This window comes from Ruegeria sp. HKCCA5463 (genome assembly GCF_013034175.1).
Lineage (GTDB): Bacteria > Pseudomonadota > Alphaproteobacteria > Rhodobacterales > Rhodobacteraceae > Ruegeria.
This window is the reverse complement of the sequence record NZ_WQFL01000001.1, coordinates 56,452-112,432: the sequence shown is the minus strand read 5'-3', so window position 1 is coordinate 112,432 and position 55,981 is coordinate 56,452. Positions and strand designations below refer to the sequence as shown.

Sequence of the window (55,981 nt, the reverse complement as noted above, 5' to 3'; positions counted from 1 at the left end):
TATTGCTGTCCTCTTGCGGCCGTCCATTGACAAAGCAAGAGCGCGACTTTGCGGATGCCATTCAGGGCGAAACCCTGAATCTTGACAGCGTGCGATTGGTCCAAGGTGCACCGGTTGCCAATGTGACGTATTTCCGCGAAGAGCGGCCACGTCTGGCCTGTCGCGAGCGCATCCTTCCTCCGGTAGAACCCGGGCCGGTGACAGGCAGGCCAGCCGCCGTGGCCCTGTTCAACAAGGTCTATTTTGCGCGCGACTGGTATCTGGAAGACTACATGTCCGATTTTCCGGATCAGATGAACCTGGTGGCTGCGATGCTGCTGGCCCATGAACTGACGCATGTCTGGCAGTGGCAGAATCGCCGGACCACCGGTTACCACCCGTTGCGAGCAGCGGCGGAACATGGTGGGCGCAGCGACCCGTATCTTTTTGACCTCGAAACCTCGCCGGACTTCCTGTCCTACGGGTTTGAACAGCAGGGCGCCATCGTCGAGGAATACGTTTGCTGCCGTGCGCTGGACCCTCAGGCCACCCGAACCAAACGGCTGCACAGGATGCTGAGCGCGCATTTTGATCTGTCCCCGCTTCCGCAAAAAGGGCGAGAGCGCGCAATCTTGCTTCCTTGGAGCGAGGCCGAGATCGACGGGATTTGCAGCGGAACCTAATTCTGCTGCAAGGTCTCCAGATAGGCCACCAGATCCACGATGGGCTGGCTCGTCAGAATTGGCTGACCATGCGGCGTTTTCATGGATGTGTCCTGCCCGTCAAAATAAGGACCATAAACCGGCATTGGGCTACCATGGCTGACCAGCGGATCCCGACCATCAATGCGGGAGACAACGCGGGCAGTCGGGAACACGCCCTCTTCGTTGGACAAAGCGGTCAGATCGCTCGGTTGAACCACCAGCACGGCTGCCATCGGGCCTTGGCCCATTGCATCGATTCCGTGGCAGGTCGCGCAATGGTGCATATAGAGTTCCTCTCCGGTCTTCGCGTCCTGAGCCAAGGCGGCCTGCGAGGCAGCAGCCGAAACCCCAAGAACCATTACACTGATTGTTGCCTTGAACATCGTATCCTCCTGCCTGGATTGGCATTTGCAGGGTTGCCCGATGACCGTCTTGGCGCAATGATCCAGATCAACGAAAAAGGTACAGAGGTTTCGGGCAATGACACAATACGCCGCCATCATGCTGGCCGCCGGATTTGGAATTCCGATCCTGGCCGCGCTCAACGCGGCGCTGGGAAAAGTCATCGGGTCGCCAACTGCGGCAGCCGTTGTGCTGTTTGCCATCGCCTTCGCCGCCTCCGCCTTGGTCATGGCGCTGTTTCCCGGATTTGCGGCCTTATCCAAGATTGCCAATGCGCCGAAACACCTGTTGCTTGCAGGTGTCCTGATTGCGTTCTATGTCCTGTCGATCACCCATGTCGCACCACATTTCGGGGTGGGCAATGCCGTGTTCTTTGTGCTGCTCGGGCAATTGATCAGCGCTGCGGCCATCGACCATTTCGGCCTGTTCGGCGCACAGGTCGAACCGCTTACGCTCATGCGGATGGGCGGGATCGCCGTCATGGCCATTGGCGTTGCGATCACTCAACTGGCCTGAGCGCCCCGCCCTCAAGCCGGACCATCCGGTCCATGCGCGCCGCCAGGTCAAGATTGTGCGTTGCTATCAACGCCGACAACCCTTCGTCCCGCACCAGTTTCATCAGTGTATCAAAGACCTGATCCGAGGTTTCGGGGTCCAGATTGCCCGTCGGTTCATCCGCCAACAAAACACGGGGCGCATTCGCCAAGGCCCGGCAAAACGCCACCCGCTGTTGTTCCCCACCTGAGAGTGCAGCGGGGCGATGGCTGGCGCGTGCGGCCACACCGACACGGTCCAGCAGATCCAACGCTCGGGCCTGTGCGGCCTTGTCCGGTACACCATTGGCCAGTTGCGGCAGGGTGATGTTTTCCAATGCCGTGAATTCCGGCAGCAAGTGGTGGAATTGATACACGAACCCGACATCCTGCCGACGCAGTGCGGTTCTGGTCCGGTCGCCCTTGCCCGATACGTTCTGCCCGCCAATTTCGACGGTTCCTTCGTCGGGCATGTCCAGCAGACCGGCGATATGCAGAAGCGTTGATTTACCTGCCCCAGAGGGCGCGACCATCGCTACGGCCTCACCCGCGCGCAGATCCAGATCAACTCCGCGCAAGACCTGCACCTCGCCCGGTTTGCCTTTCAGATAGGTCTTGGTCAGACCTTTCAGACGCAATGTGACATCATTCATAGCGCAACGCCTCGACCGGGTTCAGCCGCGCCGCTCGACGGGCAGGGAAATAGGTGACGACAAAGGACAGGCCAAGCGACAGGCCGATCGCCTTGAGCACATCGCTCAGGTGCAGCTCGGCGGGCAAGGCATAGATGCCCCGGATCGACGGATCCCAGACGCCACCGCCCATCACGTAATTCACGAAGGAAAAGATCGGATCGATATAGATCGCAAAAAGGCACCCCAGGATGACCCCCATTGCCGTTCCGATCAGTCCGGTAAAAGCGCCGCAGATGAAAAAGACACGCAGAACCGATCCTTCGCTCAGGCCAATGGTACGCAGGATGCCGATATCGCGGCCCTTGTTCTTGACCAGCATGATCAGGCCCGAAACGATATTCATCGCGGCGATCAGAACGAGGATCGAAAGGATGATGAACATCACGTTGTCTTCAACTTCCAATGCCCGCAGGAACCCACCAGATGCATCCTGCCAGGTCCAGATCTGGCTGCGCTCGCCCGATGCTTCGAGAATCGAAATCAGGATCGGGCCCAGGTCTTCGGGGTTGTCCACCATCACCTCGATTTCATCGGCCACACCTTCGCGATTGAAAAAGCCCTGCGCCTGCGAAAACGGCATGTAGACGCGCGTGCGGTCGATATCATAGCGCCCGGCCGAGAACACATAGACAACGCGATAGGCATTCACGCGGGGTGACGTACCAAAGGCGGTTTTGACACCGTTGGGCGACGTTAACTTGACGACATCCCCGACCGTTGCCCCGATGCTGCGCGCCACGCCTGAACCAATTGCGATGACATCCTCACCCGCCTGGAATTCAGACAAGTCCCCCACAGCCTGCTCTGCCCGGGCAATTCCGGGCAGATCACGCAGATCGTCGGGTCGGATTCCAAACACTTCAACCCCGCTGCTGCGGTCGCGGTTGGTGATCAGCACCTGCCCCTTCACCAAAGGAGCCGCGCGTTGAACTCCGGGCACTTGTGCTATCCGGGCCGCGCGCTCTTCGTAGTCGGCGATTGTGCGATCCACTCGCCCCTGCGCGTCAATCTCGCCTGACGAATAGACCGTTACATGCGCGTTGGCGCCCAGGATGGTGCCGACGAATTCGGAACGGAAGCCGGACCGGACCGCCAGTGTCGCGATCAGGGCAAACACTGCCAATGTGATCCCGATCAGAGAAATCCAGGTCATCACACTGACGCCGCCCTCGGCCCTGCGGGCCCGCAGATAACGCCATGCGATTTTCCATTCAAAAGGGGCAAAGGGCGGGGGTGTGTTGGCCATGCCTGCTCCGGGGTGTTCATGTTCGCGGGGACAGTTTCGGCATTTCACCCGATGGTCAAGCCGGTTGTCGCTTTGAACCCGTTCCTCAGCCTGAACGAGCCGAATCAATCCGGTTGCCCAGCACGGCGACTGGGCCAAACGGATGACTTGGAAATCTGCTGCTACACCATGAGTTGTGAAGCGCATCACAGACAAACCGGTATTGTTTCATGTATGAAGTTAATCATCGCGCTTTGTGAGCTCCTGAATCGAAAAAGCAACAATGGGCGCGAAATTTTATTACTCTTTTTGATTATTTTCAGAAACTTTGTCACCCTGTATGTGGGGGAACACATTTAAGGAGCGGGGGTCGCTCAATGAATTTTCAAATTTCAACCAACGGTGCGGGGGTTATTCCGTCTCGCCAAGCATCAAAAGATCTGGATTGTGAAACAGCGGCGCTGCTGCGTGCGGCCATTCGGCCGATCTTTGCCAGCGCGGCAAGCTGGGGCAACTTGACGGATATCCTGAAAGACAAAGGGTACCGTCTGGTTTTCCGGCAAGGGCGTCTGTGTATCACGGATCGCACTACGGACGCGCGGGTTTGCGGGTTGCGGTTTCTAGGTCTTGAGTTTCGCGACCTGGTCAACCGGCTGGGCCGTCCGATCGTGGTCGCACGCGGCGATGGCGCCAACGGAGATATCCTTGCAACGCGCCCGACGGCAGACCAAGACTGACGTCTCAACCGATCGAATTGGTCAGATCACATTTGGTGGCCAAGCCAATCGCATGGCCACCTTCGCAAAATGGATCTGTGTTGCGTGACAGCAAGACCAGTCACCGGTGACGGTGCTCAGGCAATCTGCTGGTAGATTTCAGCAACTTTGGTAACGGCCGCCTCGGGGCTCAGTTCCTCGCTTTCGCCGGTCCGGCGGCAAGTCAGTTCAACGACACCATTCTTCAGGCCACGCGGCCCGACCGTGATCCGCCAGGGCAGACCAATCAGATCCATGGTCGCAAACTTGCCCCCTGCCCGTTCATTACGGTCATCATAAAGCGGCTCCAGCCCCAAGGCTGTCAGAGCATTGTAGATTTTGTCACAGGCCGCATCCGCTTCTTCATCGCCCTGCTTCAGGTTCACGATGCCGCAATGGAACGGGGTCACGCCCTCGGGCCAGATAATGCCTTTGTCGTCATGGCTGGCCTCGATGATTGCGCCGACCAGACGGCTGACGCCGATCCCGTGGCTGCCCATATGCACCGGAACCGGTTTTCCATCCGGGCCCTGCACGGTGGCGCCCAGCGGCTCGGAATACTTCGTGCCGAAGTAGAAGATCTGTCCAACTTCGATACCACGCGCCACGCGGCGGCGTTCTTCGGGGATCTGATTGAACAGCGCCTCGTCATGCGTTTCATCCGTGCGCGCGTATTTCGAGGTGAACTCCTCCAAGATCGCCTGACACTGATCGCGGCTGTCATAGTCAATCTCACGATCACCAAAGGTCAGATCGGTGACGGCGCTGTCATAGAAGACTTCGGATTCACCAGTGTCAGCCAACACGAGGAACTCATGGGTGTCATCGCCGCCGATGGGCCCCGAATCCGCGCGCATCGGGATCGCCTGAAGGCCCATACGCTCGTAGGTACGCAGATAGCTGACAAGATGGCGGTTATAGGCGTGCAGCGCGTCTTCCTTGGTGAGGTCGAAATTATATCCGTCCTTCATATAGAACTCGCGGCCCCGCATCACGCCGAAACGCGGGCGGATTTCGTCGCGGAATTTCCACTGGATCTGATAGAGGGTCAGCGGAAGGTCTTTGTAGCTGTTCACGTGGCCGCGGAAAATATCGGTTACCAGTTCTTCGGCCGTGGGCGTGAACAGCATGTCCCGGTCATGCCGGTCCTTCATGCGCAGCATTTCCTGCCCGTAATCGTCATAGCGGCCGGATTCGCGCCACAAATCCGCCGATTGGATGATGGGCATCTGGATCGCGATGTGACCGGCCCGGGCCTGTTCTTCATGGACAATGTTTTCCAGCTTGCGCAGCACTTTGAAACCCAGCGGCAGCCAGGAATATATCCCGGCAGAAGCCTGCTTGATCATCCCGGCACGCAGCATCAGCCGGTGGCTAACGATCTGGGCCTCGGACGGGTTTTCCTTGAGAACGGGCAGAAAGTAACGGCTGAGGCGCATGAACGATCCTATTTGTCTAGCGAAAGCCCGAATGCTCTACGCGATCCACAAAGGCTAGGCAAGGCGGCGCATCATTCAGGCTTGCGCAGCAAATAGGTGTAATAGTTGCACGAACCAAAGAACGTGCCTTCCCGCGCGGCTGCTTTCTGACCTTCGGCCCATTTCAAGGCGGTCTCGACGTCGATTGCACCTGCCTGAATGCAGGGGCCGACATAGGCGTCGATCATATTTCCGAAAAACGAGGTCTGGCCAGCCTCGGCCAGCAATTCCGGGATGAAACCGGCAACTTCCAGCCCCGCCTGCCGGGCCAGGAACGGAAGATGCCGCAGAACGAACGGATTGCCGACAACCGTCTGCAAGATTGCGTCCACCGCCATCGCGTTGGCGTCAGGGTCGCCAGCACCGATCGTCAACGACGCATAGTCGCCATCGAAAATGGCGATCGTGCCGCCGGGCCGCGTCAGCCGCGCGGCTTCCTCCAGCATCGCCGCCGGGTCCCCCACATGGCTGATCACCGTATGCGCGATGACGATATCAAAGCTGCCTTGGCCGTCACCGGTGTTTCGGGAATCCGCAACCTCGTACCGAATGCGCCCCGCCAACCCCGCGGCATCCGTCTTTTCCATTGCTACCTTGATCAGTTCCACTGCCAGATCCGACCCGACAATCTCGCATTCCGGGCCGCCCCGGTCAGCCAGCGCCCGTGTCACGACGCCCGTGCCACAGCCCAGATCGACAATGCGGTGGCACGAGGCCCAGTCGAGCCGGTCGAAATAGCGTTCGCGCATTTTCACGAAATCCGGCATTTCGCCGCGAAACTCCAGACGGTCCGCGACGACGCGAACCGTGTCTTCCCCCTGTTGATCCAGGCTCTGATAGATGTCGGGCATTGCTCCGTCCCCCAAGGCAGGGCGTCAGTATAGCACGTTTCGGCCCGGCACGTCGGCTCTCTGCGCTGGCGGGCTGTGAAAGCGACGCCGGACAATGGCGCATTTGCGACCCAAGGTCAGTCGGGTTTTTGATTGACCCGCCAATTGGGAATTTCAATTGTGGCGGGAACACAAACACCAGGAGGCGCTGTTGCAGACAATTCAGGAACCCGCCCGGCAGATACCTGTCATCCACCAGACCGATATTCTGGTCGTGGGCTCTGGCCCGGCCGGGTTGGCAGCAGCGCTGGCAGCGGCCCGCGCAGGCGCAGACGTGTCGCTAGTTGACCGGTTCGGCTGTATGGGCGGCAACATCACTGCCGTCGGCGTCGAAGGATTCGCCTGGTACCGGCACGAGCAAACCGTCGAGGCCGGCGGCATCGGGATGGAGTTCGAAACCCGCGCCAAAGAGATGGGCGCGGCGGTGCCCGAAAGCCAGTCGCTCAGCTATGAACTGGACAGCGAAGGGTTCAAGCTGGTGGCGGACAAGCTGGTCGAAGAGGCGGGTGTTCATCCGTTGCTGCACCGGCAATTCGTCGCCCCGATAATGGACGGCGACCGGATCACTGGCATCATCACCGAATCCAAGGCCGGGCGCGAGGCGATACTGGCCAAGGTGGTAATCGATGCCACCGGCGACGCCGATGTGGCCCATCGCGCGGGGGCCCCGACGCATAAAACACCTAGGGAGGACATGATGGCGGCCTCTGTCATGTTCCATCTGGCCGGGGTGGACAAGCGCGCCTTTATGGAAGGCGTCAAAGCCGATCCGCAGACCTACAAGGACTGGGGCGGCGGCGGTGAGTGGAACATCGAAACCAGCGGCAAAGAGGACGACATGTTTTCGCCCTTCGTGCACAAGCCCTTCCAGCAGGCCATCGATCAGGGGCTGATCCCGCCGCATCTGAATACCATTGCCGGCACCTGGGGCGCAATGCATGACACGGGCGAGCTGACCTACATGAACCTCATCCATCTGGCCGAGATTGATGGGACCGACCCCGACAGCCTGACACGTGGCGAGATCGAAGGCCGCCGTCAGACCATGCTGGCCATCGAGGCGCTGCGCCGGTTCATGCCGGGATGCGAGAACGCGCGGCTTCGGAATTTCGGGATGACCATCGGTATCCGCGACACCCGCAAGATCGATGCGGTCTACAACATGACCGAAAACGACGCCCGCCATCAGGGCCGGTTCGAGGACACGATCGGCATCTACCCCGAATTCATCGACGGCTATGGCATTCTGATCCTGCCGACCACGGGGCGGTACATGCAGGTCCCCTACCGCTCGATGCTGCCCAGGGGCGTCAAGGGCCTGCTGGTCGCTGGGCGGTCGCATGGTGCGGACCGGGTGGCCCATGCCGCCACGCGCAACATGGCCTGCTGCGCCGTCATGGGCCAGGGTGCGGGCATTGCGGCGGCCATGGCACTGAAAAGCAATCAGAGCCTGGACCAATTGAACCTGGCACCTGTTCACACGGAACTAGAGCGTCAGGGGGTCAGGATTCACTGATGGACAGGATTCCGACAATAGACATCTCGCCGCTGTCCGATCCCGGCAGCGCAGCCTTTGCCGCAACGGTACAAGGCATAATTGAGGCCTGCACAGGAATCGGGTTTCTGTCCATCACCGGGACAGGTGTGTCCCAGCAGACGGTGGATCAGGTCCGTCAGACCACACGAGAGATCTTTGCCATCAATGAAGCCCGCAAATGGGATCAGGCCATCACGCGCGAGAATTATCGCGGTTATATCCCGATGGGTTTTTTCACACCGAATGACGGATCCGGCAAAGCCGACAAATACGAGGGTTACAAGCTGCACCACGAGGTTGCCGCCACCGACCCCGTGCGCAGTGAATGTGCCCTGTACGGCCCAAATCTGTGGCCCGCCGAAGTTCCCCGCGCCAAAGAGGTCATCCTGGATTATTGGCGTCAATTGGATCAGGTCACTGATGTGTTGTTGGGCGCATTGGAATCCGGCCTGAACTTGACCTCTGGCATTTTGCGCGACGCGTTCCGCAACCCGATGACCAATATGACATTGCTGCACTATCCCCCGCAGGCCGCGGAAGAAGCGGGCTATGGCATCCATCCGCACAAGGATACGGACGCACTGACCATCATCGCGCCCGATCCGGTGGGCGGGCTCGAGGTGCAGACCCGCAGCGGCAAGTGGATTTCACCGGACTGCCCACTCGGTGGTTTCATGGTGAATATCGGCGACATGCTGGAACTTTGGTCAGGCGGGCAATTGAAATCCACGCCACATCGGGTGGTCAACCGGTCGGGCAAGGAACGATATTCTTTCCCTTATTTCGCCGTACCCCGCCATGACGTCATTGTTGAACCGTTGTTGCCCGCCCTGCCCGGTTTCGACCGCCCGGCGGTTCATTGTGGGCACTGGTCGGCAGAAATCTGGCGCACCAACTGGCCCGATGAAGCCGCAGAAGAAGACACCCCTGAACTGGGGACGTTGCACGATTGAAACGGGCAAAGCCCGTGCCCATGAAGCGCTTGCATCATGGGCTTTGATGCGCCAAGAACGCCTGCAAAGGCCTGAACAAGGGGATCACGATGGCTTTGCCGGTAAAGGATCAGCTGAGATACTGGGGCGTCGCCGCTGCGGTTTTTGTTTTGATCCTCTGGGCTTTGGGGGATGTCCTGCTGCCCTTCGTCATAGGCGGAGCAATTGCGTATTTCCTTGATCCCGTTGCGGATCGGCTGGAGCGGTTGGGCCTGTCGCGCATCGCAGCTACAGCCATCATCACCGTCGTCGGGATTTTGGGGTTTATTTTGGCGATCCTGATGGTCGTGCCCGCCCTGATTACTCAATTGCTGGATCTGATCGACGTTCTGCCTGACCTTTTCAAGCAATTGCGCGGGTTCATTGAAAAACAATTCCCGTCGCTGCTGGACCGGGAATCAAACACTCATCAGATGCTGGTGTCCTTCGGCGACATGCTGAAGTCCAAGACCGGGGATGTTCTGCAAACGGTTCTTGCCTCACTCGGGTCCGCGATAAACATTGTTGTCCTTCTGGTGATCGTGCCCGTCGTGGCTGTTTACCTGCTGCTGGACTGGGATCGCATGGTCGCTCGCATCGGAGAGCTCCTGCCGCGTGACCACGCCCCCACCATCAGGCGGCTGGCCGGTGAGATTGACGCCGTGCTGGCCTCTTTCGTGCGCGGGATGGGAACGGTCTGCCTGATCCTAGGTACCTACTATGCCGTCGCGCTGATGCTTGCCGGTCTGCAATTCGGCCTGATCGTGGGGTTCATCGCGGGGCTGGTCACGTTCATCCCCTATCTGGGCGCCCTGATCGGAGGCTCATTGGCCATCGGGCTGGCGCTGTTTCAGTTTTGGGGAGATTGGGCACATGTCGGACTGATCGCGGGGATCTTTGCCATCGGGCAGGTCACCGAGGGGAATTTCCTGACACCCAAACTGGTAGGCAGCTCTGTCGGGCTGCACCCGGTCTGGCTGCTGCTGGCACTGTCGGTCTTTGGGGCCTTGTTCGGCTTTGTCGGCATGCTGATCGCCGTGCCCGTGGCCGCAGCATTGGGCGTGCTGGCCCGATTTGCCACATCGCTGTACCTGGACAGCCGACTTTATACCGGTCTTGAACGTCAGGATCAGGAAACCGAGTAAATGGCCCGACAACTCAGCTTTGATCTGCCCGCCAAAACTGCGCTCGGGCGAGAGGACTTTTTTGTGTCGCCTGCCAATGCCTTGGCCGTGGCGATGATCTCGGCCACATCCTGGCCGGGAAACAAGCTTGTTCTGACCGGCCCGGCCGGTGCGGGCAAAACCCATCTGGCGCATGTCTGGGCCGCGGAAACCGGCGGGCGCATCATTCAGGCCGCTGATTTGCGGTATGACGACGTGCCGGATCTGGCACGCAGGCCGATTGCCGTCGAAGACGTGCCCATGATCGCCGACGATGCCGACCAGCAGAAAACGCTGTTTCACCTGCATAATCTGGTTCTGGCCGAAGGAAACGCCCTGCTGATGACTGGTCGGCTGGCCCCGAAATTCTGGGAATTGCCACTGGCTGATCTGCAAAGCCGGGTCGAAGGCGCCCATCACGTGGCGCTGGATCCGCCCGACGATGCGTTGCTGGGGGCGGTTCTGGCCAAACTGTTCGTAGATCGGCAGCTGAACCCCGGCCCCGAGGTAATCGCCTATCTGGTCAAACACATGGATCGTCGATTTGAAACTGCGGCCGACGTAGTGGCGCAGCTGGATCAATTGGCCCTTATGGAAAAGCGCGACATCACCCGTTCCCTGGCCGTGCGGGTTCTGAACATGAGCCCGGACGAGATCGAGACGGGTGATTGACCCGCACCCGCCAATTTCGCATCCTCACACAGCATTATCTGGAAGACACATGGATCAGACCGCTGCAACCGACATCCCTGACTGGGGACCTTTCGGAAAGCCACTGTTCGACGAGCCTGGAACCCGGGCATTGTCGCGTGTCGGAGTTGTCGATGTCGGATCCAACTCGGTCCGGATGGTCATCTTTGACGGTGCGGCCCGATCGCCGGCCTATTTCTACAATGAAAAGGTCATGTGCGAATTGGGCGCGGGCCTGTCCGAGACCGGGCGACTGAACCCGCGTGGGCGCGAACGGGCACTGGCGGCGCTGCGGCGGTTTCAGAATCTGGCGGTTGATCTGGAATTGCCGGGTTTGCATGTCGTGGCCACGGCAGCTGTGCGCGAGGCCAAGGACGGGCCGGATTTCTGCGATCAGGTCAAGGCAGAGACCGGGCTGCACGTGGAAGTCATCGACGGGGAAGAAGAAGCCCGTTTATCAGCTCAGGGAGTGCTGCTGGGATGGCCTGGAGCCTATGGCCTGATCTGCGACATCGGCGGGTCGTCGATGGAACTGGCCGAGATCGGAGACGGTCAGGTCGGCCGCCGCCTGACTTCGGCCCTCGGGCCGTTGAAACTGCGCGATATCAAGGGCGGGCGGCGCGCACGCAAGGCCCATATCAAAAGCACGATGGAACAGCTGCGCGATCAAATGGGTCCGCAGCGGGATCGTCTGTTTCTGGTTGGCGGCAGCTGGCGGGCCTTTGCCCGGCTGGACATGCTGCGGCGGGGCTATCCGCTGAACGTGCTGCATGAATACCGGATGACGACAAAACAGGTTCGTGAAACGATCAAGTTCATTGAAAAGAACGATCATGAAAAGCTGCGCAGCCAGGCCGGTGTATCCAGCTCGCGGATGTCGCTCATCCCCTACGCGATGGATGTTCTGGCCCGGCTGATCCGAACGTTCAAACCGAAGGACATCGCCATATCCAGCTATGGGATCCGTGAGGGATTGCTGTATGAACAGATGTCGCAGGAGTTGCGCGACCGGGACCCGTTGATCGAAGCCAGCCTTTTTTCCGAATCCAAGGATGCCCGCCTGCCCGGATTTGGCCGAAACCTCTATGATTTCGTGATGCCGCTGTTCAAATCAGCCCCCCCCAGCAGCGTTCGACTGATCAAGGCTGCATGCCTACTGCACGATGTCAGCTGGCGTGCTCATCCCGATTACCGGGCCGAAGTCTGTTTCGACAACGTCACCCGCGCCAATCTGGGTGGCTTGAAGCATTCAGAACGTGTCTTTATCGGGCTTGCCTTGCAGCACCGGTATCGCAACAAACGCGAGGGAAACCGCTTTGCGCCCCTGTATGATCTGCTGGACGAAAAAGGCCAGAAAGACGCCGAGATTCTGGGCAAGGCCATGCGCTTTGGCGCGATGCTGTGGATGCACAATGACGCCAATATGGGGCGTCTGAAATTCTATCCCAAAAAGCGGGAGTTGGAGCTGTACCTGCCCGAAGCAGCAGCCCCCCTGTTCAGTGAAGTTGCCGAAGCGCGTCTGAATTCACTGGCGAACGCCCTGAAATCCGATACGCGCGTGATCATCAAGGGCTGACCCTCGATCCGATCAGATATCAGTTGCCCCTTCGGGCAATTCTTCACCTTCATTTTCAGGCTCTGGCGGATCCTCGGCCTGTTTCCTGCGGATGATGATATCGCCATTGGGCAAGATCTCGGGCGCTTCATAAGCGCTCCAATCCTTGATCTCGGCCCCCAGCTCGGCCAGTGCGGGGCCCATTTCCCGCAAGAACGACTGCATTGCCGGGCCAAACTCATCCGCAAGGCCCAGCAGATCATCCAGCGCCGGTTCCATTTCCTTGCGCAGACCTTCGAAAAACAGCTCGGCCCCCTGCTCCATCAGGGATTTGCTGTTGTCTTCCTGCGAAAGGGCCGGCGCGGCGATGCCGGCAGTGATCGTGCTGATCAGCAAAACGTGTTTCATACCTAGAATATAGCGCCCCAGCCGCAGGCGTGAAAGGTCACAGGTCGATGTCCAGTGTGACCGGGAAATGATCCGACGCCGTCAGCAGCGCCTGTCGCAGGTCCGGTGCGGACCAACAGGCCGCGTCGCGAAACGGATGCCAAATGCGCCAGGCCGGGCGGTATGCACGCAGATCCTGGGTTATCATTATGTAATCCAGAAGAGCCTCGAGAAACCTGCCTTCTTCCGGGCGGGCAAAACGCGCCGTGGAAGGTATCGATCCCGGCCGAAAACCATGAGCCGTCACCGCGTGCGGGTCGAACAAACCTGCCTCCAGCAAAATCTCAACCGAAGAGCGGCCGAACAGATGCTCGAACTCATCCAGCCCGGGGCCGTCGTTCAGGTCTCCCAGCAGAATGACGGGTTCCTGGCTGGCAACGTGCATCTCGACCCGCCTGGCCAGCCAGACCGCCTGCGCCAGTTGCTTGCGGCGGTTGGCAATCGAGATCCGGATCGCCTCATCCCGCGACCCGGCCCCATGCGGAGCCTTGGATTTCAAATGAGCTCCGATCAGCCGGACGTCGTGGCCCGACTGCGTCGTCACCGCCAATTCCATCGGTGGTTTGGAAAACCGCACGACATCCTCGGTCGCATCAATATCCAGATCGATTCTGAACGCACCATCGAACCGGGGGGCCAAGGGGTCGTCGATGTCACCCTTGGGATCATGGCGCACGGTGAGAATGGTCCTGTCGTAGAGCAGCGCCAGCTCTTGATGGGTGTCGTTGGCAAATCCCATCACCGCGTCAGAGATGCGCAGATCGAACGCCTCGGCAAAGGTTTGCAGGGCCCGCACCGTGTTCTGGCGTTTGCCGGTGTTCGGAGCCTCGACAATCAATACCGCATCCGCGTCAATCGCGATCAGCACTTTTGCAATCGCCTCGACCTGCTGCGCCTTGGTGACATCATGCCGACCGGACCAGGTGTCATCGACGATCAGATTGTCGTTTTGATCAAAAAGATTGGCAAACCATTCGATATTGTAGGTCGCCAGCCGCATCCTGTCAGGCCCGCGCGCCGTTGATCTCATCCCAGGCGCGGTTGATGTCGATCATCTTTTTCTCGGCCAGTCTGATCGCCTCTTCCGGGACACCGCGCGCCATCATGGCGTCCGGGTGCGTTTCGCGGACCAGCCTTCGCCAGACTTTGCGGATATCGGGCAAGGGCATGTCCTGCGGCACGCCCAGAACCGTGTAAGGATCTTTTGGCGCATCCGGCACAAATCGCGCCCGCAATGCTTTGAATTGAGCGTCGGACTGCCCGAAGATCTTGCTCACTTCCTCCAAGAACGCGTTCTCATTGGGATGGTAGAACCCATCGGCCATGGCGATGTGAAACAGCCCCTCCATAAGGTCGCAAAGCGTGGTGCTGTCTTCGGCGAACATCCGGGCGATCTTGCGGGCATAGTCCTGATACCCCGCCACATCCGTGCGCGCCATGTTGAAGACCCGCGCGGCATCTTCTTCGTCTTCGCGCGCGATCTGGAACACATCGCGGAAGGCAGTGACTTCATCTCGTGTCACCTGACCATCTGCCTTGGCCATTTTGGCGCCCAGGGCAATCACCGCAATCGTGAACGCCACCGATCGTTCCGGCGGTGTTCGCAGCTTTTCAAAAACTGCGGCCAGGCTTTCGCCTTGGGCCAGCGCGCTGAGCGCATCGGATATGCGGGTCCAGATCGACATGGGCGTACACTAGCGTCACAATTCGGGACTGTCAGGTGCGACAGATCATTCAGGTGAAAGAATTTTCTGCATCAGCACAAGATCCAGCCATTGACCCCATTTGAACCCTACTTCGGGCATGCGACCAACCTGTGAAAAGCCCAGCGCCGCGTGAAACGCCACGGCGCCCGGATTGGCCGAGGAAATGCCTGCAACCAAAACATGCACACCGTCGGTTCGTGCGGCCGCCTCAAGCGCTTGCATCAAAGCACGCCCAACGCCTTTTCCGCGCGCATCCGGTGACAGCTGGATCGAGTGTTCGCGCGTCTGCGCGTATCCGGGGCCCGCACGAAACGGGACATAGGTGGCAAAACCAACAACTTGCCCATCATGTTCGGCGACCAGGAAGCCGGTGCCCCGCGCCTTAATATCTTCGGTGATTTGCGTCGTGCTGCGCTCATCGGTCGTGAAGGTGATCAAGGACTCGCGGATGATCGCATTGGTGATCCTGGCGATTGCGGGCGCATCCGCCGCCATGGCCGGGCGAATGTTCATTCCAACACCCGGACCCCATGAGGCGTCTCGAACTCCGCCCTGAGCGCGGCCGGGCCGGTGTCGAACACCACTTGATCCAATGCACCTAGATGTCTGGCCAGCGTCAACGCATCCGGGTGGTACACAACCAAGCGCCGCAGCCGACAGCCGCTGTTTTGCAGCATGTCGGCCGGGTGAAGGTCGCCCTGCCATTCGATAAGTGCGGGAAACAAGTTGTCGAACGGCAAGCGCCCGGTTGGTGGAACCGCCATGCGCCACCGCAGCGCGCCCCGGGTCAGATCGATCGGTTGCCCGACACCATCGGGAAACAACGCAAGCGAAGCTTCGATATCCTCGACCCGGCAAATCCAGTTGGTCAGACGCGGGCTACCCTCGAAGCGGTCCAGATCGAACCACCGCGTTCTGCCCGGCGTTTGCGCCTGCGGGTCGATCGCAATCGCCTCCAGATAGAGCCCGTCCCTGAGGCCTAGCAACTTGTTGTATGTCCCGAACGTCTCGTGCTTGCCGCCGGGTTGCAGCGCAACGCCAAGCGCTTGTTCGATATGGGCAGATGCGTCTTCCAATGTTTCACCCGCGACGGCCAGATGATCCAGTAACATGTGCCACCTCCTGCAAGTTTACGGCCAGACCCTTGCGGATCTGGCCGTATGTTTCCGCCAAAGAGGCGCGATCACAAGATGTTTCGACGAATAACCCGACCTTCGTCAGCCGCGCGCTTCGCTGATCAGGCGCAGGATGTCCTGAGCGGCCTCGGGAATGTTGGTGCCCGGGCCAAAGATGGCCTTGACCCCATGATCATAAAGGAACTGGTAATCCTGCTGCGGGATCACCCCGCCGCAGATCACAATGATGTCCTCGGCCCCGGCTTTTTTCAGCTCTTCCACCAGTTGCGGGGCCAATGTCTTGTGCCCTGCCGCCTGCGAGGAAATACCGACCACATGCACGTCATTGTCCACCGCGTCCTGCGCGGCCTCGGCCGGGGTCTGGAACAAGGGGCCAACGTCTACGTCAAACCCGATATCGGCGAACGCGGTGGCAATCACCTTGGCCCCACGGTCATGACCGTCCTGCCCCATCTTGACCACCAGCAGACGGGGGCGACGGCCTTCGGCCTCGGCGAATTCCTCGATGGATTTCTGGATCGCGGCAAAGCCTTCGTCGCCCTCATAGGCCGCGCCATAAACGCCGGCCAGGGTTTTCACTTCGGCGCGGTGGCGGCCGAATTCCTTTTCCATTGCCATGCTGATCTCTCCTACGGATGCGCGGGCACGGGCGGCCTCGACGGCGGCGGCCAGCAGGTTTCCACCCTCGCGGGCAGCCTTGGTCAAAGCGTCCAGCGCCTGTTGGCAAGCAGCCTCGTCACGGGTCGCACGGATACGTTCCAATCGCGCGACCTGCGCTTCGCGTACGGCCACGTTGTCGACGTCCAGAATGTCGATCGGATCTTCCTGTTCTTTGCGGTACTTGTTGACCCCGACGATCACCTCTTCGCCGCGGTCGATCATGGCCTGCCGGCGCGCGGCGCTTTCCTCGATGCGCAGCTTGGGCATACCACTGGCCACGGCCTTGGTCATGCCGCCCATTTCCTCGACCTCTTCCATCAGGGCCCAGGCTTTTTCGATCAGCTCGTTGGTCAGGCTTTCGACGTAGTAGGACCCCGCCAGTGGGTCGACCACATCGGTCACGCCGGTCTCTTCCTGCAACACCAGCTGCGTGTTCCGGGCGATACGGGCCGAAAAGTCGGTGGGCAGCGCGATCGCCTCGTCCAGCGCATTTGTGTGCAACGATTGCGTTCCGCCCAGAACTGCGCTCATCGCCTCATAGGCGGTGCGGATCACGTTGTTGTAAGGATCCTGTTCCTGCAACGAAACACCTGACGTCTGGCAGTGGGTGCGCAGCATTTTTGACCGTTCGGATTTCGCGCCGAAATCGGTCATCACCCGGTGCCACAGCGTGCGCGCGGCGCGCAGTTTGGCGATCTCCATGAAAAAGTTCATGCCGATGGCAAAGAAGAACGACAGCCGGCCTGCGAACTTGTCCACGTCCATCCCGGCCTGTGTCGCTGCACGGACATATTCGCGCCCGTCGGCCAGTGTATAAGCCAGCTCCTGCACCAGGTTCGCGCCGGCCTCTTGCATGTGATAGCCCGAGATCGAGATCGAGTTGAACTTGGGCATCTCGTTCGAGGTATACTCGATGATGTCCGAGATGATCCGCATCGAGGGCTCGGGCGGGTAGATATAGGTGTTTCGCACCATGAATTCCTTCAGAATGTCGTTCTGAATGGTGCCGGACAGAACCGATTTGTCGTGCCCCTGTTCCTCTCCTGCCACGATGAAGTTCGCCAGAATCGGGATCACCGCGCCGTTCATGGTCATCGAGACCGAGACCTGATCCAACGGAATGCCGTCGAACAGGATTTTCATGTCCTCGACACTGTCGATGGCCACACCGGCCTTGCCCACGTCACCGACGACACGCGGGTGGTCGCTGTCATAGCCGCGGTGGGTGGCCAGATCGAAGGCGACCGAAACGCCCTGCTGGCCCGCCGCCAGGTTGCGGCGATAGAAGGCGTTGGATTCTTCGGCGGTCGAAAAGCCCGCATATTGACGGATCGTCCACGGACGGCCCGCATACATCGTGGCCTTCACACCGCGTGTAAACGGACCAAAGCCCGGCAGCGAACCCATATGCGGCAAACCGGCGGTGTCTTCCTGCGTATAGAGCGGTTTGACCGCAATGCCTTCCAGCGTCTCTTTGGTCAGGTCGTCCAGCGGACGTCCGCGCAGCTCTTTCTCGGCCAGCGCTTTCCAATCCTTGGTGTCGGTCATTTCGGTTTCCTCTTGTCAATTCGGATGGCGGCAGTCGAAAGCTTCCGCATTGAGGTCTTGCGCTTGGCCGTTTCATTCAGACGCAAGCGCGACATTTTGAGTGTTTGGTACAAATCGTCGGTCGCAATCGGTGTCACAGAGGCTATATTCGAAGGAACAGGAGGCCACATGACACGCACGCTTGCCTTTGTTTTCTTGGCACTAATCCCGATGTCTGTCTGGGCGGCGGATGGCACGGCGACGACGGATGACAGTTTTGTCCGCCCGGTGGGTGACAGCGAACTCAGCGAGTTTCTTTGGGTCAACCGACCCATCGTAGTCTTTGCCGACACGCCAGCGGACCCGCGGTTCCAGCAACAGATCGACATGCTGCTCGAAGGCGAAGCCGCAATGCGTGAGCGTGACGTGGTGGTTCTGACCGATACCGACCCATCGGCGCGGTCTCCGATCCGGTCACAGCTGCGCCCGCGCGGGTTCCAGATGGTATTCGTCGACAAGGACGGCGTGGTCAAACTGCGCAAACCTTCTCCGTGGAGCGTGCGCGAGATTGGCCGGTCCATCGACAAGACCCCCCTGCGCGAACGCGAAATCCGCGATCGGCGCGAAGGCGGCTGACCGCTTTCGCCACCCCGAAAGACCCCGGCACAGAATGCCAGAGGCTTTGACAGGTATGGCAAAAGCGCGGTCATGATCACTCGAACTCGATGATCACTTCGTCCACGGCGAGGCTGTCGCCGGGGCCAGCATTGATCTTGGCAACGGTGCCCTTCCTCTCGGCGCGCAGGATGTTTTCCATCTTCATCGCCTCGATGGTGCACAGCGCCTGGCCTTCCTGCACCTCTTGCCCCACTTCGACGTCGATCTTCACGACCAGGCCGGGCATCGGGCACAGCAGCATTTTCGAAGTGTCCGGCGGCAGTTTTTCAGGCATCAGACGCGCCAGTTCGGCCTGGCGCGGAGTGCGTATCTGCACCTTGCGATCCGCGCCGCGGTTACGGATGCGGAACCCGCCCGAGATCTTGCCCACCTTCATGACCAGCGGCGCGTCATCGACCGTCATGACGGCAAGCTGATCGCCCGGAGTCCAATCACCCGTCACCCGCATTTCCTGACCGTCGTCAAACCTGATCGTGGCCCCATCCTGATCCGCGTCAACCTTGACGGGCCACTGGATCTCGCGCCCGAAGGAGACGACCCAATCGGTGCCGACCTTGCGTTCGTGATTGTCCATCCGGCCCGACACCCGGGTCCGGCGAATTTCAGCGACGCGATGCATGGCCGCGCAGGACGCCGCAATCCGGCGCAGGTCTGCCTCGGCCAGTTCGACGCCCTCGAACCCGTCGGGGTATTCCTCGGCGATGAAGGCCGTGGTCATATCGCCGCTGATGAATTTCGGATGATCCATCACGGCGGACAGGAACGGCAGGTTGTGGCCAATGCCCTCAACCTCGAAACTGTCCAGCGCCACGCGCATCGCCTCGATCGCCTGATCACGGGTCGGAGCCCAGGTACACAGTTTGGCAATCATCGGGTCGTAATACATGCTGATCTCACCGCCTTCATAGACGCCGGTGTCATTTCGAACGGCAACATCGCCTTCGGGCGCATCCCCCTGCCATTTGCCGTTGGCCAGCATCGGCCCGGCTGCCGTCTCCTGAGGTGGGCGATACCGGGTCAGACGGCCAATCGAGGGCAGGAAGCCGCGATACGGATCCTCGGCGTACAAGCGGTTTTCGATCGCCCATCCGGTCAGTGTCACGTCGTCCTGCGTGATCGACAGCTTTTCACCCGCTGCCACGCGGATCATCTGTTCGACCAGATCAACGCCGGTGATCAGTTCGGTGACAGGGTGTTCCACCTGCAAACGCGTGTTCATTTCCAGGAAATAGAAGTTCTTTTCACCGTCGACGATGAACTCTACCGTTCCCGCGCTGGAATAGCCCACGGCCTTGGCCAGGGCCACGGCCTGTTCCCCCATGGCTTTGCGTGTTGCTTCGTCCAGAAACGGCGACGGCGCCTCTTCCACGACTTTCTGGTTCCGGCGCTGGATCGAGCATTCGCGCTCGCCCAGGTAGATGCCGTTTCCGTGACTGTCGCAAAGAACCTGAATTTCGATGTGACGCGGTTGGGTCACAAATTTCTCGATGAAGATCCGATCATCCCCGAACGAGCTTGCGGCTTCGTTCTTTGACGATTGGAAGCCTTCGCGCGCTTCGTCGTCATTCCACGCGATCCGCATGCCCTTGCCGCCGCCGCCGGCGCTGGCCTTGATCATGACAGGATAGCCGATCTCGTTCGAGATTTTGACCGCCTCTTCGGCGTCTTCGATCAGCCCCATATATCCGGGAACCGTCGACACATTCGCGTCCTGCGCGATTTTCTTCGAGGTGATCTTGTCGCCCATCGCTTCGATCGCGCCCTTCGGGGGACCGACGAAAACCACGCCTTCGGCTTCCAGCGCCTCGGCAAACTTGGCGTTTTCGGACAGGAAACCGTAACCGGGATGGACCGCCTGCGCGCCGCTCTGGCGGATGGCGTCCATCACCTTGTCGATCACGATATAAGACTGGTTTGCAGGTGGCGGGCCGATATGGATGGCTTCGTCCGCCATCGACACATGCAGCGCGTTCTTGTCCGCGTCCGAGAAAATGGCGACGGTGCCGATACCCATCTTGCGGGCGGTCTTGATAACCCGGCAGGCGATCTCGCCCCGGTTGGCGATCAGGATCTTATTGAACATGGAACGTCCTTTGGCTTGGTGTTCTGGAAACGCAAAACGCCGCCGCAGGGAACAATCCCCACGACGGCGTGATGCGCGATGACGGGCGGGACGACATGCGCCCCGCAAAATATGCGTTAGTTACAGGTGTTCTGTGTCTTGCAGTACAGCACGTTGCCCGCCGCACCGACGGCTGCGCCAAACAACGGGTCCGCGTTGAGGACCGCCGCCCCCACTGCCCCGGCACCTCCGCCGAGGATTGCCTGTTCGCCCGTGGTGTCTCCACAGGCGGCCAGGCCCGCGCAGGTCGCCGCAGCAAGGATGAAGCGTGAGAATCGCATTGTATCTGCCCTTTTTGGTTTCTTGGTCCTTTTCGGGTCAGATGCGCGAAACACGCCCTGTTATTCAATATCAACGGGTGCGCAGGCGATTTTTGTGCGGGATTTTGCCTTTTTTTGTCCGATACAGGCAAAAAGAAAAACGCGGACAGGACTATGTGGGGAACACAAGCCTGCCCGCGCAAGGAAGGGGTACGGAATAGTAGGTGCATGTGCGGCGCAGGCAAAGTAGAGCCGCACGGCCTATCCAGTTTGCACAGCACAATATTGCCGGCAAACACAGTATTGTTTCCAATCGGGATTTCGGCTGGAATCTGCCCACACCCGGAAATGCCGCGCAACTTCGCGCCGATACCGGTTCGATACTGCTCGGGCGTTTGAGGCCGCTTTGCCGTCACAGTTTCGTGACAGATCAAGCCGCTTTCCGCGCGTTTCGCGGTTGCAGCATCACGACTCTCGGTCAGCGTTGGACATACAGAACCGCCTTGCGCCAATGCGTTATCCAAGCGGCTCAAGACGTCGTGTTTCAGCGCAGTGAAAAACACACATTTGCTTGAAAAATCAACATCTTCACTTCCCATTCTCGTGATTTCCCAAGGTTTGAACCTCGTGAAACGGTCTGTGTGCACACTCGCACTCAAAGGAACACCCACATGACGAAGACTAGAAAAAAGGCACTCCTGCTTGCTGCCTCTGCGCTTTGTGTGACCAGCACGCTTGCCTTTGCCCAGGATGCCAAAACTCAAGCCGAACTTGACGCCTTGCGCGCCCGGGTCGAGGCGCTGGAGTCCGCCAGTGCCAGCCCTGCCAACGGTGACTTCCGCATCGGCAACACCGTTCTGGACGTTTACGGATATGTAAAGGCCGACTTCTTCTACGATTTCGAGTTCGATCAGGGCGACACGGCGTTCGTGAATGTCATCGGGGAACCGTCGGCCGCGACCGATGGCACATTTGGTGCCACCGTCCGCCAATCGCGGATCGGTCTGCGCACCACCACCCCAAGCGGTATCGGCGATATCGGCGGACAACTGGAACTGGATCTGTTCGGTTCCGGCGGAACAGCCGAATTGCGTGTACGCCACGCCAATATCACCATCGGTGACAACTGGCTGATCGGACAGACCTGGACCAACTTCATGCCGCTGGACACCTACCCGACCTCGGTGGAATTCAACGGCCCCGTTGGTATCCCTTTCGCGCGGGTTCCGCAGGTTCGCTATACCAACTCTTTCGGAACGAACACGTCCTTCGCCGTTTCGATCGAAGAGAATGTCGGCGGTTCGAATTCGGACGATCCGGTTTTGACCGCATCCGCCGAATACAATGACGGGACTTATGTCGCACGTTTGTCCGGCCTTTATGGCAAGGCGGAATCCGGCAATGTCGAAGTTGATCAGACCGGGTTCACGATATCCGGCTCGGTTCGCCCATGGCAGGGCGGCCTGTTCCAGGTCAACTACGTGAACGGCGAGGCACTCGGCCCGTACCTGATCGGCCTTGGTGATCCCATCGTGAACGGCCAGGCCAATGACGTGGATGGATACACCATCGAATTCCGGCAGGATCTGAGCCCGAAATGGAATGTTGGCATTGCATACGGCAAAGAAGACTATGACCTGCCGACCTCGACCGGAACCCTGTCGTTCACCGAACTGGAAACGATCCACGTCAACGCATTTTACAAGGCAACCGAGGATCTGACACTTAGCGCCGAGTACATCTATGGCGAACGGAACGACGCGCCGACCGGCAGAACCTTTGACGGAAACCGCGTTCAGCTGGCCGCTCAGTTGAACTTCTGATGCCGCACACGGATCCTGCCCGGTTTCGGGCAGGGTCATCCCGGAACCGGTCTTGATGGGCTGATATGCGGCGGCTTGGATCACGATTAGCCTGTCCCGTCGATTACGTCGGGAAAGGACGCACGGGCGGCGTCCACATCGATTACTAGCATTGCGTCATAGCTGGCCGGATCAAAAGGATCTTCCGCCGGGATGACTTCGCGCCCGAAAAGCCAGCTGAGACGTCCGGCATCCAGATTGCCCCGCTCGAACGGCTGATCGCCGAAATGCGCCCAAAGGGCCTCCATGAAGGCGGCATCGGCACGTTTGTCCGCCGGTTTGCGATCCCGGAACCGTTCCCGCCGCGTAAGCGGTGTGACGCCTTTGGGATTGGCGCGGCGAATAGTGAACTGAAAATCGGTGCCTGAAAGACGCCCCGGAAACCCGCGATGTTTCAGCATGGCGACACTCCACAGCTTTGTTTTGCAGACAAAAATAGTTCGAACCCGAACTTGGATGGGATCATGTTGCGCACCTCCAAAGCCGCACCGTTGGTCTGAGAAGCTTTGACGTCATGACAGCGTAAGTTCATGGTCAAAGCCCTTCCCAGATACACCGGGACTGCTCCAGCCGGTAGGCTTCAAAATACTGGGTCGCGTCCGGAGCGGTGTCGCCAAATTCCACCGGGCGATCAGACAGGGAAATGACAACTCTGGATGGCTGCAATTCGTGCAGAGCCACATAAGGAACGGCTAGAACCTGGCACAGATGCTCCATATCCTTGGACGCCACGTCATAGCCGATCCGTCCCACTGACGCTCCGATCTTCGGGGCGACAAATCGAAAGCGCACCCAAAGCTCACCGGGGTTGTTGTCCAGCAGGACATCGCTCAGATGCACCGGCTGACCGGACGGCACCGGCAATGAACTGTCTGTCTGGGCAAAAACAGGAACGCCGAGCGCACACAACACCAGACATATGGCACGATCCCGGACCCACCGAAGGCAGGCTCCTCCTTCCGGGATCGCGCGCGCAGTGCTTTTGGCCTGCGCGGTTCTATGTCTGACGGGTCGGATCATTCAACTATTTGTCGCTTTTTGTCAATTCCGCCGCAATTTTGAGCATTTTCGCTAAAAATCGGACTGCCAGTGCCAACAACCGGGGCGGACAACGCCGCCCCGAATGGGTCAAAGCGGAATATTGTCGTGCTTTTTCCAAGGGTTCTTCAGCTGTTTGCCGCGCAAACTGGCAAAGGCTCTGGACACGCGCCGGCGGGTCGAATGCGGCATGATCACCTCGTCGACGAAACCGCGTTCGGCGGCGACAAAGGGGTTTGCAAACCGATCTTCGTAATCGGCGACATGCTGTGCGGTCTTTTCCGCATCATGCAGATCTGCCCGATGAATAATCTCGGTTGCACCCTTGGCACCCATCACCGCGATTTCGGCTGTCGGCCAGGCATAGTTGAAATCGCCGCGCAGATGTTTGGACGCCATAACCACATAGGCACCGCCATACGCCTTGCGCGTGATCACCGTGACCTTAGGCACGGTCGCCTCGCCATATGCATAAAGCAGCTTTGCGCCGTGCTTGATCACACCGCTGTATTCCTGCTGTGTGCCCGGCAGAAAGCCCGGAACATCGACAAGCGTCAGGATCGGAATTTCGAAACAGTCGCAGAACCGCACGAACCGCGCCGCCTTACGCGAACTGTCGATGTCCAGACATCCCGCCAAGACCATCGGCTGGTTTGCCACCACACCTACGGTCTGACCTTCCAGCCGGATAAAGCCGGTGATGATATTCTTGGCGAAATCTTCCTGAATTTCGTAGAAATCACCCTCATCGGCTATTTTGGTGATGAGTTCCTTCATGTCATAGGGCGTATTCGGATTGTCCGGAACCAGAGTGTCCAGCGAATCCTCGATCCGGTGCGGGTCATCAAAGAACGGACGCACCGGAGGTTTCTCGCGGTTGTTGAGCGGCAGGAAATCCACCAGACGGCGCACTTCTGCCAATGCTTCCACATCGTTTTCGAACGCCGCATCGGCGACCGAGGATTTCCTGGTGTGGGTCGAGGCACCACCCAGTTCTTCGGCCGTTACAACCTCGTTGGTGACCGTTTTGACCACGTCGGGGCCCGTCACGAACATGTATGACGTGTCTTTGACCATAAAAATGAAGTCAGTCATCGCGGGGCTGTAAACCGCACCGCCGGCGCATGGGCCCATGATTACACTGATCTGCGGAACCACACCCGAGGCCGTGATGTTGCGCTGAAACACTTCGGCATAACCCGCCAGAGATGCCACACCTTCCTGGATTCGCGCACCGCCCGAGTCGTTGATTCCGACAATCGGTGCACCGTTTTGCACCGCCATATCCATGATCTTGCAGATTTTCTGGGCATGCGTCTCGGACAGCGACCCACCAAAGACCGTAAAGTCCTGGCTGAACACATAGACCATGCGTCCGTTGATGGTGCCCCAACCCGTGACAACGCCATCACCCGCAGGTTTTTGTTTTTCCATTCCGAATTCGGTGCAACGATGACTGACGAACATGTCGAATTCTTCAAAGCTGCCCTCATCCAGCAGCAACTCGATCCGCTCTCGCGCCGTCAGCTTTCCGCGCGCATGCTGGGCATCGATCCGCCTCTGCCCGCCGCCCAGTCGTGCGTCGTTGCGGCGGTTTTCCAACTCGGAAAGGATGTCTTTCATGACGATTATCCCCTGTAAAATTTGCCGGGACCCTACCCCTTTGCGCCTCTCATCCAAAGCTCTTTTCGGCAAATTTGCAAATATTCAGCAACAACAATCTGGATAACTGTAAACTTGCAAAGTCTCTCGTTGAGATAACTGGATGGCTGGCAATCCAGAATTCCATGACTATACATGTGAACCATGCAGTTCAGCTCTCGCGCGGTTCGCCGCACACCACCCACATTGGCGACACTTGTATTGCTCGCGGGCTTGTCTGCGCTGAGCATGAACCTGTTTCTGCCGAGCTTGCCGAACATGGCCGCGTATTTTGGCGCCGATTACAAGGTCATGCAGCTATCGATCGCGCTGTATCTTCTGGTCAACGCCGTTCTGCAAATCCTGATTGGTCCGCTCGCAGACAAAGCAGGTCGCAGGCCAGTTCTGCTGTGGGGGATCGGCTTGTTCCTGCTAGCCACGCTTGGATGCATCTATGCCCCCAACGTTGAAGTCTTTCTGGCGTTCAGAATGTGCCAGGCGGTCGTGGTTGTCGGCATGGTTCTCAGCCGGGCCGCGGTCAGGGATATGTACGATCAGGATCAGGCGGCATCGATGATCGGTTACGTGACAATGGGTATGGCCGTGGTCCCGATGATCGGCCCGGCGATCGGCGGCCTGCTGGAGGAAAGCTTTGGCTGGAAAGCGAATTTCTGGCTGCCTTTCGCCCTGGGCGCCTTGACGCTTGCCTTGACCTTCGCGGATTTTGGCGAAACGTCAGCCAAAAGCGGCAAGACCCTTGTTCAGCAGTTCAAGGAATACCCTGAACTTCTGACCTCGCCACGGTTCTGGGGCTATTCACTGTCCTGCGCGTTGTCTTCGGGCACATTCTTTGCCTATCTCGGTGGCGCGCCCTTTATTGGAACCGAGCTGTTCGGACTAAGCGCGGCACAGGTCGGCATATTTTTCGGCGCCCCCGCAGTGGGCTATTTTGTTGGCAACTTTCTGAGCGGTCGCTTTTCCGTACAGATTGGCATCAACCGGATGGTGCTGTGGGGCAGCCTGCTGAACGCCTTGGGCGTTGCGCTTTCGGCATCCTTGTTCCTCACAGGTCTGGGCACCGCACTCAGCTTTTTCAGCTTGATGACCTTTGTGGGCGTCGGAAACGGCATGGCCATTCCCAATGCCACCTCCGGCGCATTGTCCGTTCGTCCGCATCTGGCCGCGACCGCCTCGGGGTTGAGCGGCGCAATCATGCTGGGCGGCGGCGCGGGCCTGAGCGCGTTGGCAGGCACCCTGCTGACCCGGGAAACCGGCGCCATGCCCTTGCTCTGGCTGATGCTAACCTCTGCAGTTCTGGCGATTTTCGCAATTGGATCCGTCATTCGGCGAGAGCGTCAATTGGGGCTGTAACGACTTGCCCCGAAAACTTTGCAAAGTTAATCTTCCAAAACAGAAAACTTGCAAAGGCACCTCATGGCCACCCAAAAGCTCTATGCCGGCGCGAAGCTGCGTGAAATGCGCACGCGACTGGCCCTGACACAACGCGAATTCGCGGCGAAACTGGGTGTTTCACTCCCATATCTGAACCAGATGGAGAACAACAACCGGCCGATCTCGACCACGGTTGTGTTGGCTCTGGCACAAGAATTCGGCATGGATGTCACCGAGCTCAGCACCGGCGACAGTGAGCGACTGGTATCGGATATGCGCGAAGCTTTGGCCGACCCGGTTTTTGCGGATATTCTGCCGCCACTTGCCGATTTACGCCTGACGGCATCAAACGCCCCGGCATTGGCCCGCGCATTTATCGAGTTGCACAAAACCTACCGGCAAACGCATGAACGCCTCGCCTCACTGGACGAAGCCTTGGGGCGAGAAGACGCCCGAATGCAGGCCAGCCCCTGGGAAGAGGTGCGGGACTTCTTCCATTATTGCGACAACTACATCGACGCCGTGGACCGGGCGGCAGAGCTGTTCGCCAATCGCGCTGAAAACCCGGGCAGTATCCGGCAGGCGGCTTTGAACAGCCTGACTGAGCGTGGCATTCAAGTGATGTTCTCTGACATCGCCCCTTTGCGCACCTATGACGCCGAAAGCAAAATCCTGCGCCTTTCCTCCCGCTCGACCCCGCAAACGCAAGTGTTTCAACTGCTGTTGCAGGTCGCATTGATCAGTCAGGACAAACTGCTGGAAGCGACACTGGATTTTGCCAAGTTCCAAAGCGAAGAGGCGCGGTCCATCGCCAAGATCGGCCTTGCCAATTATTTCGCCGGCGCTTCCTTGATGCCCTATTCCGCATTCCTGACCGCCGCTCAGGAAGATCGCCACGATCTGGAGCTGCTCAGCAACCGGTTCGGCGCATCGATCGAGCAGGTTGCGCATAGACTGTCAACGCTGCAACGCCCGGGTGCAAAAGGTATCCCGTTCTTTTTTGTCCGCGTGGATCAGGCCGGAACGATCACGAAACGGCACTCGGCCACGCGTCTGCAATTTGCACGGTTCGGTGGCGCCTGCCCCCTTTGGAACGTACATCGGGCCTTTGAAACGCCGGGACACTTCCTTCGGCAACTGGCAGAAACGCCGGATGGTGTGCGTTACATCTCGCTGGCTCGGGATGTGTCGAAATCAGGTGGTTCATTCGGCGCACCGGTCAGGCGGTACGCAATTGCGCTGGGGTGCGAGGTGCGCCACGCCCCGGCGCTTGTCTATGCCGATAACCTCGACATAAACAACGCCAGCGCTTACGAGCCCATCGGCATTTCCTGCCGCATCTGCGAGCGGCAAAACTGCCATCAGCGTTCAGTCCCGCCGCTGGAACGCCGTCTCAGCATCGACACCCATACGCGCGGCACCCTGCCTTACGAAGTCACCTGATTTCGTATGGCCAGAAATTAACCGGGGGAGCCCGACCCGGGCCGGGACAGCGAGTGCCCCGGCACTGGTGTTCAGGCCTTGGACAAAATCGCCCAGATTTCGTCTTTCAGCGCTGCCCGTTTCTTGCGCAAATCAACTTCGGCCAGGTCTTCCATGGGTTCGACGTTGGTTTCGGCCCGATGCACAACGCGATTGACCTCGTGATACTCATCAGCCAGACGAGCAAAATGCGCGTCCGTTTGCTTGAGCTGGCTCATCAGTTCAACCTTGTCCGGAAACTCTTCGGCCAGTTCATGCGGGGTGTGGGACATGTCTGTTCGCTCCTTCATATGTCGTTGCATATCAGTGGTAGAAGCTTGACGCGCCGCCCACTTTGACGCGGATCAATTTCATACAGGAAAAATTCAGAATTCAGCGTCGCGCAGCACGCCAACCCGCTGCACGTGCTTCGGCAGCAGAGCAGAACCATCGCTCGCCCTTGGCTGCACTGATCCGGGTTTTGGCATAGTACCTCTGGCCCGGTTCGTGAAAGATCCTTTCGCCCTTTGACGAAACATTTCCTTTGATTAGGCATGTTTCAGAGGATTTCGGTTTCTTGCGTGCCCTGTGGACCCAAGGCACCTGTATCTGTGTCTTGTGCAATCCCCTGTTTTCAATCCTCGCGACCTGTTCGGCACCTGCATACGTGTCCGAATATTTGCGGTACGCAAAGGCCAAGCCCTGCTCTACAATCCGGGCGGCGACGTCTTCGCGCTCCACGCTGCACCGAGCAACGATGCGACCGTAGCGATCCCGATCCAACGGGACACAAGTGGTCATCCGTCCCTGAAACTGCTTCTGAACCTTATGAGTGGCCCACGCCCCGCATGGCCAGCTTGATCTGTCGGAATCCTGACAGGTCTGATCCAGTTCGGGCGCATCGATACCGTGCAGCCGCACCCGAACACCACCGACATTCCAGGTGTCCGCATCGATTACGTGAACCCGACCCGCAAGGTGCTCTGCGGCATGGGTCAGACCTGGAAGCAGAAGAACAAAGGCTAAACAAATCCTTAACATGCCCCCGATATGCGCGGTATTTCACGCGCATTCAACCGGGGGCCGTTTGGAAAGGTTAACGTTGAGCGGTTGCCCAGTTTGGGTGAATCCACGGACGATCATTGGCCTTCGGCAACGGACCTTTGCCCAAAAGCGAATCCGACACTTTTTCACCCACCATGATAGACGGCGCATTCAGGTTGCCGTTGGTGATCTGCGGAAAGATTGAACTGTCCGCAACGCGCAACCCGTCCACGCCGATGACACGGCCTTGGGGGTCGACTACCGCATTCTTGTCATCCGCGCGCCCCATCCGGCACGTACCGCAGGGGTGGTAGGCGCTTTCCGCATGCTCCGCGATAAAGGCGTTCAGATCTTCATCCGTTTGGACAGCGGAACCGGGCTGAATTTCCTTGCCCGCAAAGGGCTTGAAGGCGGCTTGCCCAAAGATTTCGCGGGTCAGCCGGATACAGGTGCGGAAATCCTCCCAATCCTTTTCATGGCTCATGTAGTTGAACTTGATCACCGGCGCGTCTGCGGCTTGGGCAGAGCGCAATGTGACCGCCCCGCGTGACGGCGACCGCATCGGGCCGACATGCGCCTGGAACCCGTGCCCCTCGGCAGCGGCCTGCCCATCATAGCGCACCGCTATCGGCAGGAAGTGGTATTGAATGTCGGGGTATTCCACGCCCGGTTTCGACCGGATGAACGCCGCGCTTTCGAACTGGTTCGATGCGCCCAATCCCGTTTTGGTAAACAGCCATTGCGCCCCGATCAGGCCCTTGCTGAACAGGTTCCAGTGCTTGTAGAGCGTGATCGGTTGCAGCGACGCCTGTTGGATGTAAAGCTCAAGATGGTCCTGTAGGTTGGCACCAACCCCCGGGCGATCCGCCACGACGTCGATCCCATGCTCGGCCAGATGCGCCGCCGGGCCGATACCGGACAACATCAGCAGCTTGGGCGAGTTGATCGACGATGCAGCAAGAACGACTTCGCGCCGGGCCTTGATGACCTCTTTCCTGCCGCCGCGGATCAGTTCGACCCCTGTGGCGCGGCCGTTTTCCATGACAACCCGAGACGCAAGACCGCGCACGATATCGCAATTGTCGCGCTTGAGCGCGGGTTTCAGATAGGCATTCGCCGCAGACCAGCGCCGCCCCTTCCAGACGGTCTGCTCCATCGGGCCAAAGCCTTCCTGCTTTTCACCGTTGTAGTCGCCCGTGACTTCGTAACCGGCCTGCTGACCGGCGTCCACAAAGGCCTGAAACAACGGGTTCTCGCGCGGGCCGCGCGACACGTGCAACGGACCGTCAGTGCCGCGCCATGCCGGATCTCCCCCATGGCCGCCGTCGTGCCAGGTTTCCATCCGTTTGTAATAAGGCAAAACATCCGCGTAAGACCAACCGTCAGCCCCCATCTCGGCCCAGGTATCGAAATCGCGCGCGTGGCCGCGAACATAGACCATGCCATTGATCGAGGACGACCCGCCGATCACCTTGCCGCGCGGACAGGCCAGGCGACGGTTGTTCAGGTGCGGCTCGGGCTCGGACTGATAGCCCCAGTCATAGCGCGACATGTTCATCGGATAGCTCAGCGCCGCCGGCATCTGAATGAACGGCCCCATGTCGGTGCCGCCGTGTTCGATCACCAGAACCGAGGCCCCGGCCTCGCTCAGACGATATGCCATTGCGCAGCCTGCGGACCCTGCGCCGACGATGACAAAATCTGCTTCCATTTCCACAACTCCTGCCCCGCCGAGAAGGTTGGATGCCTCCGGCGGGAGTATTTTCGAAAAGATGAAGAGGTTATTCGCCGCGCGGGAACCGGGCGCTTTCCTCGACGATGTTCAGATCCATGTGATTGCGCATGTAGCGTTCCGACGCTTTTTGCAGCGGCTGATAATCCCACGGGTAGTATCCGCCCTGCCGCAGCGCTTCGTACACAACCCAACGCCGAGCCTGGCTGGCACGGACTTCGGCATCGAAGCGATCCAGATCCCAACGGGCCTCGGATTTGGCACGCAGTGTTTGCAACGTGCCTGCGTGTTCGGGGCTGTCTGCCAGATTGTTCAGTTCGTGCGGGTCGGCCTCAAGATCAAACAACTGATCAGGGTCCAGCGCACAGCGGTTGTATTTCCACTTGCCATATCGCAGCGAGACCAGCGGCGCGTAGGATGCCTCGGCCGCGTATTCCATGGTTACCGGTGTGGTTCGTTCTTCGCCCAGTACCAACGGCACGAGGTTTTCGCCATCGGTCCAGGGGGCGATCTCGGCCATGTCTACGCCAGCCAGCGCCCCCAGGGTCGGCGTTACGTCTATTGTCGATACCGGAGCATCTATCCGGCCGGCGGGCAGATCAGGCGAAGCGATCATAAGCGGCACACGCGCCGAGCCTTCGTAGAAGTTCATCTTGAACCACAACCCGCGTTCGCCCAGCATGTCGCCGTGATCCGAAACGAACAGGATGATCGCCTCTTGCCGGGTGGTTTCCAGCACTTCGAGGATTTCGCCGATCTTGTCGTCCAGATAGGAAATATTGGCGAAATAGGCGCGACGCGACTTGCGGGTATCTTCTTGGGTGATGTCGAAACTGCGCCAGTCATTGGCATCGAAGATGCGCTTGGCGTGGGGGTCCTGATTGTCATAACCCAGATCGGCGACCTCGGGCAGCAGATGTGCGCAATCTTCGTAAAGGTCCCAGTATTTGCGGCGGGCAACATATGGGTCATGGGGGTGCGTGAAGCTGACGGTCACGCACCACGGGCGGTCATCCTTGCCACGTGCCAGATCATAAAGTTTGGCCTTGGCGTTATAGGCGACCTCGTCGTCGTATTCCATCTGGTTGGAAATCTCGGCAACACCCGCGCCGGTGACGGACCCCATGTTGTGATACCACCAGTCGATGCGTTCACCCGGCTTGCGGTAATCCGGGGTCCAGCCGAAATCGGCCGGGTAGATGTCGGTGGTCAGGCGGTCTTCGAACCCGTGCAGCTGATCGGGGCCGACGAAATGCATCTTGCCCGACAAACAGGTGTAATAGCCCGCGCGGCGCAGGTGATGCGCGTATGTGGGGATATCGCTGCGAAATTCGGCCGCGTTGTCATAGACGCCGGTGCGCGACGGCAATTGACCGGACATGAAGCTGGCCCGCCCGGGCGCGCACAAGGGCGACGCCGTGTAAGCGTTGGCAAATCGGGTTGACCGTTCCGCCAGTTTCTTCAGGTTCGGAGCGTGAAGCCAGTCAGCGGGACCGTCTGGAAAGAGAGTCCCGTTTAGCTGATCCACCATCAGGATCAGAATGTTCGGTTTTGTCATTATTCAGCCTCGAGCAGAGTATTGAGCACACGCATCGCGTGGTTCACGGCCAGTTGCGGTTCTTCAGGGGCGCTGAGTGCGGCGCGGATGTACAGCCCGTCAATCAGGGCAACCATGTTCTCAGCCGCCTCTTGCGGGTCAGCCAACTTGTGCCGCAGGGCGTGGGTCAAATTGGATTTGATGCGGGCCTGATAGATCTGCCACAGGCGCAGGGCATCATCATTGGTCTGAGCCAGCACGTAGAAGGTCATCCAGGCCGCGATCACATCGGGTGTGAAACAAGAAGGCGCAAAACACGCCCTTACGATCGCCTGCGCCCTTTCGTCCGCCGCAGCCGCTTTCAGCTCGCCCCTTGCTTCTTCGCCGAAGTCCGACAGGATCCGGCGCATGGCGGCCAGAAAGATCTGATCCTTGCCGCCGAAATAGTGGTGCGCAAGCGCGCTGGACATGCCGGCACGTTTGGCAATCTGACTGACTGTTACATCAAGGGATTTCTTCACGCCCAGCTCAGCGATTGTTGCGCGTACAATCGCATCCCGGCGGATTGGCTCCATTCCGACTTTTGGCATCGTTCTCCCCTTGAGCAGGCGTCACGGGACCACGCTAGGGGGTTTTTATTGACTCGTCAATTAATGAAAAATCAGGAAGCGGTGTCGTTACAGCTTCGGCGCAATACTCGGAGGCGTCAAGTCCCGGCGGTTCAACACGAATTCGCGCCATGAGATAAAGCTCACGGCGGCAAGGATCAGCGTGCCGCCCGCGACAACCCAAACGTCAACGCTTTCATGGAAAACCGCGGCGCCCAGGATCGTGGCCCATATCAACTGAAGAAACGTCACCGGCTGCGTGACGGCCACCGGCGCCGCCTGAAGCGCCAGGGTCATGAAATAGTGCCCGGCGGTCGCAAAACTGGCCACCAGAAAAAGAACCCCGATATCCCGCAGGCTTGGCTGCGTCCAAACGGCGATCGCAAAGGGTATCAAGGCAATGGTCACCCAGATCGACAGATGTGCCACAACGACGGCGGGCGGTACGTCACGCACCAGAATTTTGGCCAATAAATACGACCCCCCAAGGGTCAGGGCCGTTCCCAGCATGGCCAGATGGCCTGATGACACTTCGCGAAACCCGGGCCGCAGGATGATCAGGACGCCAATCAGAGCGACAAGAATCGCAGCAATCCGGCGAAAGGCCAGCTTTTCGCCCAAAAACAGGGCCGCCCCCAGTGTGACGTAAACCGGTGTCATGTAATTCATGGCTGTAACTTCGGCCAGTGGGATCTGTGTCATCGCAAAGAACCAGAGCATGACCGCAACCGCATGCACGATGCCTCGCAGACCGAAAAGCGTCAGCAGGCGGGGGGTCAGATGCGTCGCCATGATCGACCGCATGGCCGGCAACAGAAACACCAACCCCAGCACATATCGCAGAAAGGCGGCCTGGATGGAATTCATCGATGTGCCCAGCGACTTCACCAGCGCGGTCATCACAACAAAGGACAAGCCGGCAGCGAACATCCAGAACATGCCGGCAAGCGGGCGGGACGATACGGTGGATGAAGTCATGTTCAAGGTTGAACACCGAAACCCGGCCGGGAACAACCCTTCACATGGTAACAAGTTTCAGCGCGATACCCAACATGACCACGCCAATCCCTGCGTCCAGCACCTGCCACGCCCTGGGGCGCGCAAAAACAGGCGACAGGATGCTTGCCCCATAGCCAAGCGAAAAGAAGAATACAAAGCTGGATGTCATCGCGCCGAGGGCGAAACCAAGCCGGTCGTCATATTGGGCCGAGATCGAACCGATCAGCACGACCGTATCCAGATATACATGCGGATTCAGCCAGGTGAACGCAAATACCGTCAGCAGCGCGGCCTTGAGGCTGGTTCGCTTGCCATTGCCGATTTCCATCACCGAACCACCCAGCCAGGACGACCGGAGACTGCGCAGGCCATACCAGGTCAGGAATGCCGCCCCACCGTATCGCATCACGGTTTCGAACCAAGGTGCGGCCTGTGCCAGAGTGCCAAAACCTGCCACGCCTGCTCCGATCAGGATGGCATCAGACACCGCGCAGGTCAGGCACAGAAAAAACACATGCTCGCGGCGCAAGCCCTGCCTCAGAATAAAGGCGTTCTGCGCCCCGATGGCGAGGATCAGGCTGAAACCCAGTGCGAAACCGGCGATCACGGATGTAGGCATGGTACCTCCTGCGTTGCCATTGCGTTGACTAATGGCCGCGATACGATCTATCAAATTAAAGATGTTGCCCTCAGTTAAGTTTTGCTAATGCTGCTGGACCCTCACCAATTGGCCGCTTTGTCAGCCATTCTGCGCCATGGCAGCTTTGATGCGGCGGCGGCGGAACTGGCTGTAACCCCTTCGGCGATATCCCAGCGGATAAAAGCGCTGGAGGATCGCGTGGGCGCCTCGCTCATCCATCGGGGAACCCCTTGCACCGGAACGCCAGCAGGGCAGCGCATCGCACGTTACGCCGAAGATGTCGGTTTGCTGGAAGCGCAGCTGGCTCGGGAATTGACTCTGGCACAAGAACCCGGGTCCGCGCGGGTTCGCGTTGCGGTACCCGCCGACATTCTGGCCACCTGGTTCATTGACGCGATGGCGCGGGTGCCCGACATGCTGTTCGACCTTGTGATCGACGATCAGGATCATTCTGCAGACTGGCTGAGGCGCGGCGAGGTCAGCGCCGCCGTCACCGTCGGCGGACAAACCGTGAGCGGTTGCGACGCGATTGAGTTGGGCGTGTTGAGATATCTGCCCACCGCCAGCCCGAAATTTGTCAACACCTGGTTCAAGAACGGCGTGACCGAGGAAACCCTCAGCAAAGCGCCTTGCCTTGTCTTCAACAGGAAGGACGGTCTGCAAAAAGCGTGGATCGCAAATCACACCGGCAAACATCTGTCACCGCCTTTCCACTTCCTGCCATCTTCGCAAGGGTTCGTTGATGCCGCAGTCGCCGGAATTGGCTGGGGCATGAACCCCGCAGCCCTTGTGCAAGACGCCATGGCACGTGGGCTGCTGAGCCCGATCGTGCCCGATGCGCCACTGGACATCGCGCTCAGCTGGCAGGTCGGGCGGGTTCTTGCCCCGGCGCTCAAACCCCTTACACAAGCGGTCCAGCATGCTGCGCAACGGGTTTTGCTACCGTCACAAGGCAAATAGTCAGACTCATTTGATTGGAGGAACCAATGTTCTCGCGCGACGCCCTCAGTTATGACCCCATTCCCCTGCCCGACCGATGCGAGATCAGTGATGCTGACATGCAGGACGCGGCTGCGGCTTTCTTTGAAAAGATGCGGCGGCGTCATACCGTTCGGGACTTCTCCACGCGCCCGGTGGCTCGTGATGTGATCGAAACCTGCCTGCGCGCCGCGGGCACGGCCCCGTCAGGTGCAAACCACCAGCCCTGGCATTTTGCTGCCATTTCGGACCCCAAGCTGAAACTTCGCATCCGCGAGGAAGCCGAAGAAGAAGAGCGTCGCTTTTACGCGGGAGGGGCGGGCGATGAATGGATCAAGGCTCTGGAACCCATCGGGACAAACGCGGTCAAGGAACACCTGACCGTCGCCCCGTGGCTGATCGTGGTCTTTGCCCAACGCTGGGGGCAATTCGAAGACGGGACGCGGTACAAGAATTACTACGTGCCGGAAAGTGTGAACATTGCCACCGGCTTTCTGCTGGCGGCATTGCATCACGCCGGTCTCAGCACGTTGACACATACCCCGAACCCGATGCGGTTTCTGACCGATGCGCTGGGTCGGCCCGCTTCAGAGAAACCGACAATGATCATAGCAGTTGGACATCCCTCGGAAACCGCGACCGTGCCGTCCGTTGCAAAGCTGAAAAAGCCCCTGGACGAGATTTCTTCCTTTTTCTGAGCGGAGCCGCATCAGCCCTGTGTGCCAGAGGCGTCCTTTCGGTCCGGCAACATTGTCAGGTAGCATGTCACGCAGGCCACCAGGCTGACTGCGACTATGAACGCGACGGCCAATACAACCTCGTGCATATGGGCGACTGCGGCCAAGGCCGCCGAAAGCAGCACCGCCAACAAACGGGTAAAAGACTTGATCGCCGCTGATCCCTGAACGCGCTGTTCCTTGGGTGCGACGTCCAGGAAATAGAGCTTGCGCGCGCTGCTGATCCCGGTCACCGCAACGGTGACGACAAACAGCGCGATCGCGTGCAGATGCACATCGTGATCGATACCCAAGTAGTGAAATGCCAGAAGAACACCGCCGGTTGCGGCCACCATCAGTGTCCCGACCACCATGACGGCACGATGAGACTTCATGTTCACGACCTGCCACAAAGGCCCGGACACAAGATAGCCTGAAGCAGATGAAACAATCATCGCGGTCAGTCCCCTGGCCGAGCTGTGATGCGCCTCGGCCGCGATCAGCGCAAAGAATGGGACAGAGAGCGAAACAGCCACCAACAACATTCGCATGACCATGTAACGCCGAAACCACGAGTATTCGAACATGCCAAGAATACCCCGGGCATTGGCCTTGAACGACAGCTTTGCTTTGGGTCCGGTCTTGTTTGCCGGCTCCGCCGAGCGGGCATTCTCTGTCATGGCCAGTATCAAAAGCCCTGACAGCATGAAAAACGCAACCGATACACCGATCATGGTTGAGTGGCGCGAAAAAGGTGGGTTTTCCTTGGTGATCTGATGCACCAACATGGCAAGACCGATGGCACACAAGCCTCCGCCCCCAAGTTGCAGGTAATGCAGGACCATGCGCGAACGCGAGTGGACATGATCGCCCAGCAGATCGGTGAACATCAGGTTCTGCACCTCGTCCACAAGACCGATCACGAAAAAGACCGCCACGAAAACCACTGCGATCAACGGAACGACCCCGGTCGCGGCGGCCACCATTGCCAGGACCAGACAGGATCCGATGATCGCTTCGGTCAGAGCGATTGCGCGTTTCTTTTGCGATTTCGCCGCGACGGATTGCGCCAGAAAGAAATCGGAAATCATGCTGCCAATCATTCGCACCGAAACCAGCGCGCCCGCCACGAACATCGGCAGTTCGAATGACACGGCCAGAAACGGCAAAACCACCGATGGGCTGCCCAGAGTCCACGCAACCTGAGACACGATACTCTGCCCAGCAAGAACCGGCACGTTTCGCTTGGCCTTTTCAGCAGTCGCATCCATCGTGGATCTTTCGGTGGCGTTGTCTCGGAAATTCCGGGTTTTTCCAGCCTATGCGTTTCGAAGGGTTCAGCCAACAACTCTTCGAAACTGTCCGAAAACGAAAAAACCCGACGGTTGAGCCGGGTTTCGCCGTCAAGATCCGCAACAGCTCAGAGCTGTGCCATCACCTCATCCGAGGCTTCGAAATTGGTCGTGACGCGCTGTACGTCGTCATCGTCTTCCAGCGCATCCACCAGCTTCATCAGCTTTTGCATGTCTTCCAGACCCAGCTCGGTCGTGGTGGTCGGCTTCCAGACCAATTTGGTGGATTCCGATTCACCCAGCGCAGCTTCCAACGCGTTCGAAACGTCGTTCAGATCCGTATCCGCACACCAGATTATGTGGCCATCCTCTGAGCTTTCGACATCTTCCGCGCCGGCCTCGATGGCGGCTTCGAAAATGGTGTCTGCGTCACCCGCAGATGCAGGGTAAATCACTTCGCCCTTGCGCTCGAACATGAACCCGACCGAGCCCGTCTCGCCCAGATTGCCGCCGTTCTTGGAAAAGGTCGAACGCACGGTCGACGCAGTGCGGTTGCGGTTGTCCGTCATGGTTTCAACAATCACGGCCACACCGTTGGGGCCATAGCCCTCATAGCGGATTTCTTCATAATCGTCGCCTTCACCGGCAGTAGACTTTTTGATCGCACGGTCAATCACATCCTTGGGAACCGAGTTCGACTTGGCCTCTTTCACGGCCAGACGCAAGCGCGGGTTCTTGTCGGGATCGGGGTCACCCATCTTGGCGGCAACGGTGATCTCTTTCGACAGTTTGGAAAACAGTTTGGACCGCGCGGCGTCCTGACGCCCCTTGCGGTGCTGGATGTTGGCCCATTTTGAGTGGCCTGCCATAATGCGTCCTCGTCATCGTGATTGCGTGTTCGGCGCTCATATAGACGTTTGCAGGGGGCAGGATCAAGAGAGCGGCTTGCGACGGCTTCACTGGCTAGTATGGTGACGACATGACGACAGACCAGATCATTCTTTTTGCGCTTTTCATCACCGTCTTCGGAATGCTGCTGTGGGGCCGGTTTCGATACGACCTTGTGGCCTTTGCCGCGCTGATGATTGGCGTTGTGCTGGGCGTCGTGCCCGTGGATGGTGCCTTTGCCGGGTTCGGCCATCCCGCGACCATCATCGTGGCGCTGGTTTTGGTGGTTTCTGCCGGTTTAGTCCGATCAGGCGCAGTGTTCCTGATCACCCGCACGCTGGTTGATGCCTCGCGGGGCTTAGGTGCGCATATCGCCCTGATGGGTGGGATCGGCGCGGTTCTGTCGGCCTTTATGAACAACGTGGCGGCGCTGGCGCTGCTGATGCCCGTGGACATCCAGACCGCACGCAAGGCCGGACGATCGGTGAGCCTGTCGCTGATGCCGCTGAGCTTTGCCACCATTCTGGGGGGGATGGCGACGCTGATCGGGACCCCACCGAACATCATCATAGCGTCGATCCGGGCCGAAACACTGGGCGAGCCGTTTCACATGTTCGATTTTGCCCCGGTCGGTGGGCTGGCCGCAATCACCGGTCTTGCCTTTGTCGCAGTGGTGGGCTGGCGCCTGATCCCCAATCGCGGACCGCAGGCCGAGACATCGGAAACCTTGGCCGAATACATCGCCGAGCTGACCGTCCCCCCGGAATCCGCCCATATCGGCAAACGGGTCAGCGAGCTTTATGAGGTGGCCGAGAAATCGGACGTGGCCATCATCGGTTTGATCCGGGATGGCAAACGGCGCTATGGCCGGTCGGCGCACGCCGTCTTGCAGGAAGGTGACGCGCTGGTTCTGGAAGCCCGACCCGAGGCGCTGGACGAGTTTCGCGCAGCGCTCAATCTCAACTTCTCGGACACGCGCCGGCAGGAATTGCTGACGGCCGAGGGTGACGGGCTGGAAGTGATCGAAGTCGTCGTGCCGGAAAGCGCGCGCATCACAGGTCGCACGGCACAAGGGCTTGGGCTGGCCTGGCGGCAAAGCACCGTTTTGATGGGCATCTCACGCCAGGGGCGCAGGATCACCGAACAGGTCCGCAAGACCGAGGTGGAACCGGGCGATATCCTGCTGCTGCTCTGCCCTCGCGACCGCGCTGCGGATGTTACGGAATGGCTGGGTTGCCTGCCCCTTGCCGGACGCGGGCTGAACGTTACTGCAAACGACAAGGCATGGCTGGCCATCGGTCTGTTTGCCGCCGCTGTTTTGGCCGCAAGTGTCGGGTTGATCTACCTTCCCATTGCTTTGGGGCTGGTTGTGATTGCTTATGTGCTGACCAAGATCATGCCGATCACCGACATTTACAATCACATCGAATGGCCGGTGGTCGTACTGCTGGGGTCTATGATCCCCCTGGGCAGTGCCTTGGAGACCTCGGGCGGCACCGAACTGATCGCAAACGCCCTGATTCAACTGACCGATGGTCTGCCCGCCTGGGCCATTCTGACCGTATTGATGGTTGTCACGATGACTTTGTCGGACGTGTTGAACAACACTGCCACTGCTATTGTCGCCGCGCCTGTCGGGATACAAATGGCACGCACGCTCGAGGTGTCACCCGACCCGTTCCTGATGACCGTGGCCGTTGCGGCTTCGGCTGCGTTCCTTACCCCCATCGGGCACAAGAACAACACGCTGGTTCTAGGGCCCGGCGGCTATCGGTTCGGAGATTACTGGCGCATGGGATTGCCGCTGGAAGTGCTGATCATAGCCGTTTCTGTTCCCGCCATTCTTGTATTCTGGCCGCTGTGACGGGTAAAGGCTGCGTATGAAACCGTTTTTGATCCTGCAACTGCGCCCCGAAACAGATGCGTCCGATGCCGAATATGCCTCGATCCTGAACCGGAGCGGGTTGTCTCCTGAACAGACGCATCGCATCCGTTTGGATTGCGACGACCTGCCAGAAGGGTTGGATGTCACGGACTATGCCGGTGTCATCGTAGGCGGCGGACCGGGATGCGTCAGTGACGACCCGGCGACCAAATCCCCGCTGGATGCCCGGATCGAGGCTGCGATCATGGGGTTGATGCCGCAGATCATCGCGCAAGATCACCCGTTCATGGGCTGCTGCTATGGCCTTGGTATTCTGGCGGCGTATCTGGGCGGCGACGTCAGCAAGGCGCGGTATGGCGAACCCGTTGGGCCATCCACGTGCCATTTGACCCCGGAAGGGCAGCGGGATCCGTTGACCGCCGGGTTGGAACCCACCTTCGACGCTTTCGTTGGCCACAAGGAAGCGGTTCAGGCTCTGCCGAAAGGATGCGTTCACCTTGTCGCGTCAGACCCCTGCCCGTTCCAGATGATCCGTTGGGCGCAGAACGTATACGCCACGCAGTTCCACCCCGAAGCAGACGCCAGGGATTTTGAACAGCGCATCAATATCTACAAGAACCACGGCTATTTCCCGCCTGAAGACGCGCAAAAACTGATCGACCACTGCCATTCGGCCGATGTCACGCAGCCGGGCGAGATCCTGCGCCAGTTCGTCCGACGATACGAATGACCCAACGGCGCGGTTGCCTGCGCCTTGCCCCCTCGCATAGGCTGATCTGACGCAACTTTGGGAGGAGTTGTCCTTGGATTTGCTTTTGAATGTCGGCTTGCCGGTGTCGCTTGCCATTATCATGTTGTCTCTTGGCATCGGGCTGGAGGTGGCAGACTTCCGTCGTGTCCTGAGCCGGCGACGCGCCTTTGCCATCGGGGCGGCAAGCCAGATTGTTCTCTTGCCAGTCGCGGCCTTCGTGACGGTCACAATCTTTGCATTGCCCCCCGAGATCGCGGTTGGTTTCATGCTGCTCAGTTTTTGCCCGGGCGGCGTAACCAGCAACATCCTCTCCAAGCTCGCCAAAGCCGATGTCGCACTTTCGGTCAGCCTGACCGCCGTGATCAGCCTTTTGTCGATGGTGACCGTGCCAATACTGGCCGCGTGGTCGATCGCGCATTTCATGGGCGACGAAGCCTCCGAGGTTTCGATCACCGGGCTGGCTGTTGCATTGTTTCTGATAACAACGCTTCCCGTGGGCATCGGGGTCGGAGTTCGCAACTTTGCAACAGGGTTTGCAAACCGCGTAGAGCCGGGATTGTCGACGCTCGCGACCGTTTTGTTCGTGCTGATCGTTGCCGCGGCACTGGCCGGGAACTGGCAATTGTTCGTCGACAATCTTGGCATCATGGGCGCAGGCTTGGTTTCTTTGAATATCGCCCTGCTGTTCATCGGGTTGGGGCTGGCGCGGATATCAAACCTGTCCTGGAATGAGTGCAAGACGATCTCGATCGAAACCGGAATTCAAAACTCCACGCTGGGCATTACACTGGCGGCGCTTATCACGAATACCGAAAGCGGGTTCAGCCCGCTGGCCCTGCCCTCGGCGGTTTATGGCATTACGATGTACGCCGTGGTTCTGCCGTTTCTCGTCTGGTTCCGCAGGCGCTGAAAGGACCGTTATGACAAACAACACTGCTGATGCGATCGTAATCGGTGCTGGTCTGGCCGGATTGGCCGCCGCAGCCGAACTGGGCGACCGAGGCAAAAAGGTAATAATACTCGATCAGGAACCAGAAGGTTTTCTGGGCGGTCAGGCCTTCTGGAGCCTGGGTGGCCTGTTCATGGTCGACACGCCTGAACAACGCCGCATGGGTATCCGCGACAGCCACGATCTGGCGTTGCGCGACTGGATGGGAAGCGCACAGTTTGACCGCGAAGAAGACACCTGGCCCCGCAAATGGGCCGAGGCCTATGTCGAGTTCGCCGCCGGTGAAATGCGCCCCTGGCTGCATGACATGGGCCTGCGCTGGTTTCCGGTCGTGGGCTGGGCTGAACGTGGCGGGTCTTATGCAAACGGGCATGGCAATTCCGTCCCGCGCTTTCACATCACCTGGGGCACCGGACCCGGCGTGCTGGAGCACTTCATCCGCCGGGTCCGCGCCCATGTCAGCGCCGGTCTGATCCAGCTGAAGTTCCGCCATCAGGTCAGCCATATCATCATGCAGAACGGCGAGGCCAAGGGCGTCTCGGGCGAGGTTTTGGCCGATGACGCGGCCCCGCGCGGCGGCAAGACCAACCGCGACGAGGTCGGCGAGTTCGAGGTCTATGCACCCTCGGTCATCGTCACCTCGGGCGGGATAGGTGGCAATTTCGAGATGGTGCGCCAGAACTGGCCCCGCGACCGCCTGGGCGAACCGCCCAAGGACATGGTGGCGGGTGTGCCCTTCCATGTGGATGGTCGGATGATCGCCATCAGCGAAAAGGCCGGTGGCCATGTCATCAACGGCGACCGTATGTGGCATTACACCGAAGGTGTGTGCAACTGGGATCCGATCTGGCCCGCCCATGGCATTCGCATTCTGCCCGGCCCCAGTTCAATGTGGTTCGACGCCAAGGGAAACCGTCTGGAACCGCCCTGCCTGCCGGGATTCGATACGCTGGGAACGTTGAAGGAAATCCTGAAAACTGGATACGAATACAGCTGGTTTGTTCTGACCCAAAAGGTCATCAAGAAGGAATTCGCTCTGTCCGGGTCCGAACAGAACCCCGATTTCACCTCGGGCAGCTGGAAAGAGGTGATCCGTCAGCGCATTCTGTCCGGTTCCAAGGCAACTGCACCGGTCGAGGCGTTCAAGGAACACGGCGAGGATTTCGTCGTGGCCAACACGCTGACCGAACTGGTGAGCGGCATGAACCATCTGGGCGGGGGTCTGATCGACGAGGCGCATCTGCGCGCCCAGATCGAAGCACGGGATTCACAGGTGGACAATCCGTTCTCAAAAGATGCGCAGATGATGGCGATCCTGGCGGCGCGCAACTATCGCGGCGACAAGCTGATCCGCACCGCCAAACCGCACAAGTTCCTGGACCCAAAGAACGGCCCGCTGATCGCAGTCAAGCTGCACGTGCTGACCCGCAAGACACTGGGCGGTTTGCAGACCAATCTGGACAGTCAGATGATCGGCGCCGACGGTCAGGTTGTGCCGGGCCTGTTCGCAGCCGGCGAAGTCGCCGGATTCGGTGGCGGTGGTTATCACGGTTACAACGCGCTTGAGGGAACCTTCCTGGGCGGCTGCATCTTTTCGGGTCGCAACGCCGGGCGATCGAGGGCCATCGCGTGACAGCCCTGCCCTATTACTTGCGCATCATTTTGATCACCGGCTCACCCTGAGCATCCAGCAAGGCCAGCGCGTTGCCTTGCATCGCGAAGGTCGTGACACTTTGCATCGCCTTGAGAAACTGCCGCTCGACCTCATCCAGCGGGGGTGGGCAAGCCATGAGCGTTGCAGCCATATTGTCCGGGAACGCAATCCGATTGTCAGAAATCTCGGCCTGGCCACTGAACCGGTTGCAACCGCCGCTGCCTGAAAATGCCCCGCCCTGCCCAAAAGCAAGTTCAGGTCGTTTCTCTGTCTCGACAGCCGCACCATTGAGGCCCGAAGCGACCCATTCGGTGTTTTCCAGCATCGCGGCACCTTGGTGTTGCACCTGTATCATCAGCAGGTCAGCAGAATTCTCGGCCCCATGTGTCAGTACCGGATAAACGGTATCCGTGGTGAACAACAGCTTTTGCCCCTGCATGACCGAAGCACGCACGGCGTATCTGCGCCCGTCCTGAATCAATGCGTCATCATAGGTCAGTTCGAACTGCGCCGGCACACCGGTTAAGGCATATCTCTGCGCGGCAAGCGTTTCGGCCGGCGCATCCGCCAATGAGATATCCTGAAGCTCGACGAACAAGGTCGTGTCAGGCGGAAGCGCAATACGCTCTCGGTAGGTTGCAGTTCCTTCGACGGTTCCGGCAAGCGATGCGCCGCTCAAAACGGTGGCGAAAGCAACCGCAGGAAACATGGTGCGGCCGAATGTCAGCATGGCAGTACCCCTTGAAGTAATATTTCTACAAAAGATTGCTGTTCATCCGACATTTACAAGTACGCCGCGGATAAAGCGGCAAATCTGTGCCGATGTCATAACGGCCAGATCAACGGGATCAGCAGAGACGCCAACAATCCGACCGTCAGGTTCAGCGGCACACCGACCCTCATGAAGTCGGTGAACCTGTAGCCCCCGGGGCCATAGACCATCATGTTCGTCTGGTATCCGATCGGAGTAGCAAAAGATGCCGAAGCCGCCACCATGACCGCGACGACCAGTGGGCGCGGATCTATTCCGACCGCCTGAGCCAGACCGATGGCGATCGGGGTGACCACAACCGCCACGGCGTTGTTGGAAACCAGTTCCGTCAGCACCGAGGTCAGCAGGTAAATCGCCCAGATAATGAGGAATGGCGGCAAGACACTGAGCCCCGGCGCAACGGCCTCGACGATCAGAGAAACCGCGCCCGAGCTGTCAAGCGCAGACCCTATGCCCAGCATCGCGAAGATCAATGCCAACAGGCGACCTTCCACAAAAGAAAACGCCTCATCCGCATCGATACAGCGGGTCAGCAGAACCACGGCGCAGGCCACAATCGACAACAACAGGATGGGCGCAATGCCCAGCGCGGCAAGTGCAACAATCCCTACAAGAGCCCCAATCGCAATCGGTGCATGGCTTCGACGGAAGGCACGAGCCGATGGCTGGGTGACGTCCACCATGTCCATTTCCGCCGCCAGCCGCTGGATATCCGCCGGGGCACCTTCCAAAAGCAGCGTATCCCCAACCCTGACCACCAAGTCATCCAGCTGACGGCCGATATTCTGGTTGCGACGGTGCACCGCCAGCACGTAAACGCCATAACGACGCCGAAGCCGCATCATCCCAAGGGTCCGCCCCACCAGACGGCATCCGGGCGTGATCAGCACCTCAACCGTCTTGGTTTCAACGGCAGACACCTGGTCCACGCGCTTGAGTTCCTTGTTGCTTTGCAAGCTCAACAACTCGGTCATCTCGGTTCGCAACACGACACGGTCGCCGACCCGCAGTTCGACGCCCTTGAGGTTTCGCCGCAGGGATTCATCCCCTCGGAGAACATCGATCAAGCGTACACCCGGCCGCTTGAACAGTTGAACTCCTGTCACTTCGCGCCCGATCAGGTTGCTGTCCGGCGGAATGACGGCCTCGGTAAAGAACTTCATCTTGGACCGATCACTGAGCAGCGACGCCATGCTGTCCCGCTCGGGCAACAGTTTGGGCGCTATGAACCGCAAATAGATCATGCCGTAGATCACCAGCGCGATCCCCAGCGGCGTGACTTCGAAAATCGTAAAGGGTTTCATCCCCTGCGCGCGGGCCACACCATCGACCAGCAGGTTGGTGGACGTGCCGATCAATGTAAGCGTGCCGCCCAGAATGGCTGCATAACTCAGCGGAATCAGCAATTTGGACGCGGGAACATTCAGGGTGCGGGCGATTTGCACAAAGACCGGTATCATCACCACGACCACTGGCGTATTCGAAACCACCGCCGAGGCCAGCACGACAAACCCCATGAGCAATGCGATGGCGATACGCGGATTCACCTGAGCCTGCTTTTGCGCGGTCGAGGTGAACGAGTCCAAGGCTCCGGTCCGCACCAAAGCACCCATGATGATGAACATCGCGGCAATCGTCCAGGGTGCCGGGTTGGACAGAACTGCAAGCGCGTTTTGATAGGGCAGAATGCCGGTTACAAGCATCAGTGAGACACCGCCAATGGCCACGACCTCGGTCGGATAAACCTCGCGCAGGAACATGATGAACATGCCCGCAACGATGACCAGCGCCAGAACCGCGCTTCCTGTGTCTGTCAGTGAAAGGAAATTCATTCGTGGTATTCTGTCCGAACCCGGGCCCAAGCGCCTGATGACATGCAGTTTCACGCATTGCGCCCGACAGAGCAAGCCTGACGATGACTATTCGGGCCCGGCTTGTTCCAGGCGCCCTCCGACGCGCACCATACGCACGGTTTTGGCCTGTCCGTCACGATCATCGGTTTCCACGAACACGCCGCTCAGTGTGGCCTCGCCGTTTGCAGGAGTAAAGCGCGCCTTGGGCATACCGGTGATGAACCGTCGCATGGGCTCCTGCTTGTCCATGCCGATGACCGAATCGTAATCTCCGCACATGCCGGCATCGGTCAAATACGCGGTGCCACCCGGCAGAATCTGGGAATCAGCCGTCGGGACATGGGTATGCGTTCCCACCACAAGGCTTGCACGTTTGTCGCAATAGTGCCCCATCGCCATCTTCTCGGACGTGGCCTCGCAATGCATGTCCACGATGATCGCCTGCGCCTGCCCGCCTCTGGGATGGGATTTCAGGATAGGTTCGATAGCCGAGAATGGATCGTCGAACGGGCGTTTCATAAAGACCTGACCCAGCACCTGAACCACCAGAACCTTGCGCCCCCCCGGCGCCGTGAACAGCCGATGACCCCGCCCCGGCGCGCCTTTGGCGAAGTTCACGGGTCGTATGATGCGCTGTTCCTTCTCGATGAATTGCAGCATGTCTTTCTGGTCGAACGCATGATCGCCCAGCGTCAGGCAATCCGCTCCGGCGTCGAGCAACAGCCTGGCGTGATCTCCGGTCAGCCCCATGCCGTTCGACGCGTTTTCGCCATTGACCACGACAAAATCCAGCCGCCATTCGTCGCGCAGGCGCGGCAAATGCTGCTGAACGGCCGCGCGGCCCGCGCGCCCCATGACATCACCAAGAAACAGAATCCTCATGATCCGGGTCGTAGGGGCTGTACTGGGCAATAACAAGGCGGAAGCGTGAAATTAACGGCAGACTTGGGGGTTGAAATCAAATTCTGCCGTGGCAATGTTTCGATACGTCTCTTGAATACAGAAGGAATTCTTCGTGAAGCCGTCAATTGTTCTGACCGGCTGCCTTTTGGCGGCAACTGCTGCCGCTGCCGAAGGCACCAAGACATCCATGCCCAACCCCGCCGCGACCTTTTGCATTGAAAACGACGGGACCTACCAGCTTCGTAAAAACGAAGACGGCAGTGTCTATGGCATCTGCATCCTGAAGGACGGCACCGAGGTGGATGCTTGGGATTACTTGCGCAGCCATTTCGAACAGTAGCAGCTAGAAGGTCAGCACGCGGCTTTCCGTGACAACCATGTCCAGCGGTTGGTCGGTTGGCTCGAGCGGCAGGTCCGCAGCCTCTTGCGCATCAAATGCAAAACCGATGGCAAGCGTCGGGCGTTTGGCGCGCAAGCCTTCCAGCGTTCGGTCATAAAACCCGCCGCCATACCCCAGGCGGCCACCATTTGCGTCGAAGGCGACCAGCGGAACGATCAGAATTTCGGGGTCGAAATAGTCATCCACCTGGGGCACTTTTGCACCGAACGGGCCATCCTTGAGCACACCGTCCGGCGTCCAGCGAGAGAATTTCAGCGGCTGACCGGCTGCCTGGATGACAGGCACACCCACCGGGCCATAAGCCGATGCTTCGGCCATCGCGGGCACCGGGTCGATCTCGGTCCGGATCGGCATGTAACCTGACAGGGGCACGCCGCGATGGCCTGCCAGAACCTCGGACAAGCGCCCGGCTGCACCCGGCAGGCGCGCATCAAACGCGGCCTTGCGGCGGGCAAAGGCCGCTTTGCGCGCCGCGGCTTTGATGTCGGTCAGATCGGTCACAGTAGCACCACGCTGGCAAGCCCAAGAAATATGAAGAAACCCATGACATCCGTCGTGGTTGTCACAAAGGTTCCCGATGCCAGCGCAGGGTCGATGCCCAAGCGGTCCAGCAAGACAGGTACTACCGTACCTGCGAACCCGGCGATGATCATATTCACGACCAAGGCCGCCCCGATCACGACACCCAGCAGCGGGGAATCGAACCACAGCATCCCGACGGTGCCCAACACGATGGCAAAGCACAGCCCGTTGAGCATGCCAACCAGCAATTCCCGTCGGATCACTCGCATAACGTTTGCATTAGTCAGGTCGCGCGTCGCCAGCGCACGCACGGCCACCGTCAGCGACTGCGTGCCCGCGTTACCGCCCATCGACGCGACAATGGGCATCAGGATTGCCAGAGCAACCAGTTGATCAATCGCAGCCTCGAACTGAGAAATCACCAAAGAGGCACAGATCGCCGTGCACAGGTTCACAGCCAACCAGGGCAACCTTCGCCGGCTGGTTGCCGCCACACTGTCGGACAACGAGCTTTCGTCGCCTACGCCGGCAAGACGCAGGATGTCCTCTTCGTGTTCTTCATCCAGAACGACCATCGCGTCGTCAATGGTAATGACACCGACCAAACGGCCATCCGCATCCACCACCGGGGCCGAGATCAGGTGATACTGGTTGAAGGCATAAGCCACGTCTTCCTCATCCTGATCGACGGGGATGATGTGAAACTCTTCTTCTGCCAGATCAATCAGCGGCACTTCACGCCGCGCCGCCATGAGCTTGCCCAACGTCACCTGAGCAACCGGTTTCAGGCGCGGATCGACCAGAACGACGTGATAGAACTGTTCGGGCAAATCATCATTGGCGCGCATGAAGTCGATGGCTTGCCCAACGCTCCAATGTTCGGGCGCCATGACGACTTCCCGCTGCATGAGACGACCGGCCGAGTTCTCGGGGTAGGACAATGCCTGCTCGGCTGCGATCCTTTCAGAATCCTCCAATGCGTCCAGAATGGTTTCCTGCTGCGGTTCCTCAAGGTCTTCCAGCAGGTCAACGACATCGTCGCTTTCCATCTCGCGCACGGCTTCGGCCAGAACATCCGGGTTCAGAACCGAGATCACCTCTTCACGAACCGATTCATCCAGTTCAGACAGGATGTCGCCGTCGAACTCTTTGTCGTACAGGCGGATCAGGCGCGCCCGGTCAAACGGATTGATCTGTTCAAGAAGGTCTGCAATGTCGGCCGAGTGCAGCGGCTCCATCAACTCAACCAGCTTGTCGCGGTCGTCTATATCCACCGCGTACAGGATCGCCGCAACTGCCTTGGGGTCCAACGCATAGGCGTCTTCATCCCGGGGCTGATCGTGTCCGGCTTCGTCTCTGCCTGTCGTCATGCTCTGCCCCTTTTTGCGATTGGCCCCTAAATAGAAGAAGCAGCTACCGGAAAACAATGACAATGCGCCGATTTACCCACTTCTTTCGTCCGCCTATGCTGGTGTGCGGTTCCAAACAGGTGGAGAACAGGGAAAATGGCGCAAAAGACGCTTTTGAAAGGGCGTGTTCTGAGTTTCACAGGATCACCCTTCGACGGAGAGCCGACCGAGGCGACCCGGCTGGACGAAGCGGTCGTGATCGAACACGGGCGAATTGCAGAGGTCGGCACCGCCGATGCGCTGAAAAAAGCCCATCCTGACGCAGTCACGAAGGATCACGGAACGCGCCTGATCATGGCTGGGTTCGTCGATCCGCATGTGCATTATCCACAGACGGCGATGATCGCCAGCTGGGGCAAACGGCTGATCGACTGGCTGAACACCTACACCTTCCCGGAAGAGATGAAGTTCGGCGATTTCGACTATGCGACCGAGATCGCCAACCGGTATCTGGACCTGACGACCGCCCACGGCACCACGACCATGTGCAGTTTTTGCACGATTCACCCTGAAAGCGTGGATGCCTTTTTCACCGCGGCGCAACAGCGTGGGCAGCGTGTCGTCGCCGGCAAGACCTGCATGGACCGGAACGCGCCCGAAGGTCTGCGCGACACCGCGCAGACGGCTTACGACCAATCCGCCGCCCTGCTGGAAAAATGGCATCGCGTCGACCGCTTGTCCTATGCGATCACGCCGCGCTTTTCACCGACGTCAACCCCGGAACAGCTCGAGGCCATGGGCGCGCTTTGGGCCGAGCATCCCCATTGTCTCATGCAAACCCACCTGAGCGAGCAAACGGATGAAATCGAATGGGTTCGATCCCTGTTCCCTGATGCAAGGGATTATCTGGATACCTACGAGAAATTCGGCCTGTTGGGCCAGAACGGCCTGTATGGCCATGTCATCCATCTGGAAGACCGGGAACGGGATCGGCTGCGCGAGGTCGATGCCTCTTTGATCCATTGCCCCACGTCGAACACCTTCATCGGATCGGGATTGTTTGACATGAACGGGCTGATCCATGATGGCCACCGGATCGGTCTGGCCACGGATACCGGCGGCGGGTCCAGCTTTTCGATGCTGCGCACCATGGCCGCCGCCTATGAGATCGGCCAATTGCGCGGTCGTCCCCTGCATCCGGCGCAATTGCTGTGGTTGGGCACGGTCGGATCGGCCCGAAGCCTGCGCATGGACGACTGCATCGGAAACATAACCCGGGGGATGGAGGCGGATCTGGTCGTGATCGACCTCGCCTCGACCCCCGCCATCGCCCAGCGCGAGGCCCATGCAGAAGACGTTTGGGAAGCGATCTTCCCATCCATCATGATGGGCGATGATCGCGCCGTGGCAGAGGTCTGGATCGGCGGACAGCAGGCGGCTTAGGCCTGCAACGCCCGGGCAAGCGTGTTCTGGCGTTCGATCACGTGGGGCAGGTCGATGGTCGTTATGTGCCCGTCACGTACGATCTGGCGGCCTTCGACGAACAGGTGTTTCACCGACATCGGCCCCGCCAGAAGCAGCGCCGCCGGATCCCAACTGCCCGCGCTTTCGATGCCGCGGGTATCCCACACCGCAATATCGGCTCGTTTTCCGGGCATCAGCCGTCCACAATCGGGACGTCCCAACACATCCGCTCCGCCGCGCGTCGCGATCTCAAGCGCTTCGCGAGCCGACATGGCATCTGCACCATTGGCGACCCGTTGCAGCAACATGGCCTGGCGCGCCTCAAGCATGAGGTTGCCATTGTCATTGCTGGCCGATCCATCGGCGCCGAGGCCGACCTTGACACGCGCATCGCGCATCGCCCGCACCGGTGCGATACCCGATCCGAGGCGGCAATTTGAACAGGGGCAATGGGCCACGCCTGTTTCCGAGCGCGAGAACAGATCAATCTCGGCCCCGTCCAGCTTGACGCAATGGGCGTGCCAGACATCCGGGCCGGTCCAGCCCAATTCCTCGGCATATTGCCCCGGGCGGCAGCCGAATTGCGCCTGCGAATAGGCGATATCCTCATCATTCTCGGCCAGATGGGTATGCAGCATCACGCCCTTGTCCCGCGCCAGCAACGCCGCATCGCGCATCAGATCCCGGCTGACGGAAAACGGTGAACACGGGGCAAGGCCAACGCGGCACATGGACCCCTCCGACGGGTCGTGAAACGCATCCACGACACGTACCATGTCGTCCAGAATAGCGGCCTCTTTTTCCACCAGATGATCCGGTGGCAGGCCCCCGTCGCTCTCGCCTATGCTCATCGCGCCGCGTGTCGGATGAAACCGCATCCCCAACTCGGACGCGGCCGCGATCGTATCCTCAAGCCGCGCGCCGTTGGGATAGAGGTAAAGGTGATCGGAACTGAGCGTGCACCCCGACAGCGCCAGTTCGGCCAAACCGATCTGGGCCGAGGTGAACATTTCCTCCGGCCCGAAACGCGACCAGATCGGATAGAGCGTTTGCAGCCAACCAAACAGCAACGCATCCTGCCCGCCCGGCACCGCCCGTGTCAGGGTTTGATAAAGATGGTGGTGGGTATTCACCAGGCCGGGCGTCACCAGACAGCCCGAAACATCATGCTCCTCACCCTCTGATTCCAGTCCCTGCCCGATCTGGGCAATCTGCCCGTCGCGGACCAAAATATCGGCCTTGGACAATTCCTGCCGGGACTCGTCCATCGTCAGGATCAGATCAGCATTCTTGAGTAGGATTTCCGTCATTTCGCGCTCCTGCATCTGCCCGTCTCATGCAAGAAGTGCGTCGGCCGGTGGAAAACGGGCGCAAGAACCGGCCATCCCCGGTGTAGTTGCCTTTGATGCGCCGGGCAACAGAATTCAGAATTGGCGGAGTATCTCAAGCGCCGCGGCGTGAAGGTCAGCGTTTGCCGCGGCCAGGGCCCGGCCGCCGTGATGTGCGGGGCCGCCCTGCCAATCGGTCACGATACCGCCGGCCGCCTGAATAACGGCAATCGGCGCTTGAATATCATAGGAGTTCAAGCCCGCCTCGATCACCAAATCCGCCTGACCGGCAGCCAGAAGCGCATAGGCATAGCAATCCATTCCATAGCGCGTCAGCTGCACCTGCTCGGACACCGCCTGAAACCCTGCGCGGTCATTCGGGGTTCCAACCTCGGGGAACGTGGTAAACAAGGTCGCCTGATCCAGCGCCCTGGTATCGCGCGTTTGCATTCTTCTGGTGCCCTGCGGACCGGTCATGTGAGCACCGGAAGACGATCCGACAAAGCGCTCTCCGATATACGGCTGATCGATTACACCCATAAAAGGCCCGTCCTGATCACTCAGCGCAATCAGAACACCCCAGGTTGGCGTGCCGCTGATAAACCCACGGGTCCCATCGATGGGATCCAGTACCCAGGTGCGGCCACTGGTGCCCGTATGCGCGCCGAACTCTTCGCCCAGCACACCGTCATCCGGGCGCCGCCGCGCCAGAACGTCCCGCATCGCCTGTTCAGCGGCCCGATCCGCCACTGTGACCGGGTCGAACCCATCGGCCAGCTTGTTCGTGGTTTCCAGATTTGTTTGACGAAAAAAGGGGAGTATGGCCTCACGCGCAGCTTCGGCCATTTCTTCGGCAATTTCGATATCGCTCTGTGTCGTCGGTTGCATGACCCTGAGGTGCGAGCAATCCGCGACAAAGTCAAGTCAGTCAGGCAACGTCGCTGAGAACCCGCGCCAGCTCGAACAGGCGGCGACGCTGGTTTTCCGGAATCGCATAGTAAGAGCGCACCAGATCCAAAGCCTCTTTGTCACCCATCAGGTCGGCAGGGACGGATTTCTTATCCGCATCGCCTTTCTGGGCTTCTTCCAGACCTTCGAAGAAAAAGCTGACCGGAACATCCAGCGCCTCGGCGATGTCCCACAGGCGGGATGCGCTGATTCGGTTGGCACCGGTCTCATATTTCTGGATTTGCTGAAACTTGATACCAACTTGCTGCGCCAACTGCTGCTGGGTCATCCCAATCAGCCAGCGGCGATGCCGAACGCGCTTGCCCACATGGACATCGACGTGATGAGTCATTGGTATTCTCCTATACTACACAAACATCTGCACGGGATTTTGCGACGTCCGATATCGCAGTTTTAGAGAGCTCCCCTTAACCGCTCCCTAATACGGACTGTACCGCCCCCCGTTTACAGCACTGATTGTTTATAATGCCGGTTTTGAGATTTTTTTCAAGCTGGTTGAGTCGAATGCCCGTGACAGGGATTTGTGGTTGTATTACCCAAAGCCTTTACAGAACCGTATTCCTGCAACTGAATCCTCCTTCAAAATCGGGGGCCTTTTGCGCCCGCGCAGCAAACGGATTGACTTTTCTGACGGCACACGCGCCTATGTCGGAAACTCTTGAGGAACAATATGCGGGCCTATTGCATTCCATCCGACGGGGCGTCTGCCCAGCTTTGTGACGTGAAAATACCCGAGCCGGGCGAAGGCCAGGTGCGGGTCGCGATAAAAGCTTGCGGCCTGAATTTCGCCGATCTGCTGATGCAGACGGGGGCGTATCAGGACACGCCACCTGCCCCATTCACCCTGGGCATGGAGATCGCCGGTATCGTGGATACAGTCGGGCCCGGCGTTTCAACACTCGGCCCAGGCGACCGGATCGCAGTCTATTCCGGTCAGGGTGGGTTGGCCGAGTACGGTGTATTCGACGCGGATCGTGCGATCGTGCTGCCGGACGACACCGGATTCGAAGACGCCGCCGCCATCCAGATCGCTTATGCCACCAGTCACATGGCCCTGGATCATAGGGCACGCCTGCAACCGGGTGAAACCCTTCTGGTCACCGGCGCAGCGGGAGGTGTCGGCCTGACGGCCGTCGAAATCGGCAAACTCATGGGCGCCACGGTCATCGCGCAGGCGCGCGGCGAGAACAAGCTTGCCGTTGCCCGTGCCGCTGGTGCCGATCATCTGATCGATGCTTCCGAAGACCTGCGCGAGCGGGTCAAATCGCTGGGTGGCGCGGATGTCGTCTATGACGTCATCGGCGGGGATGTGTTCAAGGCGGCATTCAGGGCCACCAATCCCGAAGGGCGTTTGCTGCCCATCGGCTTCGCCGGGGGCGACATCCCGCAGATTCCGGCCAATCATCTGCTGGTCAAAAACCTGACCGTGATCGGGGTGTATATCGGCGGCTATCTGAAATTCCGCCCCGAAGCTGTGCGCAACAGTTTCGACACCCTGTTCAAGTGGCATTCAGAGGGCAGGATAAAACCGCACATCAGTCACGTCCTGCCCCTTGAAGATGTCGCGCATGCAATGCAGTTGCTGAAAGAGCGAAAATCCACGGGCAAGATCGTGATCACGCCTTGATCGCGATCATCCAACCACGGCCCGCAACTGGGTACCGCCCAGCAATCTGAAGTTCTGACGCACCAACTGTGCCAGAGCTTCGACAACCGCATCCCGGCCCTGCTCGCCACCGTAGAGGTTGATCATATGCGCAGGTAAATCCGGCAGGGCCCCACCCGAGTCGATCTGTTCAAGATGTGCGGCCTCGGTTCCGTCCAGCATTGCGTGAACCGCAAGATCAGCACTGACCGTGGCTTCTATGGTACGGTCGTTTTCGGTTTCCACGGACAGCTCCCACGGTATTCCGGCCGCATCCAGCGCCGATATGACCTGCGGTCTGAACAAGCAGCGCCGCCCCAGCGCCAGAGGCAACGGACGCTTGCGCCATGCGGACCCGCCCGGCGCGCCGATCCAGCGCAACGGCAGCTCTGCGATGGTCTCTGCGCCAGCGGCCGAAGACGGTTCAGTCGTCAGGATCACATCACATTCGCCCCGCTTGTACATGTCTTTCAATTGCAGTGAATAGGACGACACCAACTGCACCCTGACGCGGGGAAAATCGGCGTTGAACCGTTGCAGGACCCGGGGAATCGCGGGGTAGACGATGTCATGGGGAACGCCCAGAACCACTTCGC

Annotated in this window: 56 protein-coding genes (2 of these 56 running past the window's edge); 22 read left to right on the top strand and 34 right to left on the bottom strand. The window is 59.3% G+C overall.

Translation table 11 applies throughout. From position 1 onward, the window contains the following. A protein-coding gene (locus GOW09_RS00580; RefSeq protein ID WP_171114859.1) for a hypothetical protein crosses the window boundary here: on the top strand, nt 1-662 show its 3' portion. 31 nt of this gene lie to the left of the window's left edge; the window shows 662 of its 693 coding nt (coding positions 32-693); its start codon lies beyond the left edge, outside the window; it ends in the stop codon at nt 660-662. On the opposite strand, the gene GOW09_RS00575 is transcribed toward GOW09_RS00580, so the two are convergent. Further along, nucleotides 659-1,066 (bottom strand): cytochrome c, encoded by a 408-nt coding sequence (locus GOW09_RS00575; protein WP_171114857.1) that lies wholly within the window; start codon nt 1,064-1,066, stop codon nt 659-661. The genes GOW09_RS00580 and GOW09_RS00575 overlap by 4 nt on opposite strands. A 97-nt stretch (nt 1,067-1,163) precedes the next feature. Between GOW09_RS00575 and GOW09_RS00570 the strand changes: the two genes are divergently transcribed. Next, nucleotides 1,164-1,601, top strand: coding sequence for a DMT family transporter (locus tag GOW09_RS00570; protein WP_171114855.1), 438 nt, complete (start codon nt 1,164-1,166; stop codon nt 1,599-1,601). Here GOW09_RS00570 and GOW09_RS00565 read toward each other — a convergent pair. Together GOW09_RS00565 and GOW09_RS00560 are read right to left on the bottom strand one after the other, a co-directional pair. Then, complete coding sequence (locus tag GOW09_RS00565) at nt 1,585-2,271, bottom strand: ABC transporter ATP-binding protein (RefSeq protein ID WP_171114853.1); 687 nt, start codon at nt 2,269-2,271, stop codon at nt 1,585-1,587. The two genes, GOW09_RS00570 and GOW09_RS00565, sit on opposite strands and share 17 nt — an antisense overlap. Further along, nucleotides 2,264-3,559, bottom strand: a complete 1,296-nt coding sequence (locus GOW09_RS00560) for a lipoprotein-releasing ABC transporter permease subunit (RefSeq protein ID WP_171114851.1) — start codon at nt 3,557-3,559, stop codon at nt 2,264-2,266. Before GOW09_RS00560 ends, GOW09_RS00565 begins: the two co-directional genes overlap by 8 nt. A gap of 51 nt (nt 3,560-3,610) precedes the next feature. On the opposite strand from GOW09_RS00560, the gene GOW09_RS00555 reads away from it, so the two are divergent. After that, nucleotides 3,611-3,898: a hypothetical protein gene (locus GOW09_RS00555; RefSeq protein ID WP_217360249.1), complete on the top strand. Its 288-nt coding sequence runs from the start codon at nt 3,611-3,613 to the stop codon at nt 3,896-3,898. A gap of 17 nt (nt 3,899-3,915) precedes the next feature. Next, nucleotides 3,916-4,275 carry a hypothetical protein gene (locus GOW09_RS00550; protein ID WP_171114847.1) on the top strand — a complete coding sequence of 120 codons (360 nt, stop codon included), beginning with the start codon at nt 3,916-3,918 and terminating at the stop codon, nt 4,273-4,275. Between the two features lie 116 nt (nt 4,276-4,391). Here the strand turns inward: GOW09_RS00550 and proS are convergent, their stop codons facing one another. After that, nucleotides 4,392-5,732 carry a proline--tRNA ligase gene (gene proS / locus GOW09_RS00545; RefSeq protein WP_171114845.1) on the bottom strand — a complete coding sequence of 447 codons (1,341 nt, stop codon included), beginning with the start codon at nt 5,730-5,732 and terminating at the stop codon, nt 4,392-4,394. A gap of 71 nt (nt 5,733-5,803) precedes the next feature. After that, on the bottom strand, nt 5,804-6,622 hold the full coding sequence (locus tag GOW09_RS00540; protein ID WP_171114842.1) for a methyltransferase domain-containing protein: 819 nt from the start codon (nt 6,620-6,622) through the stop codon (nt 5,804-5,806). A 190-nt stretch (nt 6,623-6,812) separates the two neighbouring features. On the opposite strand from GOW09_RS00540, the gene GOW09_RS00535 reads away from it, so the two are divergent. From GOW09_RS00535 to GOW09_RS00515, 5 genes are all read left to right on the top strand, one after another. Further along, a complete protein-coding gene (locus GOW09_RS00535) occupies nt 6,813-8,177 on the top strand; it encodes an FAD-dependent oxidoreductase (RefSeq protein WP_371808005.1) in 1,365 nt (454 codons plus the stop codon). Next, nucleotides 8,177-9,151 carry an isopenicillin N synthase family oxygenase gene (locus GOW09_RS00530; RefSeq protein ID WP_171114840.1) on the top strand — a complete coding sequence of 325 codons (975 nt, stop codon included), beginning with the start codon at nt 8,177-8,179 and terminating at the stop codon, nt 9,149-9,151. The genes GOW09_RS00535 and GOW09_RS00530 overlap by 1 nt, the downstream gene beginning before the upstream one ends. 89 nt (nt 9,152-9,240) lie before the next feature. Beyond that, nucleotides 9,241-10,314, top strand: coding sequence for an AI-2E family transporter (locus tag GOW09_RS00525; RefSeq protein ID WP_171114837.1), 1,074 nt, complete (start codon nt 9,241-9,243; stop codon nt 10,312-10,314). Next, complete coding sequence (locus tag GOW09_RS00520) at nt 10,315-11,004, top strand: DnaA ATPase domain-containing protein (protein WP_171114835.1); 690 nt, start codon at nt 10,315-10,317, stop codon at nt 11,002-11,004. Nucleotides 11,005-11,053: 49 nt separating this feature from the next. After that, entirely contained in the window at nt 11,054-12,598 is a 1,545-nt protein-coding gene (locus GOW09_RS00515; protein ID WP_152458711.1) for a Ppx/GppA family phosphatase, read from the top strand. Nucleotides 12,599-12,610: 12 nt separating this feature from the next. Here GOW09_RS00515 and GOW09_RS00510 read toward each other — a convergent pair whose 3' ends face one another. The 6 genes from GOW09_RS00510 to scpA all read right to left on the bottom strand — a co-directional run bounded on the left by GOW09_RS00510 (nt 12,611) and on the right by scpA (nt 18,074). Then, complete coding sequence (locus tag GOW09_RS00510; protein WP_171114833.1) at nt 12,611-12,985, bottom strand: hypothetical protein; 375 nt, start codon at nt 12,983-12,985, stop codon at nt 12,611-12,613. Nucleotides 12,986-13,022: 37 nt separating this feature from the next. Next, nucleotides 13,023-14,024, bottom strand: coding sequence for an endonuclease/exonuclease/phosphatase family protein (locus GOW09_RS00505; protein ID WP_171114831.1), 1,002 nt, complete (start codon nt 14,022-14,024; stop codon nt 13,023-13,025). 4 nt (nt 14,025-14,028) lie between these two features. Beyond that, nucleotides 14,029-14,709: a molecular chaperone DjiA gene (locus GOW09_RS00500; protein ID WP_171114829.1), complete on the bottom strand. Its 681-nt coding sequence runs from the start codon at nt 14,707-14,709 to the stop codon at nt 14,029-14,031. 45 nt (nt 14,710-14,754) lie between these two features. Continuing rightward, complete coding sequence (locus GOW09_RS00495) at nt 14,755-15,243, bottom strand: GNAT family N-acetyltransferase (protein ID WP_171114827.1); 489 nt, start codon at nt 15,241-15,243, stop codon at nt 14,755-14,757. After that, nucleotides 15,240-15,842, bottom strand: a complete 603-nt coding sequence (locus GOW09_RS00490; protein WP_171114825.1) for a VOC family protein — start codon at nt 15,840-15,842, stop codon at nt 15,240-15,242. Before GOW09_RS00490 ends, GOW09_RS00495 begins: the two co-directional genes overlap by 4 nt. Nucleotides 15,843-15,947: 105 nt before the next feature. Further along, nucleotides 15,948-18,074 carry a methylmalonyl-CoA mutase gene (gene scpA, locus GOW09_RS00485; protein ID WP_171114823.1) on the bottom strand — a complete coding sequence of 709 codons (2,127 nt, stop codon included), beginning with the start codon at nt 18,072-18,074 and terminating at the stop codon, nt 15,948-15,950. A 168-nt stretch (nt 18,075-18,242) separates the two neighbouring features. Here scpA and GOW09_RS00480 point away from each other — a divergent pair, with 168 nt between their 5' ends. Next, a complete protein-coding gene (locus GOW09_RS00480; RefSeq protein ID WP_152458718.1) occupies nt 18,243-18,689 on the top strand; it encodes a DUF4174 domain-containing protein in 447 nt (148 codons plus the stop codon). A gap of 76 nt (nt 18,690-18,765) precedes the next feature. Here GOW09_RS00480 and GOW09_RS00475 read toward each other — a convergent pair whose 3' ends face one another. Together GOW09_RS00475 and GOW09_RS00470 are read right to left on the bottom strand one after the other, a co-directional pair. Continuing rightward, nucleotides 18,766-20,814 (bottom strand): acetyl/propionyl/methylcrotonyl-CoA carboxylase subunit alpha, encoded by a 2,049-nt coding sequence (locus GOW09_RS00475; protein WP_171114821.1) that lies wholly within the window; start codon nt 20,812-20,814, stop codon nt 18,766-18,768. A 116-nt stretch (nt 20,815-20,930) separates the two neighbouring features. Further along, a complete protein-coding gene (locus GOW09_RS00470) occupies nt 20,931-21,134 on the bottom strand; it encodes a hypothetical protein (RefSeq protein ID WP_170343657.1) in 204 nt (67 codons plus the stop codon). A gap of 650 nt (nt 21,135-21,784) precedes the next feature. Between GOW09_RS00470 and GOW09_RS00465 the strand changes: the two genes are divergently transcribed. Next, nucleotides 21,785-22,936, top strand: a complete 1,152-nt coding sequence (locus tag GOW09_RS00465) for a DcaP family trimeric outer membrane transporter (RefSeq protein ID WP_171114819.1) — start codon at nt 21,785-21,787, stop codon at nt 22,934-22,936. 86 nt (nt 22,937-23,022) lie between these two features. Here GOW09_RS00465 and GOW09_RS00460 read toward each other — a convergent pair whose 3' ends face one another. The 3 genes from GOW09_RS00460 to GOW09_RS00450 form a co-directional block, all read right to left on the bottom strand. Further along, nucleotides 23,023-23,376 (bottom strand): hypothetical protein, encoded by a 354-nt coding sequence (locus GOW09_RS00460; protein WP_152458722.1) that lies wholly within the window; start codon nt 23,374-23,376, stop codon nt 23,023-23,025. 133 nt (nt 23,377-23,509) lie between these two features. After that, nucleotides 23,510-23,995, bottom strand: coding sequence for a DUF6497 family protein (locus tag GOW09_RS00455; RefSeq protein ID WP_171114817.1), 486 nt, complete (start codon nt 23,993-23,995; stop codon nt 23,510-23,512). A 108-nt stretch (nt 23,996-24,103) separates the two neighbouring features. Then, nucleotides 24,104-25,636, bottom strand: coding sequence for an acyl-CoA carboxylase subunit beta (locus GOW09_RS00450; RefSeq protein ID WP_171114816.1), 1,533 nt, complete (start codon nt 25,634-25,636; stop codon nt 24,104-24,106). Nucleotides 25,637-25,819: 183 nt separating this feature from the next. Between GOW09_RS00450 and GOW09_RS00445 the strand changes: the two genes are divergently transcribed. Both GOW09_RS00445 and GOW09_RS00440 read left to right on the top strand, forming a co-directional pair. Next, nucleotides 25,820-27,025 carry a multidrug effflux MFS transporter gene (locus GOW09_RS00445; RefSeq protein ID WP_171114813.1) on the top strand — a complete coding sequence of 402 codons (1,206 nt, stop codon included), beginning with the start codon at nt 25,820-25,822 and terminating at the stop codon, nt 27,023-27,025. 63 nt (nt 27,026-27,088) lie between these two features. After that, entirely contained in the window at nt 27,089-28,489 is a 1,401-nt protein-coding gene (locus GOW09_RS00440) for a short-chain fatty acyl-CoA regulator family protein (protein ID WP_171114811.1), read from the top strand. Between the two features lie 71 nt (nt 28,490-28,560). Here GOW09_RS00440 and GOW09_RS00435 read toward each other — a convergent pair whose 3' ends face one another. From GOW09_RS00435 to GOW09_RS00405, 7 genes are all read right to left on the bottom strand, one after another. Continuing rightward, nucleotides 28,561-28,800, bottom strand: a complete 240-nt coding sequence (locus GOW09_RS00435; protein ID WP_152458727.1) for a YdcH family protein — start codon at nt 28,798-28,800, stop codon at nt 28,561-28,563. 100 nt (nt 28,801-28,900) lie between these two features. Beyond that, nucleotides 28,901-29,548 (bottom strand): thermonuclease family protein, encoded by a 648-nt coding sequence (locus GOW09_RS00430; RefSeq protein WP_171114809.1) that lies wholly within the window; start codon nt 29,546-29,548, stop codon nt 28,901-28,903. Between the two features lie 55 nt (nt 29,549-29,603). Next, a complete protein-coding gene (betA, locus tag GOW09_RS00425) occupies nt 29,604-31,262 on the bottom strand; it encodes a choline dehydrogenase (protein ID WP_171114807.1) in 1,659 nt (552 codons plus the stop codon). Nucleotides 31,263-31,332: 70 nt separating this feature from the next. Next, entirely contained in the window at nt 31,333-32,841 is a 1,509-nt protein-coding gene (gene betC, locus GOW09_RS00420; protein ID WP_171114805.1) for a choline-sulfatase, read from the bottom strand. Continuing rightward, nucleotides 32,841-33,410, bottom strand: coding sequence for a transcriptional regulator BetI (betI, locus tag GOW09_RS00415; RefSeq protein WP_171114803.1), 570 nt, complete (start codon nt 33,408-33,410; stop codon nt 32,841-32,843). Before betI ends, betC begins: the two co-directional genes overlap by 1 nt. A gap of 87 nt (nt 33,411-33,497) precedes the next feature. Next, on the bottom strand, nt 33,498-34,406 hold the full coding sequence (locus tag GOW09_RS00410) for a DMT family transporter (RefSeq protein WP_171116467.1): 909 nt from the start codon (nt 34,404-34,406) through the stop codon (nt 33,498-33,500). Nucleotides 34,407-34,446: 40 nt separating this feature from the next. Then, a complete protein-coding gene (locus tag GOW09_RS00405) occupies nt 34,447-35,046 on the bottom strand; it encodes a LysE/ArgO family amino acid transporter (RefSeq protein ID WP_171114801.1) in 600 nt (199 codons plus the stop codon). Between the two features lie 87 nt (nt 35,047-35,133). On the opposite strand from GOW09_RS00405, the gene GOW09_RS00400 reads away from it, so the two are divergent. Continuing rightward, nucleotides 35,134-36,027, top strand: coding sequence for a LysR family transcriptional regulator ArgP (locus GOW09_RS00400; protein WP_171114799.1), 894 nt, complete (start codon nt 35,134-35,136; stop codon nt 36,025-36,027). A 26-nt stretch (nt 36,028-36,053) separates the two neighbouring features. Then, on the top strand, nt 36,054-36,743 hold the full coding sequence (locus GOW09_RS00395) for a nitroreductase family protein (protein WP_171114797.1): 690 nt from the start codon (nt 36,054-36,056) through the stop codon (nt 36,741-36,743). A gap of 11 nt (nt 36,744-36,754) precedes the next feature. On the opposite strand, the gene GOW09_RS00390 is transcribed toward GOW09_RS00395, so the two are convergent. Both GOW09_RS00390 and GOW09_RS00385 read right to left on the bottom strand, forming a co-directional pair. Then, nucleotides 36,755-38,032: an MFS transporter gene (locus tag GOW09_RS00390; protein ID WP_171114795.1), complete on the bottom strand. Its 1,278-nt coding sequence runs from the start codon at nt 38,030-38,032 to the stop codon at nt 36,755-36,757. Between the two features lie 149 nt (nt 38,033-38,181). Next, complete coding sequence (locus GOW09_RS00385) at nt 38,182-38,922, bottom strand: YebC/PmpR family DNA-binding transcriptional regulator (RefSeq protein ID WP_171114793.1); 741 nt, start codon at nt 38,920-38,922, stop codon at nt 38,182-38,184. Between the two features lie 110 nt (nt 38,923-39,032). Between GOW09_RS00385 and GOW09_RS00380 the strand changes: the two genes are divergently transcribed. From GOW09_RS00380 to GOW09_RS00365, 4 genes are all read left to right on the top strand, one after another. Next, nucleotides 39,033-40,805, top strand: a complete 1,773-nt coding sequence (locus GOW09_RS00380) for an SLC13 family permease (RefSeq protein WP_171114791.1) — start codon at nt 39,033-39,035, stop codon at nt 40,803-40,805. A gap of 16 nt (nt 40,806-40,821) precedes the next feature. Continuing rightward, the gene (locus tag GOW09_RS00375) at nt 40,822-41,556 is read left to right on the top strand and encodes a glutamine amidotransferase (protein WP_171114788.1); all 735 of its coding nucleotides are present in this window, start codon (nt 40,822-40,824) and stop codon (nt 41,554-41,556) included. A gap of 73 nt (nt 41,557-41,629) precedes the next feature. Further along, nucleotides 41,630-42,487, top strand: coding sequence for a bile acid:sodium symporter family protein (locus tag GOW09_RS00370; RefSeq protein ID WP_171114786.1), 858 nt, complete (start codon nt 41,630-41,632; stop codon nt 42,485-42,487). 10 nt (nt 42,488-42,497) lie between these two features. After that, nucleotides 42,498-44,159 (top strand): FAD-binding dehydrogenase, encoded by a 1,662-nt coding sequence (locus GOW09_RS00365; RefSeq protein WP_171114784.1) that lies wholly within the window; start codon nt 42,498-42,500, stop codon nt 44,157-44,159. Between the two features lie 13 nt (nt 44,160-44,172). Here GOW09_RS00365 and GOW09_RS00360 read toward each other — a convergent pair whose 3' ends face one another. The 3 genes from GOW09_RS00360 to GOW09_RS00350 form a co-directional block, all read right to left on the bottom strand. Next, nucleotides 44,173-44,910: a YbaY family lipoprotein gene (locus GOW09_RS00360; protein WP_253283895.1), complete on the bottom strand. Its 738-nt coding sequence runs from the start codon at nt 44,908-44,910 to the stop codon at nt 44,173-44,175. 95 nt (nt 44,911-45,005) lie between these two features. After that, the gene (locus GOW09_RS00355; protein WP_171114783.1) at nt 45,006-46,784 is read right to left on the bottom strand and encodes an SLC13 family permease; all 1,779 of its coding nucleotides are present in this window, start codon (nt 46,782-46,784) and stop codon (nt 45,006-45,008) included. A gap of 87 nt (nt 46,785-46,871) precedes the next feature. Further along, nucleotides 46,872-47,687: a TIGR00282 family metallophosphoesterase gene (locus GOW09_RS00350; protein WP_171114781.1), complete on the bottom strand. Its 816-nt coding sequence runs from the start codon at nt 47,685-47,687 to the stop codon at nt 46,872-46,874. Between the two features lie 133 nt (nt 47,688-47,820). Here GOW09_RS00350 and GOW09_RS00345 point away from each other — a divergent pair, with 133 nt between their 5' ends. Continuing rightward, nucleotides 47,821-48,048 (top strand): DUF333 domain-containing protein, encoded by a 228-nt coding sequence (locus GOW09_RS00345; protein WP_367397076.1) that lies wholly within the window; start codon nt 47,821-47,823, stop codon nt 48,046-48,048. 3 nt (nt 48,049-48,051) lie between these two features. Here GOW09_RS00345 and GOW09_RS00340 read toward each other — a convergent pair whose 3' ends face one another. Continuing rightward, nucleotides 48,052-48,609 carry a 5-formyltetrahydrofolate cyclo-ligase gene (locus tag GOW09_RS00340; RefSeq protein WP_171114779.1) on the bottom strand — a complete coding sequence of 186 codons (558 nt, stop codon included), beginning with the start codon at nt 48,607-48,609 and terminating at the stop codon, nt 48,052-48,054. Continuing rightward, nucleotides 48,606-50,000 (bottom strand): magnesium transporter, encoded by a 1,395-nt coding sequence (gene mgtE, locus GOW09_RS00335; protein WP_171114777.1) that lies wholly within the window; start codon nt 49,998-50,000, stop codon nt 48,606-48,608. Before mgtE ends, GOW09_RS00340 begins: the two co-directional genes overlap by 4 nt. A 135-nt stretch (nt 50,001-50,135) precedes the next feature. On the opposite strand from mgtE, the gene guaD reads away from it, so the two are divergent. After that, nucleotides 50,136-51,422 carry a guanine deaminase gene (guaD, locus tag GOW09_RS00330; protein WP_171114775.1) on the top strand — a complete coding sequence of 429 codons (1,287 nt, stop codon included), beginning with the start codon at nt 50,136-50,138 and terminating at the stop codon, nt 51,420-51,422. Here the strand turns inward: guaD and GOW09_RS00325 are convergent. From GOW09_RS00325 to GOW09_RS00315, 3 genes are all read right to left on the bottom strand, one after another. Beyond that, a complete protein-coding gene (locus GOW09_RS00325) occupies nt 51,419-52,753 on the bottom strand; it encodes an 8-oxoguanine deaminase (RefSeq protein ID WP_171114774.1) in 1,335 nt (444 codons plus the stop codon). The genes guaD and GOW09_RS00325 overlap by 4 nt on opposite strands. A gap of 114 nt (nt 52,754-52,867) precedes the next feature. After that, nucleotides 52,868-53,659, bottom strand: a complete 792-nt coding sequence (gene hisN, locus GOW09_RS00320; protein WP_171114772.1) for a histidinol-phosphatase — start codon at nt 53,657-53,659, stop codon at nt 52,868-52,870. A gap of 40 nt (nt 53,660-53,699) precedes the next feature. Next, the gene (locus tag GOW09_RS00315) at nt 53,700-54,071 is read right to left on the bottom strand and encodes a helix-turn-helix domain-containing protein (RefSeq protein ID WP_152458749.1); all 372 of its coding nucleotides are present in this window, start codon (nt 54,069-54,071) and stop codon (nt 53,700-53,702) included. A gap of 339 nt (nt 54,072-54,410) precedes the next feature. Between GOW09_RS00315 and GOW09_RS00310 the strand changes: the two genes are divergently transcribed. Continuing rightward, the gene (locus GOW09_RS00310) at nt 54,411-55,367 is read left to right on the top strand and encodes an NADPH:quinone oxidoreductase family protein (RefSeq protein ID WP_171114770.1); all 957 of its coding nucleotides are present in this window, start codon (nt 54,411-54,413) and stop codon (nt 55,365-55,367) included. Nucleotides 55,368-55,373: 6 nt separating this feature from the next. Here GOW09_RS00310 and GOW09_RS00305 read toward each other — a convergent pair whose 3' ends face one another. Further along, nucleotides 55,374-55,981: the 3' portion of a LysR family transcriptional regulator gene (locus GOW09_RS00305; protein ID WP_171114768.1), read on the bottom strand. It continues 274 nt past the right edge of the window; 608 of the gene's 882 nt are visible here — the last part of the coding sequence; its start codon lies beyond the right edge, outside the window; it ends in the stop codon at nt 55,374-55,376.

What these genes read in the sequence shown, in the direction of transcription:
- GOW09_RS00400 (WP_171114799.1), top strand. Translation starts at nt 35,134, where the DNA reads ATGCTGCTGGACCCTCACCAATTGGCCGCTTTGTCAGCCATTCTGCGC.
- GOW09_RS00495 (WP_171114827.1), bottom strand. Translation starts at nt 15,243, where the DNA reads ATGAACATTCGCCCGGCCATGGCGGCGGATGCGCCCGCAATCGCCAGG.
- GOW09_RS00500 (WP_171114829.1), bottom strand. Translation starts at nt 14,709, where the DNA reads ATGTCGATCTGGACCCGCATATCCGATGCGCTCAGCGCGCTGGCCCAA.
- GOW09_RS00565 (WP_171114853.1), bottom strand. Translation starts at nt 2,271, where the DNA reads ATGAATGATGTCACATTGCGTCTGAAAGGTCTGACCAAGACCTATCTG.
- GOW09_RS00455 (WP_171114817.1), bottom strand. Translation starts at nt 23,995, where the DNA reads ATGATCCGACCCGTCAGACATAGAACCGCGCAGGCCAAAAGCACTGCG.
- guaD (WP_171114775.1), top strand. Translation starts at nt 50,136, where the DNA reads ATGGCGCAAAAGACGCTTTTGAAAGGGCGTGTTCTGAGTTTCACAGGA.
- GOW09_RS00540 (WP_171114842.1), bottom strand. Translation starts at nt 6,622, where the DNA reads ATGCCCGACATCTATCAGAGCCTGGATCAACAGGGGGAAGACACGGTT.
- GOW09_RS00390 (WP_171114795.1), bottom strand. Translation starts at nt 38,032, where the DNA reads ATGGATGCGACTGCTGAAAAGGCCAAGCGAAACGTGCCGGTTCTTGCT.
- GOW09_RS00520 (WP_171114835.1), top strand. Translation starts at nt 10,315, where the DNA reads ATGGCCCGACAACTCAGCTTTGATCTGCCCGCCAAAACTGCGCTCGGG.
- GOW09_RS00355 (WP_171114783.1), bottom strand. Translation starts at nt 46,784, where the DNA reads ATGAATTTCCTTTCACTGACAGACACAGGAAGCGCGGTTCTGGCGCTG.
- GOW09_RS00385 (WP_171114793.1), bottom strand. Translation starts at nt 38,922, where the DNA reads ATGGCAGGCCACTCAAAATGGGCCAACATCCAGCACCGCAAGGGGCGT.
- GOW09_RS00505 (WP_171114831.1), bottom strand. Translation starts at nt 14,024, where the DNA reads ATGCGGCTGGCGACCTACAATATCGAATGGTTTGCCAATCTTTTTGAT.
- GOW09_RS00450 (WP_171114816.1), bottom strand. Translation starts at nt 25,636, where the DNA reads ATGAAAGACATCCTTTCCGAGTTGGAAAACCGCCGCAACGACGCACGA.
- GOW09_RS00525 (WP_171114837.1), top strand. Translation starts at nt 9,241, where the DNA reads ATGGCTTTGCCGGTAAAGGATCAGCTGAGATACTGGGGCGTCGCCGCT.
- GOW09_RS00310 (WP_171114770.1), top strand. Translation starts at nt 54,411, where the DNA reads ATGCGGGCCTATTGCATTCCATCCGACGGGGCGTCTGCCCAGCTTTGT.
- GOW09_RS00430 (WP_171114809.1), bottom strand. Translation starts at nt 29,548, where the DNA reads ATGTTAAGGATTTGTTTAGCCTTTGTTCTTCTGCTTCCAGGTCTGACC.
- GOW09_RS00325 (WP_171114774.1), bottom strand. Translation starts at nt 52,753, where the DNA reads ATGACGGAAATCCTACTCAAGAATGCTGATCTGATCCTGACGATGGAC.
- GOW09_RS00380 (WP_171114791.1), top strand. Translation starts at nt 39,033, where the DNA reads ATGACGACAGACCAGATCATTCTTTTTGCGCTTTTCATCACCGTCTTC.
- GOW09_RS00350 (WP_171114781.1), bottom strand. Translation starts at nt 47,687, where the DNA reads ATGAGGATTCTGTTTCTTGGTGATGTCATGGGGCGCGCGGGCCGCGCG.
- betC (WP_171114805.1), bottom strand. Translation starts at nt 32,841, where the DNA reads ATGACAAAACCGAACATTCTGATCCTGATGGTGGATCAGCTAAACGGG.
- GOW09_RS00395 (WP_171114797.1), top strand. Translation starts at nt 36,054, where the DNA reads ATGTTCTCGCGCGACGCCCTCAGTTATGACCCCATTCCCCTGCCCGAC.
- GOW09_RS00440 (WP_171114811.1), top strand. Translation starts at nt 27,089, where the DNA reads ATGGCCACCCAAAAGCTCTATGCCGGCGCGAAGCTGCGTGAAATGCGC.
- betA (WP_171114807.1), bottom strand. Translation starts at nt 31,262, where the DNA reads ATGGAAGCAGATTTTGTCATCGTCGGCGCAGGGTCCGCAGGCTGCGCA.
- GOW09_RS00435 (WP_152458727.1), bottom strand. Translation starts at nt 28,800, where the DNA reads ATGTCCCACACCCCGCATGAACTGGCCGAAGAGTTTCCGGACAAGGTT.
- GOW09_RS00560 (WP_171114851.1), bottom strand. Translation starts at nt 3,559, where the DNA reads ATGGCCAACACACCCCCGCCCTTTGCCCCTTTTGAATGGAAAATCGCA.
- GOW09_RS00375 (WP_171114788.1), top strand. Translation starts at nt 40,822, where the DNA reads ATGAAACCGTTTTTGATCCTGCAACTGCGCCCCGAAACAGATGCGTCC.
- mgtE (WP_171114777.1), bottom strand. Translation starts at nt 50,000, where the DNA reads ATGACGACAGGCAGAGACGAAGCCGGACACGATCAGCCCCGGGATGAA.
- GOW09_RS00365 (WP_171114784.1), top strand. Translation starts at nt 42,498, where the DNA reads ATGACAAACAACACTGCTGATGCGATCGTAATCGGTGCTGGTCTGGCC.
- GOW09_RS00510 (WP_171114833.1), bottom strand. Translation starts at nt 12,985, where the DNA reads ATGAAACACGTTTTGCTGATCAGCACGATCACTGCCGGCATCGCCGCG.
- GOW09_RS00315 (WP_152458749.1), bottom strand. Translation starts at nt 54,071, where the DNA reads ATGACTCATCACGTCGATGTCCATGTGGGCAAGCGCGTTCGGCATCGC.
- GOW09_RS00410 (WP_171116467.1), bottom strand. Translation starts at nt 34,406, where the DNA reads ATGACTTCATCCACCGTATCGTCCCGCCCGCTTGCCGGCATGTTCTGG.
- GOW09_RS00475 (WP_171114821.1), bottom strand. Translation starts at nt 20,814, where the DNA reads ATGTTCAATAAGATCCTGATCGCCAACCGGGGCGAGATCGCCTGCCGG.
- GOW09_RS00470 (WP_170343657.1), bottom strand. Translation starts at nt 21,134, where the DNA reads ATGCGATTCTCACGCTTCATCCTTGCTGCGGCGACCTGCGCGGGCCTG.
- hisN (WP_171114772.1), bottom strand. Translation starts at nt 53,659, where the DNA reads ATGCAACCGACGACACAGAGCGATATCGAAATTGCCGAAGAAATGGCC.
- GOW09_RS00550 (WP_171114847.1), top strand. Translation starts at nt 3,916, where the DNA reads ATGAATTTTCAAATTTCAACCAACGGTGCGGGGGTTATTCCGTCTCGC.
- scpA (WP_171114823.1), bottom strand. Translation starts at nt 18,074, where the DNA reads ATGACCGACACCAAGGATTGGAAAGCGCTGGCCGAGAAAGAGCTGCGC.
- GOW09_RS00490 (WP_171114825.1), bottom strand. Translation starts at nt 15,842, where the DNA reads ATGTTACTGGATCATCTGGCCGTCGCGGGTGAAACATTGGAAGACGCA.
- GOW09_RS00530 (WP_171114840.1), top strand. Translation starts at nt 8,177, where the DNA reads ATGGACAGGATTCCGACAATAGACATCTCGCCGCTGTCCGATCCCGGC.
- GOW09_RS00555 (WP_217360249.1), top strand. Translation starts at nt 3,611, where the DNA reads ATGGTCAAGCCGGTTGTCGCTTTGAACCCGTTCCTCAGCCTGAACGAG.
- GOW09_RS00465 (WP_171114819.1), top strand. Translation starts at nt 21,785, where the DNA reads ATGACGAAGACTAGAAAAAAGGCACTCCTGCTTGCTGCCTCTGCGCTT.
- proS (WP_171114845.1), bottom strand. Translation starts at nt 5,732, where the DNA reads ATGCGCCTCAGCCGTTACTTTCTGCCCGTTCTCAAGGAAAACCCGTCC.
- GOW09_RS00360 (WP_253283895.1), bottom strand. Translation starts at nt 44,910, where the DNA reads ATGCTGACATTCGGCCGCACCATGTTTCCTGCGGTTGCTTTCGCCACC.
- GOW09_RS00460 (WP_152458722.1), bottom strand. Translation starts at nt 23,376, where the DNA reads ATGCTGAAACATCGCGGGTTTCCGGGGCGTCTTTCAGGCACCGATTTT.
- GOW09_RS00480 (WP_152458718.1), top strand. Translation starts at nt 18,243, where the DNA reads ATGACACGCACGCTTGCCTTTGTTTTCTTGGCACTAATCCCGATGTCT.
- GOW09_RS00515 (WP_152458711.1), top strand. Translation starts at nt 11,054, where the DNA reads ATGGATCAGACCGCTGCAACCGACATCCCTGACTGGGGACCTTTCGGA.
- GOW09_RS00445 (WP_171114813.1), top strand. Translation starts at nt 25,820, where the DNA reads ATGCAGTTCAGCTCTCGCGCGGTTCGCCGCACACCACCCACATTGGCG.
- GOW09_RS00405 (WP_171114801.1), bottom strand. Translation starts at nt 35,046, where the DNA reads ATGCCTACATCCGTGATCGCCGGTTTCGCACTGGGTTTCAGCCTGATC.
- GOW09_RS00570 (WP_171114855.1), top strand. Translation starts at nt 1,164, where the DNA reads ATGACACAATACGCCGCCATCATGCTGGCCGCCGGATTTGGAATTCCG.
- GOW09_RS00575 (WP_171114857.1), bottom strand. Translation starts at nt 1,066, where the DNA reads ATGTTCAAGGCAACAATCAGTGTAATGGTTCTTGGGGTTTCGGCTGCT.
- betI (WP_171114803.1), bottom strand. Translation starts at nt 33,410, where the DNA reads ATGCCAAAAGTCGGAATGGAGCCAATCCGCCGGGATGCGATTGTACGC.